Source organism: Halobacillus litoralis (assembly GCF_009856445.1).
Taxonomy (GTDB): Bacteria; Bacillota; Bacilli; order Bacillales; family Halobacillaceae; genus Halobacillus; species Halobacillus litoralis.
Window position 1 is genome coordinate 1 of sequence record NZ_WMFA01000006.1, and the last position, 56,391, is coordinate 56,391.

General features: G+C 42.5%; 62 protein-coding genes and 1 pseudogene (1 of these 63 only partly in view). 24 read left to right on the forward strand and 39 right to left on the reverse strand.

Annotated elements, in window-relative coordinates; all coding sequences use genetic code 11:
• Positions 1 to 309: 309 nt before the first annotated feature.
• Positions 310 to 492, forward strand: coding sequence for a hypothetical protein (locus tag GLW00_RS14330; protein WP_035510066.1), 183 nt, complete (start codon positions 310 to 312; stop codon positions 490 to 492).
• Positions 493 to 655: 163 nt separating this feature from the next.
• A complete protein-coding gene (locus GLW00_RS14335; protein WP_160915213.1) occupies positions 656 to 1,597 on the forward strand; it encodes a peptidylprolyl isomerase in 942 nt (313 codons plus the stop codon).
• Between the two features lie 37 nt (positions 1,598 to 1,634).
• Here the strand turns inward: GLW00_RS14335 and GLW00_RS14340 are convergent, their stop codons facing one another.
• From GLW00_RS14340 to GLW00_RS14365, 6 genes are all read right to left on the reverse strand, one after another.
• Positions 1,635 to 1,832, reverse strand: coding sequence for a sporulation YhaL family protein (locus GLW00_RS14340; protein WP_146814291.1), 198 nt, complete (start codon positions 1,830 to 1,832; stop codon positions 1,635 to 1,637).
• Positions 1,833 to 1,970: 138 nt separating this feature from the next.
• Positions 1,971 to 2,531, reverse strand: coding sequence for a GbsR/MarR family transcriptional regulator (locus tag GLW00_RS14345; protein WP_160915214.1), 561 nt, complete (start codon positions 2,529 to 2,531; stop codon positions 1,971 to 1,973).
• Between the two features lie 84 nt (positions 2,532 to 2,615).
• On the reverse strand, positions 2,616 to 5,498 hold the full coding sequence (locus tag GLW00_RS14350) for an ATP-binding protein (protein WP_160915216.1): 2,883 nt from the start codon (positions 5,496 to 5,498) through the stop codon (positions 2,616 to 2,618).
• Positions 5,495 to 6,733 carry a metallophosphoesterase family protein gene (locus GLW00_RS14355; protein ID WP_160915218.1) on the reverse strand — a complete coding sequence of 413 codons (1,239 nt, stop codon included), beginning with the start codon at positions 6,731 to 6,733 and terminating at the stop codon, positions 5,495 to 5,497. Before GLW00_RS14355 ends, GLW00_RS14350 begins: the two co-directional genes overlap by 4 nt.
• A gap of 171 nt (positions 6,734 to 6,904) precedes the next feature.
• Positions 6,905 to 8,158 (reverse strand): ABC transporter permease, encoded by a 1,254-nt coding sequence (locus tag GLW00_RS14360; protein WP_160915220.1) that lies wholly within the window; start codon positions 8,156 to 8,158, stop codon positions 6,905 to 6,907.
• On the reverse strand, positions 8,151 to 9,050 hold the full coding sequence (locus GLW00_RS14365) for an ABC transporter ATP-binding protein (protein WP_160915222.1): 900 nt from the start codon (positions 9,048 to 9,050) through the stop codon (positions 8,151 to 8,153). Before GLW00_RS14365 ends, GLW00_RS14360 begins: the two co-directional genes overlap by 8 nt.
• Before the next feature lie 686 nt (positions 9,051 to 9,736).
• On the opposite strand from GLW00_RS14365, the gene GLW00_RS14370 reads away from it, so the two are divergent.
• Complete coding sequence (locus GLW00_RS14370; protein WP_089653268.1) at positions 9,737 to 9,922, forward strand: YhzD family protein; 186 nt, start codon at positions 9,737 to 9,739, stop codon at positions 9,920 to 9,922.
• A 59-nt stretch (positions 9,923 to 9,981) separates the two neighbouring features.
• Here GLW00_RS14370 and GLW00_RS14375 read toward each other — a convergent pair whose 3' ends face one another.
• From GLW00_RS14375 to GLW00_RS14390, 4 genes are all read right to left on the reverse strand, one after another.
• Positions 9,982 to 10,752: an enoyl-CoA hydratase gene (locus GLW00_RS14375; RefSeq protein WP_160915223.1), complete on the reverse strand. Its 771-nt coding sequence runs from the start codon at positions 10,750 to 10,752 to the stop codon at positions 9,982 to 9,984.
• Between the two features lie 228 nt (positions 10,753 to 10,980).
• A complete protein-coding gene (locus GLW00_RS14380) occupies positions 10,981 to 11,340 on the reverse strand; it encodes a YlbF/YmcA family competence regulator (protein ID WP_089653229.1) in 360 nt (119 codons plus the stop codon).
• A gap of 84 nt (positions 11,341 to 11,424) precedes the next feature.
• Positions 11,425 to 12,561, reverse strand: coding sequence for a DUF445 domain-containing protein (locus GLW00_RS14385; protein WP_160915225.1), 1,137 nt, complete (start codon positions 12,559 to 12,561; stop codon positions 11,425 to 11,427).
• 115 nt (positions 12,562 to 12,676) lie between these two features.
• Positions 12,677 to 13,087 (reverse strand): ferritin-like domain-containing protein, encoded by a 411-nt coding sequence (locus tag GLW00_RS14390; protein WP_160915227.1) that lies wholly within the window; start codon positions 13,085 to 13,087, stop codon positions 12,677 to 12,679.
• Positions 13,088 to 13,197: 110 nt separating this feature from the next.
• Between GLW00_RS14390 and GLW00_RS20550 the strand changes: the two genes are divergently transcribed.
• The gene (locus GLW00_RS20550; RefSeq protein ID WP_202412517.1) at positions 13,198 to 13,365 is read left to right on the forward strand and encodes a hypothetical protein; all 168 of its coding nucleotides are present in this window, start codon (positions 13,198 to 13,200) and stop codon (positions 13,363 to 13,365) included.
• A 68-nt stretch (positions 13,366 to 13,433) separates the two neighbouring features.
• Here GLW00_RS20550 and GLW00_RS14395 read toward each other — a convergent pair whose 3' ends face one another.
• Complete coding sequence (locus tag GLW00_RS14395; protein ID WP_174787809.1) at positions 13,434 to 13,715, reverse strand: metal-sensitive transcriptional regulator; 282 nt, start codon at positions 13,713 to 13,715, stop codon at positions 13,434 to 13,436.
• Positions 13,716 to 13,824: 109 nt separating this feature from the next.
• Between GLW00_RS14395 and GLW00_RS14400 the strand changes: the two genes are divergently transcribed.
• Both GLW00_RS14400 and GLW00_RS14405 read left to right on the forward strand, forming a co-directional pair.
• Positions 13,825 to 14,718 carry a PucR family transcriptional regulator gene (locus GLW00_RS14400; protein WP_160915229.1) on the forward strand — a complete coding sequence of 298 codons (894 nt, stop codon included), beginning with the start codon at positions 13,825 to 13,827 and terminating at the stop codon, positions 14,716 to 14,718.
• Between the two features lie 128 nt (positions 14,719 to 14,846).
• Positions 14,847 to 15,944, forward strand: coding sequence for an ABC transporter ATP-binding protein (locus GLW00_RS14405; RefSeq protein ID WP_160915231.1), 1,098 nt, complete (start codon positions 14,847 to 14,849; stop codon positions 15,942 to 15,944).
• 42 nt (positions 15,945 to 15,986) lie between these two features.
• Here the strand turns inward: GLW00_RS14405 and GLW00_RS14410 are convergent, their stop codons facing one another.
• From GLW00_RS14410 to fumC, 3 genes are all read right to left on the reverse strand, one after another.
• Positions 15,987 to 16,154 carry a hypothetical protein gene (locus tag GLW00_RS14410; protein ID WP_160915233.1) on the reverse strand — a complete coding sequence of 56 codons (168 nt, stop codon included), beginning with the start codon at positions 16,152 to 16,154 and terminating at the stop codon, positions 15,987 to 15,989.
• Positions 16,155 to 16,341: 187 nt separating this feature from the next.
• Positions 16,342 to 16,548: an alpha/beta-type small acid-soluble spore protein gene (locus GLW00_RS14415; protein ID WP_089653219.1), complete on the reverse strand. Its 207-nt coding sequence runs from the start codon at positions 16,546 to 16,548 to the stop codon at positions 16,342 to 16,344.
• A gap of 125 nt (positions 16,549 to 16,673) precedes the next feature.
• A complete protein-coding gene (gene fumC, locus GLW00_RS14420) occupies positions 16,674 to 18,065 on the reverse strand; it encodes a class II fumarate hydratase (RefSeq protein ID WP_160915235.1) in 1,392 nt (463 codons plus the stop codon).
• A gap of 728 nt (positions 18,066 to 18,793) precedes the next feature.
• Here fumC and GLW00_RS14425 point away from each other — a divergent pair.
• Positions 18,794 to 19,708, forward strand: coding sequence for a zinc dependent phospholipase C family protein (locus GLW00_RS14425; RefSeq protein ID WP_160915237.1), 915 nt, complete (start codon positions 18,794 to 18,796; stop codon positions 19,706 to 19,708).
• A gap of 1 nt (position 19,709) precedes the next feature.
• On the opposite strand, the gene GLW00_RS14430 is transcribed toward GLW00_RS14425, so the two are convergent.
• Positions 19,710 to 21,005 carry an MFS transporter gene (locus tag GLW00_RS14430; RefSeq protein WP_160915239.1) on the reverse strand — a complete coding sequence of 432 codons (1,296 nt, stop codon included), beginning with the start codon at positions 21,003 to 21,005 and terminating at the stop codon, positions 19,710 to 19,712.
• Between the two features lie 102 nt (positions 21,006 to 21,107).
• Between GLW00_RS14430 and GLW00_RS14435 the strand changes: the two genes are divergently transcribed.
• Positions 21,108 to 21,728 (forward strand): NAD(P)-dependent oxidoreductase, encoded by a 621-nt coding sequence (locus GLW00_RS14435; RefSeq protein WP_160915240.1) that lies wholly within the window; start codon positions 21,108 to 21,110, stop codon positions 21,726 to 21,728.
• Between the two features lie 36 nt (positions 21,729 to 21,764).
• Here the strand turns inward: GLW00_RS14435 and GLW00_RS14440 are convergent, their stop codons facing one another.
• The 3 genes from GLW00_RS14440 to wrbA form a co-directional block, all read right to left on the reverse strand.
• On the reverse strand, positions 21,765 to 22,607 hold the full coding sequence (locus GLW00_RS14440; RefSeq protein WP_160915242.1) for a M15 family metallopeptidase: 843 nt from the start codon (positions 22,605 to 22,607) through the stop codon (positions 21,765 to 21,767).
• Between the two features lie 274 nt (positions 22,608 to 22,881).
• Positions 22,882 to 23,124, reverse strand: coding sequence for an IDEAL domain-containing protein (locus GLW00_RS14445; RefSeq protein WP_160915244.1), 243 nt, complete (start codon positions 23,122 to 23,124; stop codon positions 22,882 to 22,884).
• Positions 23,125 to 23,565: 441 nt separating this feature from the next.
• Positions 23,566 to 24,171 (reverse strand): NAD(P)H:quinone oxidoreductase, encoded by a 606-nt coding sequence (gene wrbA / locus GLW00_RS14450; RefSeq protein ID WP_160915246.1) that lies wholly within the window; start codon positions 24,169 to 24,171, stop codon positions 23,566 to 23,568.
• Positions 24,172 to 24,467: 296 nt separating this feature from the next.
• On the opposite strand from wrbA, the gene GLW00_RS14455 reads away from it, so the two are divergent.
• Positions 24,468 to 25,346 (forward strand): cation diffusion facilitator family transporter, encoded by an 879-nt coding sequence (locus GLW00_RS14455; protein WP_160915248.1) that lies wholly within the window; start codon positions 24,468 to 24,470, stop codon positions 25,344 to 25,346.
• 43 nt (positions 25,347 to 25,389) lie between these two features.
• On the opposite strand, the gene GLW00_RS14460 is transcribed toward GLW00_RS14455, so the two are convergent.
• The 4 genes from GLW00_RS14460 to GLW00_RS14475 form a co-directional block, all read right to left on the reverse strand.
• Positions 25,390 to 25,923: a GNAT family N-acetyltransferase gene (locus tag GLW00_RS14460; RefSeq protein ID WP_160915250.1), complete on the reverse strand. Its 534-nt coding sequence runs from the start codon at positions 25,921 to 25,923 to the stop codon at positions 25,390 to 25,392.
• Between the two features lie 85 nt (positions 25,924 to 26,008).
• Entirely contained in the window at positions 26,009 to 26,440 is a 432-nt protein-coding gene (locus GLW00_RS14465) for a hypothetical protein (protein WP_160915252.1), read from the reverse strand.
• Between the two features lie 61 nt (positions 26,441 to 26,501).
• Positions 26,502 to 26,795 (reverse strand): AzlD domain-containing protein, encoded by a 294-nt coding sequence (locus GLW00_RS14470; RefSeq protein ID WP_160915254.1) that lies wholly within the window; start codon positions 26,793 to 26,795, stop codon positions 26,502 to 26,504.
• Positions 26,792 to 27,529: an AzlC family ABC transporter permease gene (locus GLW00_RS14475; protein ID WP_160915256.1), complete on the reverse strand. Its 738-nt coding sequence runs from the start codon at positions 27,527 to 27,529 to the stop codon at positions 26,792 to 26,794. The genes GLW00_RS14470 and GLW00_RS14475 overlap by 4 nt, the downstream gene beginning before the upstream one ends.
• Positions 27,530 to 27,954: 425 nt before the next feature.
• On the opposite strand from GLW00_RS14475, the gene nhaC reads away from it, so the two are divergent.
• Positions 27,955 to 29,361 carry a Na+/H+ antiporter NhaC gene (gene nhaC / locus GLW00_RS14480; protein WP_160915258.1) on the forward strand — a complete coding sequence of 469 codons (1,407 nt, stop codon included), beginning with the start codon at positions 27,955 to 27,957 and terminating at the stop codon, positions 29,359 to 29,361.
• Between the two features lie 182 nt (positions 29,362 to 29,543).
• Positions 29,544 to 30,383 carry an MBL fold metallo-hydrolase gene (locus tag GLW00_RS14485; protein ID WP_335808486.1) on the forward strand — a complete coding sequence of 280 codons (840 nt, stop codon included), beginning with the start codon at positions 29,544 to 29,546 and terminating at the stop codon, positions 30,381 to 30,383.
• Positions 30,384 to 30,399: 16 nt separating this feature from the next.
• On the opposite strand, the gene GLW00_RS14490 is transcribed toward GLW00_RS14485, so the two are convergent.
• Positions 30,400 to 31,179, reverse strand: coding sequence for a cobalamin-binding protein (locus GLW00_RS14490; RefSeq protein WP_160915260.1), 780 nt, complete (start codon positions 31,177 to 31,179; stop codon positions 30,400 to 30,402).
• 100 nt (positions 31,180 to 31,279) lie between these two features.
• On the opposite strand from GLW00_RS14490, the gene GLW00_RS14495 reads away from it, so the two are divergent.
• From GLW00_RS14495 to GLW00_RS14505, 3 genes are all read left to right on the forward strand, one after another.
• A complete protein-coding gene (locus GLW00_RS14495) occupies positions 31,280 to 32,107 on the forward strand; it encodes an alpha/beta fold hydrolase (RefSeq protein ID WP_160915262.1) in 828 nt (275 codons plus the stop codon).
• 18 nt (positions 32,108 to 32,125) lie between these two features.
• A complete protein-coding gene (locus GLW00_RS14500) occupies positions 32,126 to 32,977 on the forward strand; it encodes a hypothetical protein (RefSeq protein WP_160915264.1) in 852 nt (283 codons plus the stop codon).
• 198 nt (positions 32,978 to 33,175) lie between these two features.
• Positions 33,176 to 33,373: a cold-shock protein gene (locus GLW00_RS14505; protein WP_035510016.1), complete on the forward strand. Its 198-nt coding sequence runs from the start codon at positions 33,176 to 33,178 to the stop codon at positions 33,371 to 33,373.
• Positions 33,374 to 34,037: 664 nt separating this feature from the next.
• Here GLW00_RS14505 and map read toward each other — a convergent pair.
• Entirely contained in the window at positions 34,038 to 34,793 is a 756-nt protein-coding gene (gene map / locus GLW00_RS14510; RefSeq protein ID WP_160915266.1) for a type I methionyl aminopeptidase, read from the reverse strand.
• An 87-nt stretch (positions 34,794 to 34,880) separates the two neighbouring features.
• Entirely contained in the window at positions 34,881 to 35,435 is a 555-nt protein-coding gene (locus tag GLW00_RS14515; protein WP_160915267.1) for a sugar O-acetyltransferase, read from the reverse strand.
• A gap of 88 nt (positions 35,436 to 35,523) precedes the next feature.
• Between GLW00_RS14515 and GLW00_RS14520 the strand changes: the two genes are divergently transcribed.
• From GLW00_RS14520 to GLW00_RS14530, 3 genes are all read left to right on the forward strand, one after another.
• A complete protein-coding gene (locus tag GLW00_RS14520) occupies positions 35,524 to 36,024 on the forward strand; it encodes a GNAT family N-acetyltransferase (RefSeq protein WP_160915269.1) in 501 nt (166 codons plus the stop codon).
• A 715-nt stretch (positions 36,025 to 36,739) separates the two neighbouring features.
• Positions 36,740 to 37,462, forward strand: a complete 723-nt coding sequence (locus GLW00_RS14525; protein ID WP_160915271.1) for an ABC transporter ATP-binding protein — start codon at positions 36,740 to 36,742, stop codon at positions 37,460 to 37,462.
• Positions 37,455 to 39,089, forward strand: coding sequence for a putative ABC transporter permease subunit (locus GLW00_RS14530; RefSeq protein ID WP_160915273.1), 1,635 nt, complete (start codon positions 37,455 to 37,457; stop codon positions 39,087 to 39,089). The genes GLW00_RS14525 and GLW00_RS14530 overlap by 8 nt, the downstream gene beginning before the upstream one ends.
• Before the next feature lie 61 nt (positions 39,090 to 39,150).
• Here the strand turns inward: GLW00_RS14530 and GLW00_RS14535 are convergent.
• Positions 39,151 to 39,264: pseudogene (locus GLW00_RS14535) on the reverse strand (zinc ribbon domain-containing protein); the annotation flags it as partial.
• A gap of 5 nt (positions 39,265 to 39,269) precedes the next feature.
• The gene (locus GLW00_RS14540; protein WP_160915277.1) at positions 39,270 to 39,689 is read right to left on the reverse strand and encodes a universal stress protein; all 420 of its coding nucleotides are present in this window, start codon (positions 39,687 to 39,689) and stop codon (positions 39,270 to 39,272) included.
• A 281-nt stretch (positions 39,690 to 39,970) separates the two neighbouring features.
• On the opposite strand from GLW00_RS14540, the gene GLW00_RS14545 reads away from it, so the two are divergent.
• Positions 39,971 to 41,431, forward strand: a complete 1,461-nt coding sequence (locus GLW00_RS14545; RefSeq protein WP_160915279.1) for a SulP family inorganic anion transporter — start codon at positions 39,971 to 39,973, stop codon at positions 41,429 to 41,431.
• Positions 41,432 to 41,445: 14 nt separating this feature from the next.
• Here GLW00_RS14545 and GLW00_RS14550 read toward each other — a convergent pair whose 3' ends face one another.
• Positions 41,446 to 42,000, reverse strand: a complete 555-nt coding sequence (locus GLW00_RS14550; RefSeq protein WP_160915281.1) for a GNAT family N-acetyltransferase — start codon at positions 41,998 to 42,000, stop codon at positions 41,446 to 41,448.
• 510 nt (positions 42,001 to 42,510) lie between these two features.
• On the opposite strand from GLW00_RS14550, the gene GLW00_RS14555 reads away from it, so the two are divergent.
• Positions 42,511 to 43,383, forward strand: coding sequence for a DMT family transporter (locus GLW00_RS14555; RefSeq protein ID WP_160915283.1), 873 nt, complete (start codon positions 42,511 to 42,513; stop codon positions 43,381 to 43,383).
• Positions 43,384 to 43,468: 85 nt separating this feature from the next.
• Here the strand turns inward: GLW00_RS14555 and abc-f are convergent, their stop codons facing one another.
• Complete coding sequence (gene abc-f, locus GLW00_RS14560) at positions 43,469 to 45,049, reverse strand: ribosomal protection-like ABC-F family protein (protein WP_160915285.1); 1,581 nt, start codon at positions 45,047 to 45,049, stop codon at positions 43,469 to 43,471.
• 283 nt (positions 45,050 to 45,332) lie between these two features.
• Here abc-f and GLW00_RS14565 point away from each other — a divergent pair, with 283 nt between their 5' ends.
• Both GLW00_RS14565 and GLW00_RS14570 read left to right on the forward strand, forming a co-directional pair.
• Positions 45,333 to 45,866, forward strand: a complete 534-nt coding sequence (locus GLW00_RS14565; protein WP_160915287.1) for a dihydrofolate reductase family protein — start codon at positions 45,333 to 45,335, stop codon at positions 45,864 to 45,866.
• Positions 45,863 to 46,486: a class I SAM-dependent methyltransferase gene (locus GLW00_RS14570; protein WP_202412518.1), complete on the forward strand. Its 624-nt coding sequence runs from the start codon at positions 45,863 to 45,865 to the stop codon at positions 46,484 to 46,486. The genes GLW00_RS14565 and GLW00_RS14570 overlap by 4 nt, the downstream gene beginning before the upstream one ends.
• 15 nt (positions 46,487 to 46,501) lie before the next feature.
• Here GLW00_RS14570 and GLW00_RS14575 read toward each other — a convergent pair whose 3' ends face one another.
• Positions 46,502 to 46,681 (reverse strand): hypothetical protein, encoded by a 180-nt coding sequence (locus GLW00_RS14575; RefSeq protein ID WP_160915289.1) that lies wholly within the window; start codon positions 46,679 to 46,681, stop codon positions 46,502 to 46,504.
• A 128-nt stretch (positions 46,682 to 46,809) separates the two neighbouring features.
• Between GLW00_RS14575 and GLW00_RS14580 the strand changes: the two genes are divergently transcribed.
• A complete protein-coding gene (locus GLW00_RS14580) occupies positions 46,810 to 47,787 on the forward strand; it encodes a S66 family peptidase (RefSeq protein ID WP_160915291.1) in 978 nt (325 codons plus the stop codon).
• Positions 47,788 to 47,826: 39 nt separating this feature from the next.
• Here GLW00_RS14580 and GLW00_RS14585 read toward each other — a convergent pair whose 3' ends face one another.
• Complete coding sequence (locus tag GLW00_RS14585; protein ID WP_160915293.1) at positions 47,827 to 48,585, reverse strand: (S)-benzoin forming benzil reductase; 759 nt, start codon at positions 48,583 to 48,585, stop codon at positions 47,827 to 47,829.
• Between the two features lie 138 nt (positions 48,586 to 48,723).
• On the opposite strand from GLW00_RS14585, the gene GLW00_RS14590 reads away from it, so the two are divergent.
• Entirely contained in the window at positions 48,724 to 49,359 is a 636-nt protein-coding gene (locus GLW00_RS14590) for a YczE/YyaS/YitT family protein (RefSeq protein WP_160915295.1), read from the forward strand.
• Positions 49,360 to 49,378: 19 nt separating this feature from the next.
• Here GLW00_RS14590 and GLW00_RS14595 read toward each other — a convergent pair whose 3' ends face one another.
• From GLW00_RS14595 to GLW00_RS14620, 6 genes are all read right to left on the reverse strand, one after another.
• Positions 49,379 to 49,816, reverse strand: a complete 438-nt coding sequence (locus GLW00_RS14595) for a hypothetical protein (RefSeq protein ID WP_160915297.1) — start codon at positions 49,814 to 49,816, stop codon at positions 49,379 to 49,381.
• 211 nt (positions 49,817 to 50,027) lie between these two features.
• Positions 50,028 to 50,918 carry a D-amino-acid transaminase gene (dat, locus tag GLW00_RS14600; RefSeq protein ID WP_160915299.1) on the reverse strand — a complete coding sequence of 297 codons (891 nt, stop codon included), beginning with the start codon at positions 50,916 to 50,918 and terminating at the stop codon, positions 50,028 to 50,030.
• Between the two features lie 104 nt (positions 50,919 to 51,022).
• Positions 51,023 to 51,763, reverse strand: coding sequence for a UMP kinase (gene pyrH / locus GLW00_RS14605; RefSeq protein WP_160915301.1), 741 nt, complete (start codon positions 51,761 to 51,763; stop codon positions 51,023 to 51,025).
• A gap of 116 nt (positions 51,764 to 51,879) precedes the next feature.
• Complete coding sequence (locus GLW00_RS14610) at positions 51,880 to 52,416, reverse strand: hypothetical protein (RefSeq protein ID WP_160915303.1); 537 nt, start codon at positions 52,414 to 52,416, stop codon at positions 51,880 to 51,882.
• A gap of 171 nt (positions 52,417 to 52,587) precedes the next feature.
• On the reverse strand, positions 52,588 to 53,997 hold the full coding sequence (locus GLW00_RS14615) for a SpoVR family protein (protein WP_160915305.1): 1,410 nt from the start codon (positions 53,995 to 53,997) through the stop codon (positions 52,588 to 52,590).
• An 82-nt stretch (positions 53,998 to 54,079) separates the two neighbouring features.
• On the reverse strand, positions 54,080 to 54,577 hold the full coding sequence (locus tag GLW00_RS14620) for a GNAT family N-acetyltransferase (RefSeq protein ID WP_160915307.1): 498 nt from the start codon (positions 54,575 to 54,577) through the stop codon (positions 54,080 to 54,082).
• Between the two features lie 205 nt (positions 54,578 to 54,782).
• Between GLW00_RS14620 and GLW00_RS14625 the strand changes: the two genes are divergently transcribed.
• Entirely contained in the window at positions 54,783 to 55,496 is a 714-nt protein-coding gene (locus tag GLW00_RS14625) for a class I SAM-dependent methyltransferase (protein ID WP_160915309.1), read from the forward strand.
• 20 nt (positions 55,497 to 55,516) lie between these two features.
• Here the strand turns inward: GLW00_RS14625 and GLW00_RS14630 are convergent, their stop codons facing one another.
• Entirely contained in the window at positions 55,517 to 56,059 is a 543-nt protein-coding gene (locus GLW00_RS14630; RefSeq protein ID WP_160915311.1) for a YhcN/YlaJ family sporulation lipoprotein, read from the reverse strand.
• A gap of 125 nt (positions 56,060 to 56,184) precedes the next feature.
• Positions 56,185 to 56,391 carry the final stretch of a hypothetical protein gene (locus GLW00_RS14635; protein ID WP_160915313.1) on the reverse strand. It continues 264 nt past the right edge of the window, so only the last 207 of its 471 coding nucleotides appear in the window; its start codon lies beyond the right edge, outside the window; the stop codon is at positions 56,185 to 56,187.

Genomic DNA, 56,391 nt, shown 5'->3' on the forward strand with positions numbered 1-56,391 from the left:
AAGGGGCGGAGGGAAACGGTGAGACTCCTATGGGACGTGTGGGACAGGTGAGACCCCGGAAGGCGTAGCCTGAGGAGGCTCACCGCCCGCCCCATGGAAAGCGAACCTTTTCCCGGAGCCCCTAGAATGACACGAACATCTCGAAACTGAGTCTTCCACAAACGGGAGCTTTAGTTGAAGTCGAAATTTGTCTTTTCATTTCTGAATCAGACTTTTTTGTTCCAACCGGGAAATCGGACCTGCTTTTTTCTGTTCAATCCACCCAAACTTTGATAGAGTAGTTTCATAGGGAATAAAGGAGGTACCAACATGGCATTTGGATTCAGCTTGTACGCGCTCGTCATTTTATTCGTGTTTAACTCACTCACACATTCCTTATGCACTAAGACGAAAATGTCGAACGAAAAACAAACGCGGGTATTCCGCACGATCAACGTACTGATTACAATATTATTGATTTCTTCATATGTGGAAGTGCTTAATACACTTTAAAAACAGGCCGGAGATGGCCTGTTTTTTCTATGTCTTGTTTGAATTTCTATATTTTCACAACACAGTATAGAACACGGCCTATATAATGTGTTATATTAACTCATAGGCTGTGAGCAAATCTCTACGTCACGAAATTTCACAATAAGTTTGGAGTGTCAGGATTATGAAAAAAATAGCCATCACCGCTGCATTAGCAGCAAGCGTATTCACCTTGTCAGCTTGTTCATCAAATGCAGATGAATCAGAAGCTGTTGTTGAAACCAATGGTGGAGAAGTAACGAAAGAAGAGTTTTATCAGGAATTGAAGTCTCAGTATGGTGAGCAAGTGCTTCAGACTCTTGTCATGAAAGAAGTTCTTGCAAATAATTACGAGGTTTCCGATGAAGAAGTAAACAAGGAACTAGACACAATTAAAGAACAATACGGCGATAATTTTGAAAACATTCTTCAGCAAAATGGCTTTGCCGATGAAGAAGCTTTCAAAGAAACCATCCGTATGAGTTTATTGCAGGAAAAAGCCGCTTCTGAAGGAATTGAAATTTCAGAAGAAGAAATGAAAAATTATTATGATCGCATGAAAACAGAGGTCCAAGCGAGTCATATCCTAGTCTCTGATGAAGAAACAGCGAAAGAAGTTAAAGAAAAAATCGATAATGGGGAAGACTTCGGAGAGTTAGCTGCTGAATATTCTTCTGATGGTTCTGCTCAGCAAGGTGGTAAGCTTGGCTGGTTCGGACCTGGAGAAATGGTTGCTGAATTTGAAGATAAAGCCTACGAATTAGAGCCGGGTGAAATCAGTGAACCTGTGCAGTCTCAATTTGGCTACCATATCATCAAGGTGACGGACAAGCGTGACAAAGAAGATATCAAGCCTTATGAAGAAATGAAAGAAGAAATCAAGCGTACATTGACGAGTCAGAAAGTCGATCAGGCTGAGCTTCAGAAGAAGATGGATGAGCTTATGCAGAACTCTGAAATTGATGTGAAGCTGGAAGAGTTTGAAGGTCTCTTTGATAAAGAGGAAGCTCCAGTAGAAGAAGGAACAAATCCAGAGGGAAATAACTCTGAAGAAAATTCTTCTTCAGAAGAAAATACAGAAGAATAACAAAGACCAAAAGCCAGGTGAACCACTCACCTGGCTTTTATTCTGACATCATGGCATCTCTTTTCCCGCGCCGCTCTTTCTCCTTTTCAATCCGCTTCAAATACACTTGACCTTCGCGTTCGATATACTCTTGTTCAAGGTTGTGCTCCGCTCTCATGGCGCGGATGGCCATATACCCACTTATGAATATAAAGACAATGCACAGAAACACCCAAATCGGAAGACCGAATAACATAAATTCATCCTCCCTGCTCCTTTTGTCTCTAGTCTATGAGCGATTGAAAGCAAATATGATACAGGCTCCCTTCCCTTCTTTATGAAGAGAAGAAAAAATCCGATGGGTCCAGCTGAAAAGCTGGACCCATCGGATTTTTTACTTTTTATCTTTTTGATCAATTTTCGGAACATATTGAAAGATTTCCCCGGATTCTACCACATGAATGAATCTCATAAGCCATCGATAATAATTTTGAGCATATTCCAACCGATCGATATCCTCTGTTATTTTTGCTTGTAGATCTTCGTCTGTGGTGTTCTCTTGCAGTTCTTGAAGCTCCTGGATGGCTTCATCCGCTTCTTCAATATTCGTCTCTGTATGATGCCTCCAGCGGCTGCCAAACAAGGAAGTGAATGATTTATACCAATCTTCTTCTGACTTGTAAAGGTCTTTACGAACCCCTTTTTTAAAGGAAGGTTCGACCATCTTCATATCTGATAAAGCACGGACGCCTGTTGACATACTCGTCTTACTCATCTCCAAAGCTTCCCGCATGTCATCCAATGTCATGGGGTCCTGTGAAAAGTACAGCACTCCATACAAGCGACCAATGGACGGGGTTACCCCATAAAGGCTCATATTCTTTGCTATAACTTGGATAAATTGTTCAATCGTTTCTTCGTATTTGTTCCAATCTCTATTGTTCGTTTCTGGCAATGGAAACCCTCCATTTGCTTATTCCTCAGTAATCTTAAAACATTTTATCATTAATGTCCTTACATTGCGACCTTAATATCGATTTTAACTCAATCGTAGGACTTGAGGAGATTGAAACACTTCTTCCAAATCTTCTCGCCATGTAAAAAGAACGACTTGGTGCTTTTTAGATAATTGCTCGAAAAGTTGGATCATCATGTTTAATCTCTTTTGGTCAAAATGAACAAAGGCATCATCCACAAGAAATGGCAGTGACAAATCATCCGCCATTGTTTCCCCGAGAGCTAAGCGGAAAGAAACATACAATTGATCCTTTGTGCCTCGTGAAAGTTCAATTGGAAAATAAGTGAACCCCCGCTTGCTAATAACCTTAATGCGATCATCATCAGGGGAAATTTTCACATCCACATAATTTCCGTCCGTCAGTTTATGAAAATAGTTCGTAGCTTTCCGTAGAATAAGTGGCATGTATTTTTCTTTGTATGCATGTTTCGTCTTCTCCAATGCCTTCCAGGCCAGTTGATAAGCTGCCCATTCTTCCGACTGTTTTTGAAGTTCCGCTTTTTCTTTATGAAGTTTGTGGGTAATGCTTGAGCGTTCATCAGAGTGCTCAAGTTGCTGGATGGCACTCTGGTTATCTGCCATAGCCTGATGAGTCTTTTTCTGTTCAGCTTCAATCGTTTGTTTTTCGCTTTGAAGTCGTTCGAGACGAGCCGAAAGTGCAGCTTTTTCTGGCACCTCCGTCCACACAAGATAATCCTGCTGCTCTCTTTCCGACAACATGCGCTGCAACTGACGTTCTAAATCCTGGAGCTGCTTTTCCAGATCCTCTTGTTTTTCCCTCTGCTTCGCCTTTGTGTAAAAGTCTTCTTCCTTCTCTACCCCGACTTCTTTGAAAAGTTCCTGTTGCTTCGCTACATAAGTAGACAGCTTCACATTATTATCTTTCGCCCGTTTATACAAAGTTCTCAACTGCTCTTCTGCCTGGATGATTTTCTGCCTGTTATAACGCTTCTCCTGGACCCATTCTTTTAAACGATTCCACTGCTGTTCTATATTCTCTTCGTAGAATTCCCACTTTTCTTTTCTACAAAACGCTTCCAGATTTTTTTGGATCTGGTTCATTGCGGAAGACTGCTTCTCTTTGTCCTGAAGCAGCCGTTTCTGCGTGCGTTTCTTTTCTTTCAACTGAGACAAAAGATGATAGAGCTTTTCCCAGTGCTCCACGTCTAAATAAGCTAGGAAAGGATAGAGATTCCGCTGTTCGTCGAGAGTGCTTTCCAATCTTCTTTTTCGCTGTTGCAGATGGTGAGTCTTCTCCTGCAGCCGAATCTCTTCCTGGTTCAACTGCTTCCACTGCTCGCGGAGATGATGATACTCATTTTTTTGAGCCTCATATTTCTGCAGCTGTGCCCTCGCTTGTTCCATTTCTTCCACCGGAATGGATGTCTTCATATTTTGCTTGGATGTTTTCAATATCTTTTTGTGACAGCTGTAACTGTACAAGGCAAGAAGAGCGGCTATGGCCAAACACACGATGAATAGCACCATTCCTTCAAGGAACCCGCCAATCGCCAGTGAAAACACGGCCATTACGCCCCCTAACAAGCGTCTATTCCTTAACTCTGTTATGTGTTGGTCAGACGCTGCTGCCGTCTGATAGCTCCTCTGCAACTTTTCTTCATATTCTTTGGCTGTTTCCTCACCAACCCTCTCGTTTTCTATCGAATGCTTACGTTCCTCTATCTTTTCAAACTCCCGATTGATGTCAGTGGATTGTTCCAGGATATACGCTCCCTCACGTTCCACTTCATCTTTTTCCTTCTTCAAAGCTCGCCATGTTTCTTCGATATAAAAAGGCAGCGGATATTCCTCTAGATCATCTATATCCAAAGGCACATCAATATGACTTTTATCTTCCTCTACCTGTTCATCCATTCGACTGATCTGTTGTAAAAGGCGCTCAAGCTCAGAGACAGCTTGTTCATACTTTGGATATCCTGTTTCCAGGAGCTTTTCGCCTTCTTCTTCTCGAGAAGGATCTCCTCCGTTTTCCAAGTGTTGAATAGAGGCTTCAAGTTCCTCTATATTTGTTTCCAATAGCTTTTGTTCCGATTGAAGAGGCAACAGAACTTCCTTCACTTGTTGATAACGCTCCACCCCGGCTTCAGGAAATGAAATTCTGTTTTGTTTCTCTACTTCATCCTTTATTAAATGGTAATCAACAATTATAGATCTCACTTTCAGGACTTGTTCTGTTATGTAGATTTGATTAATGGTTTCCTGCCAGTTCTCTCCAAGTGTACGTATGCGTTCATTCAATGTATCTTTTGTTTGTTGAAGCCGTAAATAGTTTTCTTCTTCCGCATCCAATATTTTTTTCTTCTGTTGCAACTCTTCAACCACTCGAAGCTGTTCATTAATCAGCGGCTTCTTTCCGTTCGGCTTGAAACGTTCATCCATTTGTTTTTGAAGCCATTTTTCTGTCTGATAAATTTGATCAGATCCAGTTAACCCGATATTCAAAAGGGCTTCTCCTAGCTCATGACCTGATATATTTTTTAATTCCATCAAGTCCTCCGCATTAAAACTATAGGTGGATTCAAATACTCTGCGTCCCATTCCATCCAGCAAGTTCCGAAGCCATGATTCATCCTTTTCCTCCCCCGTCTCCAAACGGCAGATCGCTTTTCCGTTCTCATGTTCGTGTTTTCTCTCAATCGTCACTCTTCCATATTCTTCAGTTGAGAGAACAAGGCGCCCGCCCATGCTTCCACCGGTTTTAGGTACGAAAGACAGCCTTTGCTTTGGAGGCAGCCCAAATAACATAAACAAGATAAATTCATAGAGCGTCGACTTTCCTGCTTCATTTTCGCCTATGATAAGGTGAGGAGATGGATCAGTTAAATCCAAAGAATAATCCTTCCACTTGCCAAATCCGAATATGAATAAATGGATGATCTTCAAATTGTCCCCCTCCTCTCATGGGTGATCATCCGTTCCAACAGAAGTGTTTTCGTTTGTTCGATCACATCTGCCGTTTCTTCACCTTTAATCGGATGTATATACTTGGATACTTTTCGATGGTTGAACAAAGGAGAAAGCCACTCTTCTATTTCTTCTTCATTTAATTCAGAAATAGTCCGCAATAGTTCACCAGTAAAATGAGACCCCCCCATTAACTCCTCTTCATCCCATGTTGCGCGAGCTTCGGTCTTGATTTCCTCAATCCAGACCCAATCATCTGAATCAAAGTCTTCATTCTCATTAACGACTTCTACCCATTCTTGGAGATCCTCTATAGAGCCTGCATATCCCACCAACGTGATTGTCAACATGACAGGAGAACCGCCAGCGACTTCTTCTTTCGCCTTCTCCAACACTCTCTCCAATTCTTCAGATGGTGTATTCTCAAGATCACCCACCGTGGTGGAGACATAGGTAATACTTTGCAGAGGAACAAAATGATAATTCCATTCTCCAGAAATGTGCTCGACAAGGTAACAACCTTTCTCTCCCGATTCCTTCCGTGATCTCCCCTGAATATTCCCAGGGTAAAGGGCGGGTGGATCCGTCGATAGAACTGACCGTTTGTGGATGTGCCCCAAGGCCCAATAGTCCAGTTCCTGGCTCCTCAACTCCTGCAATGAAAAAGGTGCGTACACATCATGGTCTGTATTCGTATCCAGGCTGCCGTGAAGCATTCCAATGTGATAGTCCGCCCCCTCTCCCTTGGTAAAGAACGGGACTTTGCGATCTCGAACTTCTCTTGTCTCATAGCTGAATCCATAAATATGGGCCAGTACCTCCCCATTCTTCTCAAAAGGGTGATGGGTAACATTCTGACTTTGAAAAATATGTACATTGTCGGGCATTGTAATGGGTAATGTTTTCCCCTCTATATAATCGTGGTTACCATAACTGATATAAACATGAATATCCATCTCTTGAAGACGTTCAAACCCACGTCTAAGATGAACCTGAGCTTTTATACTCCGAATGTCCTCGTTGTATAAGTCACCAGCAATCAATAGAAAATCCACCTTATTTTCTATACAAGCATGAATTAAACGGTCGAACGCTTCGAACGTACTTTGTCTCAGCCTTTCTAACAATTCACCCGGGAAGTATCCCTTTGTTTTAAAAAGGCTGTCGATATGTAAATCTGCGCTGTGAATGAATCGAATCGATGACTCCATCATGATCAGCCTCCTTTTCTATAATTACTTTCATTTTAACAGAGCCAAAAACCGAATGCACGTTCTCATACCATAAGAAACAAGAGGACAGGATTCTTCTGTGACCCATCCATCTCATAAGTTTTAGCATATGTACAGCCAAAACAAAAAACCCCTTAACAAAGGGGTTTTTCATTACTTCTCTTTTTTAGAGAGCTGTAAAGCCGTTTTTAAATCTTTTAAGGAAGTGGACTTCCCATACATCAGTACACCGCCACGGTAGACCCGTGCGCCAATCAACGCAAGCACAAGAATGGATCCCACGAGGATAGAGATTGATAAGGCAACTTCCCAAATCGGTATCTCCAACATCCCTACACGTAAAAACATGATCAGTGGTGTAAAGAACGGAAAATAAGAACTGACCGTGATGAAAGTGGAATCAGGGATGCCAAGGCCAAACATCGCAATGAGGAAACCAGCTACAACCAGCATAATCATAGGGGCCAATAATTGCTGCGCATCCTCCAGGCGACTGACGAGAGATCCCAAAGTCGCCGCTAAGGTAGCATAAAGCAAATAGCCAAGAATGAAGAAAACCACAGCATAAATGATTGTACCAGGATTGATGTCGTCAAAGCCGAAGAAACTAAGCATTGAACCATCTCCAAGTGTTTTGCTCTGTTGGATGCCCAAGTACCCTGCCAATATAAGGATCGCGAATTGCGTCAATCCTAGCAAAGCAATGCCGAAAATTTTCGCAAACATCTGAGAAACCGGCGATACACTGGAAACTAAAATTTCCATAACGCGACTGGATTTTTCTGTGGCTACCTCCGTAGAGATCATCTGCCCATACATGATCACAGAGAAGTAAAGGAAAAAGAGCATGACGTACACAAGTCCGCGTGTCTGGTTGAGTTCTTCTGCCGTTTTTGCACTCTCTTCCAACGCTACGAGCTCAAAGCTTACAGGAGCATTCATTTGTTGAATAATGGCAGGATCGACATCAGCCCGCTCCGTCACATACTGAACTTTCAGTTGTTGAAGCGCCTGGCGGACTGGATCGCTTTCACCTGTGTTCGCGATTTTATTCGCATAATAAGTCGCTTCAGGCAGCCCCTCTTCTCCTTGTTTCACTTCAACGACAGATTGAAAGTCTCCTTCTTCTACCGCTGCTTGGGCTTCCTCAAGGCTTCCCTCATATTCTTCAAGACTGAGATTGTCATTCATCGAGACCACCTGATTTAATGATTGGAACCATTCTTCATTATCCGTCAGAACGGCCACTTTCTTTTCTTCATCCACGTCACTGAATGTCTCGATGATGGATTGAAGATTAGATAAAGCAAAAATGAGTGCTACAGTAATAATTGTCGTAATTAGAAAGGACTTGGATTTCACACGGTTTTTATAGGTCTGAGCAACCATAATAAAGAATTTATTCATAAGAAGCACCCACCTTTTCGATAAAGATATCATTCAAAGTCGGCTCTTCCAGATCAAATTTGCGTACAAATCCTTTTCCTTGCAGTTCTTCAAAAATACGCTGAGCAATTTCCTCACTCTCAATCTGGATTTCACAGCCATCTCCCAATGGCTTATATTTTATTACTCCGGGGACCCTTTCCAAATAAGCAAGGTCAAAATCCGCGATGACTTTCACATTCTTTTTCCCGAATGATTTTTTAATCTCTTTCAACTTTCCATGAACCACCGGTGTGCCGTGATGGAGAATACAAAGACTTTCACACAATTCCTCTACATGCTCCATCCGGTGCGAGGAAAACACAATCGATGTTCCATCTTCTTTCAAATCAATGACTGCTTTTTTCAACATCTCCACATTAACGGGGTCAAGACCAGAAAAAGGCTCATCCAATATCAACAATTTTGGTTTATGTAACACAGCGGAGATGAACTGGATTTTCTGCTGATTTCCTTTTGATAATTCTTCAACTTTCTTATTTTTGTATTCTGGTACCTTAAACCGATCCAGCCAATGACTAATCTGTTGAACGGCCTCTGACTTTTTCATCCCTCTTAATTTCGCTAAATAAACCAGTTGTTCCTGGACTTTCAACTTGGGATAAAGTCCTCTTTCCTCCGGTAAATAGCCGATTAAATGGCTCTGATCATAGCCAATATCTCCACCATTCCAGGATATTTCACCTCTGGTTTGATCTAGTAAACCGAGAACCATGCGAAAGGTAGTGGTTTTACCCGCTCCGTTCGCACCTAGAAAACCAAAGATCTGTTTTTCCGGAATTTCCAATGACAAGTCATCAACGGCTGTAAAAGACCCGAACCTTTTCGTCACTTTCTCCAATCGTAGCGTCATCATTTCTCCCCCTTTTCTCCTTATGTACGTAATTTTTAACTCAATGGTTTCATTCATTCTTATCCATTCTTAAAAAACTTTTATTAAGGAATATGGCAGGATTGTGGAAGACTCAATTTCGAGATGTTTGTGTGGATTTAGGAGCTCCGGGAAAAGGTTCGCTTTCCGTGGGCGAGTGATGAGCCTCCTCGAGCTAACGCTCTGCGGGGTCTCATCTACCACGCACTTCCCACAGGAGTCTCACCGTTTCCCTCCGCCCCTTTGCCATATGAGGTTCTCGAAATCCCTCTTATATTCCCCTGCCTAAAACTGTTATAAATCCTGCTTAAACCGCATAGATATAGGATTTTCAACCATAAAAGCTCCTATTGCTGGAAGGTAGTTTCGAGAATTTCTTCCAGCAAGTGGGCGGAGGGGAATGGCGAGACTCCTGCGGGAAAAAAGTGCATGGTGAGACCCCACAGGACGCAGTCCGAGGAGGCTCACCGCGCTCCCGCGGAAAGCGAGTCATCCCCCGCAGCCCAACCCACCTCACAAACGTCTCGAAACTGAGTCTTCCACAAATGGGAGCTATTGTGGAATGCTGTTGGGAATTTTTTAATGGAAATTCACTGGTCAAGCAGGAATATCGACGATGTATGACAAAAGTATGTAATGAATACCTATTCATTCAAGGAGGAACAACTATGAAGACATACTACTTAACTGTATTCGAGAAAGACGGTACCAATGTCCTCGATGAAACCTTTCAAGCTGAAAATGATGACCAGGCAAAAAAGTTAGGGTCAGAGAAGCTCGAAGAGAAAGGATACAGCAATCATACCCATCGCTGCGCAGCACCTGAGGGGCATTTGGTTTTGTTCCACAGATAAAACCACTAACCTGTAAATGTAAAACCATAAAAAGTCGCGCTGTTAAGCGCGACTTTTTACTATCTGCCTTGAAACTCCGGCTTTCGTTTATTCAAGAATGCTTCAACCCCTTCGCTATGATCAGCGGTTTGCAGTAAGCGCCATTGGTTCTCACGCTCTTTCTCTAAGTAGTGGGACAAACGTTCCATCCCATGTTGGTGATATATTTCTTTTGTAGCAATCATGGATTTCAACGGACGGCTGCTCCACTCTTGCGCTAGACGCGCAGCCTCTTCTTGTACAGGTCCATTGACGACGATATCCACCAGTTTATGATCATAGGCTTCTTTGGCTCTCATTTGCTGACCTTCCCAAGCGAAATGTTTAGCCTGATGTGTCCCTAAGCGTTCCTGCAGCCAAAAATGACCTCCACCATCAGGAGCGAGTCCAATACCTATAAAGTTCATAGATAAATTGGCATCCGGCTCAGCTATAACATAATCAGCAGATAATGCAATACTCAACCCTAGACCTACTACAGGACCATGCAGGGCTGATATAACAATTTTCTGCATGGAATAGAAGGTCTTCACGATTGTTTCTATATTGTCCATGACTTCATCATAGGTATCTCGGTCAGACACCTCTTTCATCATGCTTAAATCTCCACCTGCACAAAATCCTTCACCATCTCCATATAAAAGTACAATTTGTGCCTCGGACCGCCTGACTTCGCGAGCAGCTTCAGCAAATTCCGCCAACAGCTCTGCATTCAGTGCATTATATTTTTCTCCTCGGGCAATTTTTAAATGAACGACATTTCCCTTTTCCTCTACAATGAAATGCTTCATGATTTTCCTCCTATATTTGGAAAAATTCTTCTCGATTTAAAATTTCGTCATGCAGCATCTACTTTCCTGCAAGAGACGACAAAAAAGTCGTTCCTATAAGAAGCTCTTACATAAATGAAAGATAGAAGAATTATGGGGTTTAAGGCCGATGACCACCTCCATCAACCACAGTTAGAAATGGAGGACAAAAAAAGGAGCTGGTTTCCCAGCTCCTTTTTTCATTTTATCTTATTGTTGTGGCTCTTCAGGGTTGCCGTAAAGCTCTTCAAGAGGCTTCGTAATGATACGGCTGATGTCGTTAATGACTGTATTTAAGCGTTGCTCTTCTTCCATCAGCTTGGAGATTTGAGGGTGTTGTTGTACAAGCTCAACGACTTTACGAGCTTGTTCTACTTCTTCCTCAGAAATTTCTTCTCCCTGCATCTGCTTTTGTTGAAGCGTAATTTGTGTTTGACGGAAATCGTCGAACATTTTTTTAGCAGCTTCGTCGTTCATTACTGCTTCATATGCTTCTTTCAATCCGTTGAATTCCTCGCTGTTACGGATTGCTTTTTCTAGATCATACGCGTAATCATATAGATTTGCCATAAAAATAAGAACCTCCTAAGTTTTCGTTCTGACACTCCTCCCCCACTATAACAAACTCCTATACGTCTGTATAGGAATACACTATTATCCGAAAAATAGCACAATAATGGCTTGTAGAAGGCCAATCATTCCTCCAAGCAAAGCACCCAGATAGGTAATCATTTTAAATTCTCTCCTGGAAATACCAAGGACCATTTCTTCAAGACGATCCACTTGGAAAGCTTCGACTTCCTCCTGGACAATTTCAGATAAACGAAGCTGTGTCATCATGCCCTCTACCTTGGATGACAATAGTTCACTGATATGATCTACGGCTGCAGGTACGAATGTATGGAGAATTTTCTCTTCATATGGACTTGTCCAATCCTTCACTGTTCTTCCCATCCATTGTTCCACTGGCAAGGCATGAGCCACGAGTTCTCCAAGCTTTGTTCCCAACGCTTCACGACCAATCTGTTCTTCAAACCACTCCACTCGTTTGGTTAAAAGCTTATCTTTCTCAGTGTGGAGCATCGTTTCCAACCAATCCTCCATTTCCTGATCGGAAACATACTTTAAAATCAGTGGATAAATACGTTCGGTTAGGCCATCAGGACCCATAAAGGATGAAATCATGTTACCGAGAAATCCTTGATTATCCAAGTAGTTATCAATTAAAGCTGCAACTTTCTCTTTCCCTTCTTCACTGCGGAAATAGCTTTCAATACTAGCCTGAATATGAGCAGCCGCTTGATCCACCCCGCGGTCTGCTTTTTCCCGCAACTCAGGTGTTAACAACTCCTCAATTGTGTTTCCGCGATATTCGTTCATGACCAGTTCATAACGGTGCTTCACCCACTGGGACACATGACCTTGAATGGATGTAGATGTAACATCAATCTGAAATTTTTCGAGGATTTCTTTTAACGTGTCTTCTTTTTTGAGCATCGTTTGAACTTCATCTTTTGCCCATGTGGTCATCTGCGCCTTAAAACTTGAATGGGTGAGTTTTCGACGGATGCCTTCTGGTGTTAATAGATGATTCACAACCATTTTTCCTAATTGTTGGGCTAATTCCTGTTGTCGTTTAGGAATCAAACCTGGTGTAAAAGGAAGACGGTAGTTACCGATATGAATAGCTCGGTATGGACGGAATAACATTTTTATGGCTAATGAATTGGTAAGCCCTCCGATTAGGGCTCCGATTCCGATCATCATAAAGATTAATAATACAGAATTCATGTTCCAACCTCTTTCTACAAATGGTGTACCAAGTATAATCTATATAAAAGCCAAGTGCCAATGGTAAAACATCAAACAAAAAAGGCCCTGTGCAGACATGGCCTCTGAACTGGAATTATTTTAGTCTCCCATAAATGGTACCGAACCGAGTCGCATGCTCCATCTCATCAATCATGGCTGTAAATACCGCATGATAAGCGACGGGTGAAGGAACCATAAATAGCATTTCCTTGTACATTTGGGCTGCTTTGAATTCATCTTGCTGAGCCCTGATTACTCCTTTCTCAAAAGAGCGATAACTGATCATCTCGGGTTCAAATTCATGATATTTTCCTGTCAACTGTAAGTAAAGGTATTGGAACATTCGATAATGTTTTAATTCATCATCTGCGGCATGCATAATATAGTCCGCAAACAAACGGTTACTTGTATCTCCTTTTAGCCGACTGTAAAAATCATGATCCTTCCATTCTTCTTCTATAGACCTTTGTAGCCTTTGGATAAAGGACTCACCATAGCCCTGCATTTAATCCCCCCCCCTTACTAATAGGATATGAAGGGAAAAGACAAGCTTATGCTTGCTGTGCATTCATTGAATCTCAGAATCCGGGCAAAATGAAAAGAGGAGGTGACAGAATGGCGAAGCATAAAAAACATGAAGCACCCGAAGGAAAAGACAAGTTTGAACTGGACGTCGATCGGATGATTAATGAAGGGATGGCAGGAGGCACGATTAAACCTGTTTATGGACATGAACAAATCGGAGAAGCTCACGAGATTCCCGAGCAGAAAGAGAAAAGATGAAAAGAATAAGCTGTCTCCTGTTTGTCTTTCATCAGACGCAACCGGAGACAGCTTTCTTCTTTATCGCTTTATCGACTTTTAACAATCATCTGTACAGCTTCGTTAATTAATTCTTCTGCTGATTCGCCTTCCTCATGAGCATCGCGGATACAGCCTTCTAAATTTTTTGCAACGATATATCCAATCGCACGGTCCATAGCTGAACGTGCGGCTGACAACTGGGTAATAACATCTTTACAATCTTTATCTTCATCCATCATCTTGAGGACACCACGAACTTGACCTTCAATCCTTTTTAAACGGTTTTTCGTTTCAGGACCGTAAATACTTTTATCCTTCACTTGATCCAATACCTTCTCCTCCTCTCTTCAGGTACAACGTTTTATACTTGAACGCTTTGCGGATTTTGTCCATTGTATTACTATAATAGTAAATATCCAACCAAAAAGGAAGAGATTCATGTCAGTTATAGACCAACTTAAACGTTTATACCCTTCAATCACGATAAATAAACTAGGTTTTGATAACCATTTAGAATACAAATGGTTTCAAACCGAACATGCGGAAATCGTAGGAATTAAAAAAGATGAACTGGATCAACATTCTTCTGAATTACTCTCTATATTCCTTAAGCCTTTAAGCTCGGAAGAATCCACTATGACGGAAAGGGAGAAGCATTGGTCCTCATTGCTTTATAAAAATGAAGAAATTCCAGAAATGGGGTGGCCGGCATCCTATCGTTTTGTCCTTTTTTCCATTGAAGATGTTGAAGCAGAGAAAGATATTGTAAAGGAAGCCCTTCAATCACTATTTCCTCAAGAAATGCCACTCCTATGGACGTCGGACCGTGATGGAATCATCATAGAGGAAATTACAACTAACAATCAGGAAGTCATGGAATTTGAAGGCATGGCAGATGTTTTAAGCAGTGATTTTTATACAGATATCCATTTTTTCATTAGTGAATTCACCTCAAAACCGGAGGATGCCTCAAAAATCTTGAAATGGACACAGCATGGCGCGGGGATAGCCAAAGAACATAAATTAGGTTCGATCATTACCTATAAGGATATTATCCCCTATTTATATATAGACGCACTTCCACAAGAAGAATGGGAACATATTCTGAGAGCCATTTTTAAGGACATCGAAAAGGACAAGGAATTATTACAGACCATCCGAATCTTCCTGGAATCAGGTTCAAATACATCGTTAGCTGCTAAAAAGCTGTATATGCATAGGAACAGCTTGCAGTATCGAGTGGATAAGTTTATTGAAAAAACAGGGCTTGATATTAAACAATTCGAAGGCGCGGTCATTACCTATCTCGCATTATTACACATGGAATACTGAGTATCGACAAAGTGCACAAACACCCCACGCTAAGGTTTGTGCACTTTGTCCATTTACCGTTTTCAGAAACTTCGATACACTGTAATCACACAAGAAAGCGATTTCAAATTCACTAGGGGGATATAAAAATGGCGGAAATTAAACTGAACAATATTGATAAAGTTTATGATAAAAGTGTTAAAGCGGTAGATGATTTTAACTTACACATCAAGGATAAGGAGTTTATCGTATTCGTTGGTCCATCCGGTTGTGGTAAATCTACGACGCTTCGTATGATTGCAGGTCTTGAAGAAATTACGAACGGAGATTTCATGATTGATGAAAAACGCATGAACGATGTAGCTCCGAAAGACCGTGACATCGCGATGGTTTTCCAGAACTATGCCTTGTACCCACACATGAACGTATATGATAACATGGCATTTGGTTTGAAACTCCGTAAGATGGATAAAAATGAAATTGAGAAGCGCGTAAATAATGCAGCGCAAATCCTTGGCCTTGAGGCTTTACTTGATCGTAAACCGAAAGCGCTGTCAGGTGGTCAGAGACAGCGTGTTGCTCTTGGTCGAGCGATTGTACGTGATGCGAAAGTATTCTTGATGGACGAGCCTCTTTCCAACCTTGATGCGAAACTTCGTGTTCAGATGCGTGCGGAAATCCAGAAGCTGCACCAACGCCTTCAGACAACGACGATCTACGTCACACACGACCAAACAGAGGCGATGACGATGGCCACACGACTTGTCGTTATGAAAGATGGCGTCATTCAACAAGTGGGTGCGCCTAAAGATGTTTATGACAAACCTGAAAATGTATTTGTAGGCGGCTTCATCGGTTCTCCAGCCATGAACTTCCTAAATGGCACACTTGCCGATGGACACATCGAACTGGGTGAAGTCAAAATCGCTGTTCCTGAAGGTAAAATGAAACCTCTTCGTGAACAAAATTACATCGGCAAAGAAGTTATTCTTGGTGTAAGACCGGAAGACATGCACGATGAGCCAGTGTTTATTGATGCGAACCAGGACAAGAAAATCACTGCAGATATCGAAGTAGCAGAATTGATGGGCTCTGAGTCTTACCTTTATTCCAAACTGAATGATCAGGACTTCATCGCTCGTGTAGACTCCCGTTCTGACATTAATGGTGGAGATCAAATCACGTTAGCCATTGATATGAACAAAGTACACTTCTTTGATAAAGACTCTGAATTACGCATCCACTAATACAAGATAAAAAGAGAAACGCAGCCTCAGGGCTGCGTTTTTTTATGTGGCTTGAATATCATTCAAACCACAATCTTCACAAACAAATAAATGGACGCATTCCTCCGTGATGGATGAATTTAGATCCCCATCCACGAGATCTGTATATTTTTGATCAAGATAAGGACTGTAGTCATCTAAAAAATCCGTGACACGCCCTTGATCCCGCATTGTGCCTTCACATTTTGGGCAAGGTCTTTCAGAGGCTGCCCATCCATTGCATACACCACATTCCTGCATCGCTCGCCACTTCTTTCAAAACGGTCTTGGGAATTCGATCCTTGTGCAACGTATGAATGCTTCAAACATCCAAAAAATAAAGAGGAAGGGCGCACCCTTCCTCCTTCGTCACAAGTATTTATTTGTATTGTTGTCCGCCGAACTGTTGCTCAGCCATTTGGACAAGACGCTTAGTGATCTCACCACCTACAGAACCGTTAGCACGGGATGTAGAGTCAGCACCAAGTTGTACGCCAAATTCTTGTGCGATTTCATATTTCATTTGGTCTAGAGCTTGTTGTACACCAGGTACAACCAACTCGTTTGAACTGTTGTTGTTAGCCATGTGTCTCACCTCCTGTCTTGTGTAATCGTAGTATGGGTCGGTCTGGATGTTTTTATGTCAAAAAAACAGGTGGTAATTACTGGAGAAATTACATTAAGCTAATAAACATGGCTAACAACATAAAATTATTTCGTATTTGGTTTCGTCATCGCTTTAGGATCCACATATTCTTCAAACTGATCTTCCGTAAGAATCCCCATCTCAACCGCTGTTTCTTTCAATGTCTGATCTTTTTCAAAAGCTTTTTTCGCGATTTTCGCTGCATTCTCATATCCAATATGAGGGTTAAGAGCTGTTACAAGCATTAAGGAATCGCGTAAGTACTTTTCAATCTGCTCATGATTCGGCTCCAGTCCACTCACACATCGTTCATCGAAAGAAACGATACTGTCCGCAAGAAGTTGTGCAGACTGTAAGAAATTATAAGCGATAACTGGTTTGAATACGTTCAGCTCAAAGTTCCCTTGGCTAGCGGCAAAGCCGATCGTTGCGTCGTTCCCCATGACCTGTGCCGCAACCATCGTTACCGCTTCACTTTGTGTAGGGTTTACTTTGCCAGGCATGATAGAACTTCCCGGTTCATTCGCTGGAATCGTTATTTCGCCAATCCCGCAACGAGGCCCGCTTGCAAGCCACCTTACATCATTGGCTATTTTCATAAGATCAGCAGCCAGGGCTTTCAAAGCCCCATGCGTGTGAACAAGTTCGTCATGCGAAGTGAGTGCATGGAACTTGTTCGGTGCGGAAATAAACCCTTTTCCTGTCGCCTCGTTAATTTGAGCGACAACCTGGTCAGCAAAATCTTCATGGGCATTCAACCCCGTGCCTACGGCTGTTCCGCCAATTGCAAGCTCTTTTACATACTCCGTACTTTCTATTAGCATTTTTTCTGTTTTTTCAAGCATGCGGTGCCACCCACTGATTTCCTGCCCCAGGGTTAGTGGAGTAGCGTCCTGTAAGTGAGTACGACCAATTTTAACGATATCGTTAAACGCTTCCATTTTTTCTTGTAATGTATGTTTGAATTGGATCAAGGCTGGAAGAACGACATCCTCGATCTTTCTGACAGATGCAACGTGCATCGCTGTCGGATAAGTATCATTAGAACTTTGAGATTTATTGACATCATCGTTCGGGTGGAGGCGAGTTTCACTACCTTGATCCTCAAGCCATTGTGAACCCACATAAGCGATGACTTCATTCACATTCATGTTAGACTGTGTACCACTCCCCGTCTGCCATACGACGAGAGGGAAATGCTCATCAAGTTCTCCGGCAATAATGAGGTCGGCTGCATAAGCAATAGCGTCTGCCTTTTCCTCTTCAAGCAACCCGAGTGCTGCATTCGCTTTTGCTGCACTTTTTTTAAGGATAGCAAACCCCTCAACAACTTCTTTCGGCATTTTCTCATCGCCGATCGGGAAATTTTGTTTACTTCTCTGTGTTTGAGCTCCCCAAAACTTTTCGCTCGGTACTTTGATTTCTCCTATGGTATCTTTCTCAATGCGATAATCCATGAATATCCTCCCTTTGCTCAAATCATCATACCCTTTCATTGTATCAAGAATCTTTTGAACAATCACCAGATGCCTGCTCTTTTTGACAATTTTCCCGAAGTTTTATGTCTGATTATTTACATTTTTCAGATATTTATGTATAATGAATTCATCAAGCAAAGGTACATATCTTCCTTCCTTGCTTGATCTCTCAAGTGGGTAATAAGTGGTGAAAAGAGCCTTTGCAGAAAGGCTCTTTTTTTTTGAATTCACACTTTCATTCATGCTCCCTTTAGTTGAAGACTCAGTTTCGAGATTTTTGTTGGGTGGATGGGGCTGCGGGGAATAGCTCCTTTGCCATATAAGTATCTCGAAACCACTTCCAGGAAAGGGGAGCAACATGGATTCTCCAACCTCATTTTGAATGATAAAGCCTGTTATAGAGCGCTTTATCACTATAGATTCAGGATATGTGAAAGACACTCATACTGGGCAAAGGGGTTCGTTTTTCACCTTTATTGTATGGGGTGGTTGGGAAGCTGCGAGACTCCCGTGGGAGAAAGGAGATCGGCGAGATCCCGCAGGGCGTAGCCCGAGGAAGCTCGCCACTCCCCCACAGGAAAGCGAGTAGCTTCTCAGCCACCCCTGACGCTCAACCCGGGCACCGAACCCCTGAAAGTCTCGAAACTGAGTCTTCCACAATCCTGCCAGTTAGTAGAATAAATTCTTATTAAGAATGGAGAATGATCATGCCTAATATATGGACGCATATCCTGTTTGTAGATCAGCTGTGCGAGGAGCTTGATCGAAAAGACCTTTTAGAAACTTCCCCAGCTTCTTTACATATGGGAGCACAGGGTCCTGATCCGTTTTTTTATCATAACTTTCTGCCTTTTCTACCTGACAAAGAGGTAACAGAAATCGGGATGTTGATGCATACGGAAAGATGCGGCCCTTTTTTAATGGATATGATTGAACGAGGGAAATCAGAGAAAAACTCAGTGCAGGCCTTTATCCTTGGCTTTGTCAGCCACCATGTCCTTGACCGCCATACTCACCCTTACGTTCATTACCACGCAGGTTATGAAAAAAATAAACACCAGGAACTCGAAGTAGCCTTAGATACCGTCATGCTTAACCGCGAGAGAAGGTTGAAAACATGGAAAAACCCTGTTCATACGAAAATTAAAATAGGTAAGCAAGTCCTTCCTATTTCCTCCCTTATGCACGGCCTGCTTACCAAACATTATCCTGAAGTCACGGCGAAACATAAGAAGAAGGTGATTCAGGAATCTTTTTTTCATATACAAGCAGCGCAAAGGGTGTTGTATGACCCATGGAAATGGAAGAATCATTGGTTCGGATCGCTCGTATCTTCTTTCTCCCACCAGCCAATCAATGAAGATAAAGATTTTTTGAATGAAAATAGAACGGAGTGGCGTCATCCGGCAACGAATGAAAAGCGTACCGAGTCATTCCTGGATTTATATGCCCAGGCTAAGAATGAAGGGATCCTCCTATTTGAATATATCTTCGAGTATTGGAAGACAGGTTCTTCAGAAGTTTTGGCTCACATTCAAAAAATCATTGGTAACATTTCGTATGACACAGGTGAGCCTCTTAAAAAAATGCTGGTGAACCAATACAGTCATCCGATCGTGTAAACTAAGACCGGATGACGGGTTCTTCCTCGGAGCGGGTGTAGGCCTGCGCCTGCTCTACCCCTTTTTCCACATCAAGTACATATAACAGAATCATGCCAACGATAAAGAAAAACACGAGAGACAGTATCCCAAAACGGCTGGATCCTGTCAGTTGTCCGACAATCGCGAAGGCAAACGGCCCGAAAATGGCAGCAAATTTGGAAGAAATTCCATAAAAACCGAAAAACTCCGCGTGACGATCTCCCGGAACCATTCGTCCAAAAATAGAGCGGCTTAAAGCCTGGGCTCCACCCTGTACGAAACCTACACATACAGCGAGAATGTAAAAATGAAGAGCCGATGTCATAAAGTACCCAAGTGCTACGATAATTAAATAGAAAAATAATGAGATCATGAGCGCACGTTTAGGCGTTATTTTACCTGCCAGCCACCCAAAGAAGAAGGTACACGGAATTCCAACGAATTGTGTGATGAGTAAAGCTGTAATAAGTGAAGTACTATCAATTCCAATATCTCTTCCATATATCGTGGCCATTTTTATAATCGTTGATATCCCATCGTTATAAAGCCAAAATGCCAATAAGAAAATGAGGAGCTGTTTAAATTGCCTTAGTTCTTTCCATGTCCGGCCAAGTCGTTGGAAGCCAATCGCTATATAAGAATGCTCCCTTTTTCTTTGAACCTTCTTTTCCTCTACAACGTTTTTCATAAGTGGAATGGAAAAAATAAACCACCAAATTCCTACCGATATAAAGGCAAGCTTCGTCCCCGTTAAGGTACTCGCCAGTCCGAACCATTCATATTTCATAATCATCAGCAAGTTTATGGCGAGCAAGATCCCACCACCTACATACCCTAAAGTGAATCCAGCTGCAGAAACCTGGTCGATATCTTTTTCATTGGCTACTTCAGGTAAAAAAGCATCATAGAATACATTGGCTCCTGAAAAACCAATCGTACCCACGATTAATAATAGAGATGCAAAGATGTAATCCCCTTCACCGACAAAGGCCAGCAAAACGCTCGCAATCATGCCCATATAGGCAAAAAACATTAAAAACTTTTTCTTTGCTGCCGAATAATCACTGATCGCCCCAAGAATAGGAGCGAGAATCGCCACGATTAAGACGGCAATGGATTGGGAATATCCCCAGTAACTTGCAGCTAAAGATTCTTGAACACCTTTAGCCGCTACATCATAATAGAATATAGGTAAAACAGCAGCCATGATGGTCGTTGCAAAAGCTGAATTGGCAAAGTCATAGAGCATCCAGCTCCAAACGGGTTTCTTTTTCATGGTCATATCCCCTATCTACAATCTTTTTAGACAAGCATAGCAAAGGATTTTCACATTATTACGTAGACATGATTAAACTTTACAAATCTTTGAGGTGATTTAATGAAATTAGCTTTATTCGGTGGAACGGGAAGAGTCGGCTCTGAAATTATACGATTAGCCCTGGATGATGGGGTGGAAGTGAAAGCACTCGTTCGTGATGAAAAACGCGCGATGGAAGTTATACCTGGGGCGGAGTTGGTTATAGGCGATGCAAAAAATGAAAAGGACGTCCGAAAGACGATTGCCAATTGTGATGCAGTCGTAAGTGCCTTGAATACAGACAAGACGGATACCCTTTCAGTGAGTGTACCTTTAATAATAAAAGCAATGAAAGAACAAGGGATCAAACGAATCGTCTCGATTGGAACGGCTGGCATTCTTAACAGTAGGTTCGAAGAAGGAAAGTACCGCTACCAGACCAATGAATCCAAACGCAAGAAGACATTTGCAGCTGAAGAACATGTCAAAGTGTATCAAGCTTTATTGGAAAGTGACCTGGAGTGGACTATTATCTGTCCAACTTACTTACCTGATGGAGAAAGGTACGGCAATATCCGATTTGAGCGTGATTTGCTCCCGGAAGACGGCAAGAAAATTACCGTAGCAGACACCGCTTTTTTCACCTATCAGGAACTACACAAAAAGGAATTCGTAGATCACCGCGTGGGCATCTGTTATTAAAAAAGCCATTTCTCTCTTTATGAGAAATGGCTTTTTTTATTGATCGGAAGGGTAAAGTCCAAAAAATTCCTCTAAGGTTACAGCCTGTTCATGAACATCTGTAGAGAACTCTTTGCCTACATACCTTAAATGCCAGGGTTCGTACATGTAACCAGTGATATCTTTGGTACCTTCTCTATACCGGATGATAAACCCGTATTCATGCGCATGGTCGGCAAGCCATTCTCCCTCATTGGTTTCACCAAAGGACTGCTCCAGTTTAAATGCTACCTGAGCAGAGGTCACATCCATGGCAAGACCTGTCTGGTGTTCACTCGTGCCAGGCTGTGCTGAAAATGTATCTGTCTCCTCTTTGCCATAAACTTCTACATTTCTTTCGTAAATCCTTTTTTGACGGTCATAGGAACGATATCCTGAAGCGGCTACTAAATCAATTCCATCCTGTTCAGCAGCTGTGAAAAGCTCTTCTAAATGACGAGCAGCTTCTTCTCTCATCTGTTTTTTCGGGTGGTCTTCCGTGAAATAAAAAGGAACATCCGGGACTGTCAAATCTTCGGGAACATAATCCCCCGGTAGTTTCCTGCCTTTGTTGACGACGACCTGTAAGCTCTCAGGTTCTCCTACTTCGACTGTGCCGTCCTCTAATACTTTATCTTTTTCTGTTTTGTCAGAAGCCGTATCCTTTTCTTCTTCAGCAGGTGCCTGCTCTGTTTCTTTAGAAGAAGAGGATTGACCTTCCTTATCAGCAGGGTTTTGTTCCGGTTCTTTTTGCGAGGAAGCAGGAACATCTTCTTTCGATTCTTGTTCGCCCCCTGATGAGGTGATGGAACAAGCAGTCAAGCTGATACTTAAGAATGTTAGAATCCATACTTTTTTCAATTGTATTACCTTCCTAGTCTGTGATGTTACACTTACTATAACATTCACAAGAAGAGGTTGTATATCTTAGCCCTTCTCATGAAGCTGTTTTCTTAGAACTCAGCTCATATACTCTGAGGTTGGTTTCAGATTTCTTTGACTAATCTTTCATCTGATCTTCACCATTGCCGGCAATCCTGATAGACGTTACTCCTTTTTCATTATAATTGTACTTCTATGCCATAAGGACAAATAACTTCACAAAAAAAACCGCTGCATCAGCAACGGTTCTATCTTATTCCCATGTAAAGGGTTGATATTGAGAACTTAAACGTTCAAATGCAACGCGGTCATCGTTATCAATAGCCTGGTTGATTTCCTTATCCAGCCGTTCTTTATTAAACTGATAACTTAGTTGATCTAAAAGCAGACGTGAGGCTAACTGTATGCCAAAGGACAACTCTCTCTTTGCCGTAATCTCTTTCCCTTTGTACTCGGGGTGGCGACGGATAACATAATCAATCTTTTGCTTTCTCATGAGACTACCCCCTTCATGCTTTTTTTCATTATGCAGGATATAATAGAATTTCGCAACAAGTTTTCTGAATATTTAGTATTATGATACCCACAATTAAAATTTTTAAACCTCTCAACCCTATTGCTAGAGGGATTCATCGAGATTTCCTATTGCAAAATAGTTACTAAATTCCTAAGGGAGTACTGTAAACACCCCTATTTTCTCGAAAAAAATAGGATTCGCTCACCTTTGCCTGTCACATTTAGAAGAAAGAATAGCGATGATCATCTTTCTTCCACAATCCTCACTAAAGAGCGCTCAATCCCTAAACTTCCTATATAAAGATCTGGTTATCTCTGAATAAGAGCTTATACCACACTGCCTTACTAAAGGAAATGTTTATCAAACCATTTAATAAAAAAAGAGTATGAAACCCAAAGATTTCATACTCTCTTCTATGATTTAATTGATAAATTTACTTGCAACATCTATAGTACGTTTCACTTGATGACGTACGCCGCCTTCAACTTCTTCTTTCATATTTCCTTCTCCATCTACGCTCACGCTCGTACCATATGGGTTTCCTCCAGAAGCAAACACGGCATCATCTGTGTAACCTGGCGCTGCAATGATGGCTCCCCAGTGGAACATCGTAGTATAAAAATTCAACAGCGTTGCCTCTTGGCCACCGTGCACGTTTTGAGCAGAAGTCATAGCGCTGACAACCTTGTTCACAAGTTTTCCTTGGAACCAAAGGCCGCCCGCCTGATCCATAAATTGCTTCACTTGGCCTGGAACGTTACCAAAACGGGTAGGTACACTGAAAATTACAGCGTCAGCCCAATCCAGATCGTCGATTGTCGCTTCTGGAACAGCGTCTTTGGTTGCTAAGTAATGCTCTTTCCATGCAGGGTTCTGTTCAATGGCTTCCATAGGAGCTAACTCTGGGACACGAACCAATTTCACATCTGCCCCTTCTTGTTTAGCTGCATCTTCCGCCCATTGCGCCATTTTGTAGTTCGTACCTGTTGAACTGTAATAAATGATCGCTAATTTTACGTTTGCCACTAAAATCTCTCCTTTTGCGTACTTTTGGAATCCAAGAATGCCTGTTTATTGTTTCCTAAGAGATGATCAGGATTCACAAATAATATATACCCGCACAAATTTAAACTCAAACTCAAGACTCTTAAATTCGAGATATTTTATAAAACCTTTACAATCACTTCATAATAGTTCAAATGAAGTTATTTTGCGTGAAGGCAATTAACATGAACATGGAAAGCTTTTTTTCTCTAGACCCACTGAACTTCTATTTGGTAAGCTATATCAAGCCTAATTGATCGATCTGGAGGTAAAAGTCCATGAATGACTATGCAAAATTGAAAAAAGGGGAACGTGGTGCCTGGGTAAGCATTATTGCCTACCTTGTTCTCGCTACAACAAAATTGATTATCGCCTCCGTTGGAAACTCTGAAGCACTCCGAGCAGATGGTTTAAACAATACAACTGATGTCATTGCTTCTGTGGCTGTCTTAGTCGGGCTCAAGATTTCAAGAAAGCCACCAGATGAGGATCACCATTATGGGCATTTTCGTGCTGAAACGATCGCTTCTCTTATCGCCGCCTTTATTATGATGACTGTAGGCATAGAAGTCATAATCGGGACAATTCAGGATATTATTCAGCAAAAAGCCAGTGAGCCGTCCATGCTCACGGCATGGACGGCTTTAGCAGCTGCCGTTGTCATGTATGGTGTTTACCGGTACAACCTGAATCTATCGAAAAAAGTGGACAGCAATGCTTTATACGCGGCTGCACAAGATAATCGATCAGATGCTTTAGTAAGTGTCGGCGCAAGCATAGGGATCTTCGGCTCTCAATTCGGTGTCTCCTGGTTGGACCCTCTTGCAGGTTTGATTGTTGGTCTGATCATTTGTAAAACCGCCTGGGATATTTTTGTCGATGCCACTCACAGCCTTACAGACGGTTATGACGAAGAAGGCATTGAACACATCCGCGAAAGTATATCCGATCATCCTGATGTATGGGCAGTTAAGGATGTCAAAGCACGGATGCAGGGAAATAAGACACTTGTCGAAGCCACCATTCACGTCAACCCTGATATTACGGTGCAAGAAGGGCATACCATTACCGATGAAGTGGAAGAACGATTAGAAAAAGAAAAAAATATCGGTTATGCCCATATCCATATCGAACCCTATGAAGAAGAAGAGACGTAAAAAGCCTGCCAATAATGGCAGGCTTTTTATATTTACTCCAGTTTTAAGCTAGTCGCTCAGTTAAGCTCTTTAATTCATTCCAACCATAAGCCGTCTCTTCATAGGTCCCTTGTCCGATTGTGACCCTCTCAGCCTCTACAGGATCCGCTCCATATTTTATGTAAAATTGGCTGGAAGGATTATTGGTCAGCACCCATACAAGAAGGGATTGGTACCCTGCTTCAAGCATCCCGTTCGAGAATACCCGGAGCATTTCTTTCCCATACCCTTTTCCCTGATACTCATCCAACAAGTAGATGGCATAAATCTCCCCGTCGAATCCATAATTCTTCGTCCGCTCTTTTCCACCTGAAACAAAGCCGACAACTTCCCCGTCATCATTTTCAATAACATAGGCAATCTGACCATTCACAGGAGTTCTGAGAACTGTTTCCCAAAGTGCAATCCGGTGTTCAACCGTGGTATTGCTTAAATCCCTTTCATCAATCAGGTCTTTATATGTTGATTTCCAACTCTTTACATGAATTTCTGCAATCGTTTCAGCATCCTCAAAGCGGGCAGCTCTTACTTCAGGCATATGGAGATCGTCCCTTCTTCCTCTAATTACTTCTTATTGTAACAAAAAGATGATGCCAAGAGTGACATCACCTTTTATTTGCGGTTTATCTACATTGGAAACTAGAAATTTGTCGTGTATCAAAGCCTGTATAAACCCATTGACGACGACGTCGCTGCCAACGGTACCCGGCAACAGATGTACGGCCGATGAATGTCGGGTAAAACCAGAATGAACGACCATTTACAAGAGTGATCCAAGTGTATCGATAGAGGCAGCCATATAACGACCCTGGGTCAACAGCAAACAAAGATGCCCCTTGTGGACTAGGCGGCTGTTCCGGTGGTGGTGGAAGCTGGATGCCAGACCCTCCTGGTCCTCCAGGTCCTCCTCCATATGGCGGCTGACCCTGCCCGCCTCCAAAAGGCGGTCCACCCGGAGGAGGTCCAGGCGGTTGGCCAGGGCCGAACTGTCCTCCCTGGCCGGGCGTCGGAGATCCGAAAATCTGCCCGAAAGGAAAACCAAATTGTCGGTGCATAACGATCAATTCCTTTCTCGGAAGTATCCCTATACGATATGCACCTTCTGGGCAGGTGTGATTATAATGTCATCAAGAATACAGACGCAATCGCCCCAAGGACAACGAAGATAATATGGACATTCAACCATGCAAGAAAGATTCCTACCAAACCTGCTATGATTCCGATTTGAGGTGCATCAGGTTTTACTGAAATGATTCCCGGAAAAATCAATGCTCCCAGGGCAGCGTAAGGAATAGCATTAAGCCACCGGTCCACCCATTTCGGGAAAGTGACAAACCCTACAATCAACGCAGGTAAAAACCTTGGTACAGCTGTAACAACGGCCATACCGATGATCATCCAAATGATCATTCTGTCACCTCCTCATCCTCAAGAATCCAAATTCCGCTGAAACCTGCAAGGACTGTCCCCATCACAATAGCCCAGCCTTGACTCATCCCCCAGAACTGACAAATAAAATTGATCAACATCGCGAGTACAGCGATGCAGGCGATTTTAACATCCTTTTTCACAGACGGGATCAAAAGTCCAATGAACATAGCGTACAAGGCAACACCCATACTGTCACTTAACCTTGCGGGCATGACATCACCTAAAACTCCACCAAGGTAAGATCCTCCCACCCATGATAAATAAGCCGTCAAAATTAGAGAAGCATAAAACAAGCTGCCATGCTTTTCTTTTGCTTCGTTTTTATACAAGGCGGACATCGTGAAAGTTTCATCTGTTAAACCTAAAGAGAGAGGAAGTTTTGCTCTTAATGCTATCCCCTTCAAACGGTTGACGAAAGATAGACTCATGACAAAATGCCTGAAATTGAGAACAAATGTAGCGATAATAATTTCAATCATCCCTGTTCCCGTTGCTACCATACCCACTGCCAGAAATTGAGCAGCACCGGCAAAAACGAGTACGCTCATCAATGTAAGCTCTACATTCGTCATGCCTGTACGGCTCGCTAACACACCATATGTGAGAGCGATGGGTAAATAGCCCAGCATAATTGGAAAACCTGCAAGAATTCCTCTTTTTATCATATGTAAACGAGTAGAAGAAGCCGAGGTGCTTATGACTTGAGTTTCCATCCTTCCTCCCCCTTTCCAATCAAATTTCCACTATTATACACAACTAACGGTACAATTTGAAGCTTCCCCTTTTAAAATAATCGTTGACATACGATAATAAATATTCTATTATGAATTCACATCACTTCACTGCTTAAAAGCGTTTAAGCAAAAAAGAATAGTTCGTATCATGAATTCCGAAGTAGATGGTTCGATTCGCAGCCGATCAGAGACCAAGTGGGTGGTGAGAACTTGGGCATCCTTCCATCGAATTACAGAATTCCATACCAAATGATACACCAACAGAGTGGGTAAAGGGTTTTCTTTACCAACAAGGGTGGTACCGCGGAGTGCGAGCTTCGTCCCTGTTTTTCAGGGGCGGGGCTTTTATTTTTTTAAATGTGGCCCAAGGAGTAAAGAATAAGAAAAATTGAGGGGGAATTCCTATGCTTCACCTGCAGCCAAAAAAGCTACCAGGCTTAATCGAATCCACATTACTATTACTCGTAACCATTGGAATCATCAGTTATTTTATCATTGACGTTCAAACCGTCCCACACATTCCGATTTTAATTGGGATTCTCATTATGATCGCCTATGGGTCTTATAGAAAAATGAGCTTTAAGGATCTGCAGTACGGGATGACTCAAGGAGCACAGACAGGAATGGGAGCTGTCCTGCTATTTTTTGTCATTGGTGTCCTAATTTCAAGCTGGATGGCAAGTGGAACGATTCCTGTCTTAATGAATGCAGGCTTCCTGCTGGCTGGAGGCCCATGGTTCCTTGCGATCGTGTTTGCTGTAACAGCCATTGTTGGTGTTGCCTTAGGAAGCTCATTCACAACAGCAGCGACGGTTGGCGTCGCGCTCATCGGGGTCGCTCAATCGATGGACGTATCCTTAGCTATGACAGCCGGAGCCATTGTATCCGGGGCATTCTTTGGTGACAAAATGTCCCCGCTTTCCGATACGACCAATCTGGCATCCACGGTTGTTAAAGTTGATTTATTTGACCACATAAAAAACATGGCATGGACAACGATTCCAGCCTTTATAATTACCTTTATCCTGTTCATGATTCTATCCCCGGACGGAAGCCCGGATGTTAAGCAACTGAACACCTTTCAAGCCGGACTTAGTGATACAGGATTGATGCACTGGACCTCCTGGATTCCATTAGCTTCACTTGTGCTTATGACAATAACCAAACGTCCGGCTTTCCTATCCCTTGCCATCAGCAGCATTATTGCCACAATGATTGCAGGCTTACGCGGTGTCATGGAATGGGGGGCTCTCTTTGGAACATGGTTTGATGGTTTCCAAGGGAATTCCGGAAATGAAATTGTTAACGAGCTGTTAACACGCGGCGGTATGAACGGCATGCTCTTCACTGTAGCTCTGGTCATTCTCGCTCTTGCTCTTGGAGGTCTCTTCTTTGTTACAGGGATCATCCCTTCTATTTTGACGCGGGTACAGGAATCATTGAAATCGGCACGATCCGCTACGCTGGCTACAGCGTTTACAGCGATTGGAATCAATATTGCCATTGGTGAACAATATTTGTCCATCCTGCTAACGGGAGAAGCTTACCAGGATATTTATGAAAAAGCTGGTCTTGCAAGGAAGAACTTGTCACGAACACTGGAAGATGCCGGGACCGTCATTAACCCGCTTGTACCTTGGAGTGTATGTGGTGTCTTTTTATCCGGCGTCCTCGGTGTACCCGTTCTCGATTATTTACCATTTGCCTTCTTCTGCTTGCTCAGCCCATTGCTCACGATTTTATTTGGAATGACAGGTAAAACACTGACCCCAAAGCAGACGAAAGTTCAGCCATTCGATAAAGCAAACTAACAGATGAAAGACCGTCCCCTTTAAGTAAAGGGGACGGTCTTTTTTATTTACTGGCTCCCTAAAAACGGTCCAGACTGCCTAGTGGCTGACACGCTTCCTGCATATCATGACTAAACAAAAGGATGGTGAATAATTCCCCTTCTCTGACTTACACTAAATAAAAACGATGAGGGAGCGAGGTGATGGACATGGACCAAATGGAACATGAAGATCAGTCGAACGAAGAATATCATATGGGGCATGCAGAAGCTGAACAAGTGTTGGATGATCTCGCCTTTTACCGCACGTTAATTGTCAATGTTATTTTCATCGGTAAAGAGGGAGCCGACGAATGGGTGCTCGTTGATTGTGGAATCGGACATTATTGTAAACGGATAATGGAAGCCGCTGAGAAGAGATATGGACAAACAAAACCGAAAGCCATTATTTTGACCCATGGCCATTTCGATCATGTTGGTTCAGCAAAGCAGCTGGCAGAAGAATGGAAGGTTCCTATCTACATTCATCCAATGGAGATGGATTATGTAACTGATAAACGAGACTACCCTGTAGGTGATGCAACCGTTGGAGGTGGGTTATTTTCGCTTTTATCACCTTTCTTCCCTACTCACCAGGCAGATTTGAGTAAATACATCCATCCACTACCAAACGACGGGACCATTCCTTTTCTTGAAGAGTGGCGCTTCATCCACACCCCTGGACATACACCAGGGCATATCGCTCTGTTTCGAGATAAGGACAAGACACTCATTGCTGGGGATGCATTCATTACAGTCAAACAGGAATCCAGTATGGCTGTGTTTACTCAACATCAGCACGTACATGGTCCGCCCGCATATTTCACTCATAACTGGGAGGACGCGGAAAAATCAGTTAAAAAACTCGCATCCCTCCAGCCATCGGTAGCTATCACCGGCCACGGTCTGCCAATGGAAGGAGAACTTCTAGCGAAACAATTGAACGATCTAGCCACAAACTTTAAAGAATTGGCTGTTCCGAAACATAAAGGGAAAACTCACTAAACAGCAAGTGATTCAATCACTTGCTGTTTTCATGTTTAACAACAGTATAAATCTTTCTAAGACCTTCCAGTAAACGCGGACTTGGTCGGCAAAAGAGTGACTCTTCCAGTACATGAATACGATCATGCTTCACAGCCTTGAGTTCGGACCACCCGGGTCTCTTCCTAATAAGATCCGGGTTCATTTTCTCCTCCTTCACCCCTACCCAAACCATACATATATGATCAGGATCGCGTTTTTTCACTTCTTCCCAATCGGTTTGAAAGCTGGCGACTTGTTGATCATGGAAGAGGTTAATCCCACCGGATAGTTCACTGATTTCATTCAGCCAGTTCAATTCCCCTGGTGTGAATACCGGTTTTGGCCACCACTCCCAATACAAAGTAGGCTTCTGCTCCATCTGCCGGGCCTGTTGTCTATATTCATCGATTTCACTCATAAACGCTTCCGCATGCTGGCGGCCTTTCTCCTCTACTCCGATTGCCTTTCCTACACGACGAATATCTTCAGAAATCTCATATAACGTGTTCGGATTCAATATGATATAGGGCAGTTCGTATTCTTCCAATCCCTCAATGTTCTTTTCCATTCCAGGAACGGACAAGGATGCTAACACAAGATCCGGGTTCAACGCAGCGACCTTTTCTATATCTATGGATAAGTCAGGACCAAGCTTCGGAAGGTGTTCTACTTCCCTGGGATAATCAGAATAATTATCGACACCAACCAACAGGTGCGTCTGCCCAAGATTAGCGACAATTTCAGTATTGCTGGGACAAATCGACACAATTCTCATTTTTTAACCCCTTTTTTCAGAATCGTCTGATGTTTCATTTTCTTTCATTATAGCTTATATTGAATGTATGGAAAAACAAAGAAAGAAAGGGATGAACCCATTGACGACAACGCTCCTCGATACATCCAAAGGAATAGTAGAGTTTACATATAAAGGGTCCGGCCCTCCTGTTCTGTTATTGAAAGGCGGTCACTCCACAAGGGATACCGACTTATCTCACAGCAGTCTGATCTACGAAGGGTTTTCTCTACTAACGATTTCTCGTCCCGGCTACGATTACACAGAGCTCTCCACAGGCCGATCACCTGAGGATTTTGCCAATACAATCGTTGAAGTACTCGACCATCTCAAACTCGAAAAAGTGAATGTCATCTCTATATCGGCGGCGGGTCCTACGGGGATCGCTCTAGCCGTGCATCATCCTGACCGGGTGGACCGTCTATTGCTCGAAGCAGCTCTCCTCACTTCATGGGAAAATGATGTTAAGAAAAAGGCTTCGCTCCTTTTTGGACCAGCAGAGAAATTCGTTTGGAGCAGCCTCCGAACCATGCTTAAATTATTCCCGGATTTGGTATTAAAACAGTTGCTTGCTGATTTAACCACAGAGAACGTTGAAGATTACCTGGAAAACCTTACTCCTAACGACCGCCGTTTCATAGTGGATATGCTGGCTACTTCGCAATCCGGCAGAGGGTTCATCACTGATCTTGGACACGAAACCCCGGATATAAGCGGCATTCAAGTGCCAGTTCTCGGCATGTACTCACAAAAAGATCGAAGTGTGCCGTACACGAACGCTTTATTACTTAAGTCTTCCGTACCTGAATGTGAAATTTTTGAAGTTGACTCCGATAGTCATTTAATTTGGATAGGTAAAGATGCTCACACCGTTTGGAAAAAACGCCTGGAATTTTTAACTAATACTTAAATATTCGGAGGGATCATCATGGATGATGTCAGATGCAAACAAATGTTGGATCGTTTCCTTACGTTTTATGACCAAGCCTCCCAAACACCTATGCACAGACGTTACGAATTATGGACCGATCAATACGCTTTTCCTTATACCCCGCCCGGCTATCAACAGGGACAGCTAGCCAAAGAAATGATTGAATATGCATGGAACAGATACGAACAAGTTTATGACAAAATTCAATATTTTGATATTGGCCCTTTAGAAGTGAATGGTTATGTAGAATCTATTAAACAAATTCTTCATTGTACATCACCTGTTAGAATGACCGTCATGTTTTTTGTTGGTACATTTGAAACAGATCCATTCATTATGGAAAAAGACCAGCATTATACTCTATGCTTTCCTGTCGAACTAACATCCAGCCGGACCCGGTTGATTCAAGAATTAACACGCGTTGTCCACTGCAGCCAATCCGGACTTGCTCCAAGCCATACACGAACATTAGGGCAGTTGATCTTCCAGGAAGGGATGGCAGCCCATACAACCGAAGAAGTTTTAGAAGAGAGTGGAATGATCGACTTCCCATTATGCTGGGAACAGGAAAAATGCAGTCGCGAACCGAACCGTGTCATGATGAACATCCAACCCCACCTGCACAGAACCGATTATGAAGCCCTTTATTCATTCACCAAAGGAACGGGGGCCTCGGGTTTTGAAAAAGAAGCCAATTACACTGGCTATTTGATCGTTGAACATTTATTGGAGCAAGGACGCCCACTCTATGACCTCGCCCGCATTCAGAATACTGAGGTCGATGCCATTGTAGAGAAGTCTCTATTCTCATTAATGAATCAAGCTTATCTCACCCAGACGCAGGAATAAACATTCCCATTAGTTGGGAAAACTTTTTCCTTACAGGGCTTTCATTCCTTTTGGTCATCTGTTATACTAAGGTTAATTATTCGTTGTTCGATCAGATTCATGCAAGAGAAGATGTTTCGTAAGATGTCGTCTTGATGGAACTTGAAGAGCAAGAATAGTAATACAATGTGGAATTTTTCCACGCAGGAGGTAACGTACATGGTTGAAGGTACAGTAAAATGGTTTAACGCAGAAAAAGGTTTTGGATTTATCGAAGTAGAAGGTCAAGACGACGTCTTCGTACACTTCTCCGCTATTCAAGAAGAAGGTTTCAAGTCTCTTGAAGAAGGACAAGTTGTAACTTTCGAAATTGAAGAAGGTCAGCGTGGACCACAAGCAGCTAACGTTCAAAAATAAGAACGTATGAAAAACTCCCCTTTCGTAGGGGAGTTTTTTTTATGCCCAAAATGAAACTTCCTTCACTAAAGCTCCCTTTAGTGGAAGACTCAGTTTCGAGACTTTCGTTGGGTGAATGGGGGCTGCGGGGAATGACTCGCTTTCCGCGGGAGCGCGGTGAGCCTCCTCGGACTGCGTCCTGTAGGGTCTCACCCTGCCCTTTTTTCCCGCAGGAGTCTCGCCATTCCCCTCCGCCCCTTTGCTATATAACTATCTCGAAACCACTTTCCAATCTTCAGCTTTTCAGTTTAATGGGAGTATAAGGATGAAACTCCCATGCTGAGGTGATTAAACCCTGAAAGCTTGATACAGAGCATTTCCTAAAACAATCGGGATAGAGGAAGACCTTCCAACTTGGCAAAGGGGTTCGTTATCCTCCTTATCGAATGGGGTGGTTGGGAAGCTGCGAGACTCCCGTGGGAGAAAGGAGATCGGTGAGATCCCGCAGGACGTAAGTCCGAGGAAGCTCACCACTCCCCCACAGGAAAGCGAGTAGCTTCCCAGCCACCCCTGACGCTCATACCAAGCAACGAACCCCGAGAACATCTCGAAACTGAGTCTTCAAGAAACCTGCCATTTTCTTCAATAAAAAAAGAAGGCTCAGGGGGAGCCTTCTTTTTTGTCCTTATTCTTCGTCCTGTTCAGTAAGAATCATTGGACCTTCTTTTGTAATAGCGACGGTGTGCTCGTATTGAGCAGAAAGTGAACCATCAACAGTACGCGCTGTCCAGTTGTTTTCGTCCATCTGACTGCCCCATGCACCGATGTTTATCATCGGTTCAATCGTTATGACCATCCCCTCTTTCAAACGCGCCCCTTTTCCAGCTGCACCAAAGTGAGGAATATAAGGATCTTCATGAATGGAATCACCAATTCCATGTCCTGTGAAATCACGGACGACCGAATAACCTTCTCCTTCTGCATAGGATTGAATAGCGTGACCGATATCGCCGATGCGCATCCCAGGAACAGCCTGCTCAATCCCTTTATATAGAGAAGTTTTCGTGACATCCATCAATTTTTGAGCTTCTTCACTAATCTCTCCAACGGCATGCGTCCAGGCAGAATCAGCAAGAAAGCCATTTAGGTTAACAACCATATCGATTGTCACGATGTCGCCTTCCTTTAGCTGTTCCTGCCTTGGAAAACCGTGACAGATTTCATCATTGATGGAAGCACATGTAGTGAATTCATATCCTTGGTAGCCTTTCTGCTCTCCAGTAGCTCCACGTTCAGCTAAGTACTTTTCAACGAAATTTTCAATTTCCATAGTGGTTACACCAGGTTTAATGAACGTGCGTAATTGTTTATGAACACTAGCAAGAAGCTTCCCTGCTTCGTGCATCTTTTCAATTTCTCTTTGACTCTTACGTTTGATCATTTGCTCAATCCTCTCTTTTTCTATTACGTATGCATGCACCCTCTAGTATGATAACGAAAAATTGGAGGAACGACTACCCTTATGATTTTAATCCACCCTTCGAATTTCCTTGGCAGGGTTTCCAGCTACAAACACATTCGGTGGAACATCCTTCGTCACCACTGCCCCTGAGCCAATCACGACGTTCTCTCCAATTGTTACTCCAGGATTGATGACAGCACTTCCTCCGATCCATACATCGTCCCCAATGGTAATCGGCCTACCTGACTCTAATCCACTTGCCCTTGTCTCACGCTCCATTGGATGAGTGGCTGTATACAATTGTACATTCGGGCCAATCAATACTCTTTTCCCGATACGAATCTCACAGACGTCCAAAAATACACAATTGTAATTAGCGAAAAAACCGTCACCTACATGAATATTGTAACCATAATCACAATAAAATGGGGGTTCGAGTCCCATCTCCCCTTCAATCGTACCAAAAAGGTCATGAATAAGCTGCTTACGATAATGGTCTTCTGTATCTTTTGTCTGGTTCAATTGATACATCAGTTGTTTAGCACGGGACCGTTCCAACGTCAACTCTTCATCCCAGGATTTATACAATTCGCCTGCCAGCATTTTTTCCTTTTCAGTCATGAGATTACCTCCGTCATTAAATACGTTCTCTCTTTACTTTACCATAGTTTTTCGCTAGTCTAGGAACAACCGAAGGAGGTCATTGATTATGCAAGTACGTGAATTGAATCAAGCGGATGCTAAAGAATATTACGATTTAAGGCTAGAAGCGCTACTCACCAACCCTGATGCGTTTATCACTACATATGAACAAGAAAAACAACGGCCAGATCCAATCAACACAACTGCTGAAAGATTGGAAGGTGAAACCTCCCGTACGTTCGGGCTATTTGTTGAGGAAACGCTCGCAGGTGTCGTCACCTTAGTGAAAGAAACTCATCCAAAGTTTTCCCACAAAGCTTCCATTGTAGCCATGTACATAACTAAAGAACACAGACGCAAAGGTGGTGCGGAGCTCTTGGTTGAAGAGTTGATTCAATTTGCAAGGGCCATCGAGCTGGAAGTACTTCACTTGAGTGTAGTTACAGATAATCACCCAGCCCAGGAGCTGTATAAAAAGCTCGGCTTCCAGACATATGGCACAGAGGAAAAAGCCATCAAACTACCTGATCGCTATTTAGACGAAGATCATATGGTCCTCTTTCTTTAATCAATAAAACAATTCCACAAAAGCTCCCTTTAGTGGAAGACTCAGTTTCGAGACTTTTGTGTAATTCTAGGGGCTCCGGGAAACGATTCGCTTTCCATGGGGCGGGCGGTGAGCGTCCTCAGGCTACGCCTTCCGGGGTCTCACCTGTCCCACACGTCCCATAGGAGTCTCACCGTTTCCCTCCGCCCCTTGACCATATAAGTGTCTCGAAACCACTTCTAAAGGGTCAGCTTGAATGGTTGAGGGAAGTGGATAATTCGAAAACCTTTATTCATAATAAGGTTCCAAATCTTCTCCCCTATGCGGGCAAATAGTGCGTTCTATCAAGCATTTGCGTATGCTAAACGTCAATGAGATAGAGTTTAAATCATTCACTTCTCATATCCATACAAGCTGATTTTTAAGTAGTGGTTTCGAGAACCATACTTGGTTAAGGGGCGGAGGGGAATGGCGAGACTCCTGCGGGAAAAAAGTGCTTGGTGAGACCCCACAGGACGCAGTCCGAGGAGGCTCACCGCGCTCCCGCGGAAAGCGAGCTATTCCCCGCAGCCCCCATCCACTCAACAAACGTCTCGAAACTGAGTCTTCAAGAAACCTGCCATTTTCTTCAATAAGCAGAGGAGTAGAATAAAGACAGTGGTGTTGGAAAATTGAAACATTCCCCCTTTTCTTTCGTATAGAAAAGAGGAAAGCAACTTAAGTAAAGGGTGAAAATATGATAGAAATCAATCGTATATCTAAAAGCTTCGCAGGGAAACAAGCGGTAAAAGACCTTGATCTTTCTGTCCCGGATGGAAAGATATTCGGCTTCCTCGGTCCGAACGGAGCTGGAAAATCAACAACGATCAAAATGATGACAGGCATTTTGCCCATCGATGAAGGTTCGATCATTATGAATGGCATCGATGTGGCGAAAGAACCGATGAAGGCCAAGCATCAATTTGGGTATGTCCCGGACCGTTCAGACATTTTTCTAAGGTTAAAAGGGATTGAATATTTGAATTTTATTGCTGATGTATTTGAAGTCCCAAAGGATGTACGAAAAGAAAAAATTGAACATTTGACCAAAAGCTTTGGAATTTATGAGGCTTTGAATGATCATATCCAAACCTACTCCCATGGGATGAGACAGAAAATTGTAGTCAGCGGTGTACTGCTTCATGATCCAGATGTCTGGATTCTGGATGAACCGTTAACGGGGCTCGACCCGAAGTCTTCCTATACATTAAAGGAAATGATGCGTGACCATGCTAGAAGAGGGAAAATTGTCTTTTTTTCCACCCATGTTTTAGAAGTAGTAGAACAGTTGTGTGATGAGGTTGCCATCATTAATAATGGGCATGTGCAATTCAAAGGGAATATGGCTGAGATGAGACAACAATTTAAAGATGATGATAATCTAGAGCAATTGTTCCTGGAGTTGACTCAAAATGAATAAAGCATGGAAATTGATGCGTATCATGGTCAAAATGCAATTATCCATGGCCAATAAAAGCAGTATGGAAAAATTCGGATTTGTCATGATTGGTTTAATGATGATCCCTTTCGGATTGCTCATCTTGTTTTTCATTCAAGGAATCATCAGTAACATGTATGCCGCCCTTGAACCACTAGGGAACGAAGGAGTCATTCTTGGATTATTGTTTGTCATGATGACTTTTATTTTCTGTTTTACAAGTATAGGGACCGTACTCAGTTCTTTTTACTTCGCCGAAGATGTGGAGTCTTTTATATCTTTGCCTTTCCAACCTTATCAAATCTTATTTGGGAAATCTGCGGTTCCGTTTCTATCGTTATATGGTTTGAATGCGATCTTGCTGCTCCCTTCTCTCATATTCTTTGGCTTACATAGCGGAGCCGGCGTCCTTTATTATCTTTCAGCTCTAATCATTTGGTCATTAACACCTATCATTCCTTTCGTCTTAACGGCTATTGTTCTTATGTTCATTATGAGATTCGCCAATATATCCAAAAATAAAGATCGTACAAAAGTACTCGTCGGGCTCCTGGGCTTTGTTTTTGCTATAGGAATTAATGTACTGATCCGCTTGGATTCAGGAACAGGTAACGTAGCAGAAATGCTAACACAGCAGAACGCTCTTCTTGAACTTGTAACAAAATTCTTCCCTACTGCTTACTTCAGTAGTATCGCCCTAACTGAAATAGGAAACTGGACTGGGGTATTTTACTTCCTTCTGTTTGTCACATTATCTTTAGGGGCGTTCTTTGTATTCCTTACTGTTGGCCAAAGTTTCTACTTTAAAGGTGTGCTCGGTTTATCTGGAGGAAAGCGAAGCGACTTTAATGAAGAAAAGATTCAAAAACAAGTAAAGCAGCAGTCTCTATTAATGAGTTTATGGAAAAAAGAGATGCGCATCATCTTTAGAACTCCTACTTTTTTTACACAAATTGTCGTGCAGAGCCTCTTCTTTCCTGTATTCCTAATTATCATTATGATGTTGGACCCCAATGGACCTCTTACAGGGTGGGGGACTCAACTCAATGTTATGGAAGGAAAAAAAGTCATATTAGGGATGTTTGGGATCACAGTTGTCGCACTAGGAATTAACCCCGCCTCCTTCTCTTCCGTGTCCAGGGATGGGAAGAGCTGGTTCAACCATTTATACTTACCCATTCCAGCATCAACGGTCATTTTAAGTAAACTGCTTGTCTCCTTCTTCATGAATGGTTTATCCATCTTGCTTCTAAGCTTGGCTGCATTAATCGTTCTTAAAGTCCCATTCACCATATGGCTGCTCTGGTTCGTGATTTCTCTTATTACAGGCTGGGTCGCGAGCATCGCAGGGCTTATGATTGATTTGTACAGTCCGAAGTTGAATTGGACAGATGAGAGGGAAGTTTTTAAAGGAAGGTTTATCGGAATAGTCCCTCTCGCATTGGAATCAGCGGTGTTTGGGATCATTATTCTGATTTTGTGGAATAGTGGCTTGCAAGGTATATGGACCGTTGGTAGTGTACTGATTCTTGTGTTGGTGACGATCACTGCTCTCACACATTATTTCTTAAATCGTATGGTCCAAAGAAAATACTATAAGATCCTCTGAAGATTTAAAAAAGCTCTGAGTAAAAACTCAGGGCTTTTCTAATTCACGTGTTTCAGTTAGCTTAACCTCCAAAGAAAAAGTCGAGAATGTTACCTGCTTTGGAAGCATTTTGGTTGTAAAACTCTGAGTATCCGCAATTCTTGCAATAAACGGCGGTGAATTTGTTGTTTTGGACTTCCATTATTTCACAATCATAACTGGACATTTCGCTCTTTTTGCCACTTTATGGCTTACACTTCCCAATACCATTTCCTGCAGGGTATTCAAACCTCTACTTCCAATCACTACAAGATCAAAGTTATTTTCATTTGCATATTTAACGATCGTCGGACCCGGTTCACCATGTTGAATGCTTACTTGATACGAAGCATTTTTCTCCAGAAGAATTTCTTCAATAGGTTTCAATCTCTGCTGCCGGCGCTGTTCAACCATGCTTTGATCACCTTCGGATAAGACATCTGACTTAGACTGCTCACCGTCGATCACATAAACGATTGTAATTTCACCGTCCCCTTGTAAGTGGGCAAGTTCTGCAGCACGTTCAGCTGTACGGATAGAGTGATCGGATCCATCTGCTGCTACTAATATCTTCTTATACATCGGAATTCCCCCAATCGACTTCATCTGTTTTCTCCATTTTACCATTCTCATTCATCATTTAGGGGGAAAAACTACCATTAAATAACTTACAATAATATGATTTTTGTATAGTTAGGGTCTATATAAGCGAAAAAAAGAGAAAAAAAGAGAAAAATATATATTTATGCGCTTACATGGGGTTATGTATTATCCCCTATAGGTGATATAATCTGATCGTTCTTGCCGGATTTCCGTATTGTTATGGACAATACAAAATAAAAAATGTAGAAAGAGGTGCGCAATTGAACACAGAAACAATTAAACAACAATGGTTCGGAAACGTAAAAAACGATGTGCTTTCAGGCATGGTCGTCGCTATGGCGCTCATCCCTGAAGCGATCGCTTTCTCTATCATCGCTGGAGTCGACCCCATGGTAGGTTTGTACGCTTCCTTCTGTATCGCTGTCGTCATTGCTTTTATGGGTGGTCGTCCAGGTATGATTTCTGCTGCGACCGGAGCTATGGCTGTCTTGATGGTCACCTTAGTCAAAGACCATGGTTTGGAGTATTTACTGGCTGCTACGATTTTGACGGGGATTTTACAGTTTACTTTAGGTGCATTGAAAATCGGACAGCTTATGAAGTTTATTCCTAGGTCCGTCATGATAGGTTTTGTGAATGCCCTAGCGATTCTTATTTTCTCATCACAACTTGTCCACTTTGAAGGGGCAGGATTAGCTATGTATGCGATGGTAGTAGGTTCATTAGTTATTATTTATATTCTACCAAGATTCACCAAATCCGTTCCTTCACCATTGGTGGCTATTGTCGTAATGACAATCATCGCCATTACGACAGGAGCTGGATTGAAAACAGTAGGGGATATGGGAGAACTATCCAGTACACTGCCTATTTTCCTTCTACCAGATATCCCATTGACGTTTGAAACATTACAAATTATTTTCCCTATCTCACTGGCTCTTGCTTTTGTAGGGTTACTAGAATCGTTACTAACTGCACAAATTGTAGATGATATGACAGATACAGTAAGTGATAAAAATAAAGAAGCCAGAGGACAGGGAATGGCCAATGTGGTTTCCGGTTTCTTTGGTGGAATGGCCGGTTGCGCCATGATCGGTCAATCCGTTATTAACGTCTCCTCAGGTGGACGTGGACGATTGTCGACACTCGTTGCAGGAATATTTATGATGATGCTGATTATTGTATTCAATGATCTTCTCGTCCAAATTCCTATGGCCGTCCTCGTCGGAGTCATGATTATGGTATCCATTGGAACATTTGATTGGAGCTCACTGACACGCTTCAAAAAGACTCCGATTACAGACAGTATTGTCATGCTTGTAACCGTTGGTACAGTAGTACAGACTCATGATCTGTCCAAAGGTGTCATTGCTGGTGTCATTTTAAGTGCTATTTTCTTCGTTGCTAAGATTTCAAAAGTGAAAGTTGAGGAAGTATTTGACCAGAATACAGAAAAAATGGTGTACCATGTAAGTGGTCAAGTATTCTTCGCTTCCACAGACAGCTTGCTTAAGCATTTCGACTATGATGTGAAAGCATACCAAGTAGTAATTGACTTTACCTATGCCCATGTTTGGGATGACTCAGCTGTCGCTGCGATTGATAAACTGATAACGAAGTATGAAGACCGTGATATAGATGTCGAGATTGTTGGATTGAATAAGGACAGCTCCAAGCTTGTTCGACGCCTTACAGTCAATGACAAACTAAATGCCTCATAAGTAAAGCGCAAGGCCTAAGGCCTTGCGCTTTTTTCTATCCATTCTTCTCTCAGCATACTGTAGACACATGAATCCTGCCATTTACCTTTCACAAGTAAATCTTTCCGAAGAATTCCTTCTTTAATCATACCGACCTTTTCCAATACTCTAATCGATCCGGTATTCTCCGGATTTGATGTGGCTACTACCCGCTGCAATTCACAATGCTCAAAACAATAATTGATCATCAATTGAACAGCCTCAGTAGCCAAACCTCTTCCCCAGTAATCTTGATGAATGATAAAACCAATTTCGCCGATTCCATCCCAGTCTCGAATGTTCATCTCGATATTGCCAACCACTTCATCCAATTCTTTTTCTACAATGGTAAAAACATAGCGGCTTCTATGTCTTTGTTGCCGATCAATGATAATTTGACGGACGAAAAAGAGACTATCTTCTTCTGTGTTCGGTCCCCACGGCTGGTGCTTTACCGTCTCTTCGTTCGATGAATAAGGGTGAAAGGCTGACCAGTCTTCAAGTAAGACTTCCCGAAGGCAAATACGGTCACTCTCTGCAATCACTTCCACTCCATCACGTCCTATATCCGTTAATTTATATCATCTATTTAAAAGACATGCTTTTAACTCTTTCATCCAAGGACTGGGATCTTCTTTCACCATATAGGCCCGTACACCTTTGTGTGTATGCAAATAAAGCATTCCATACATGGACGAAGATCTCCGATATGAAACATCATGAATGGCATGAAGAGGAAAAGTTTCCTTTGGCGACACAACACTTGTTTCAAACAGCTTCAACTTATTTTCTTTCTCTAAATAGAGCTGCTGATTATTTTCAATGACACGCGTTCTCTCGAATATGGGTTGAGAACAAATCAACATCTATCGCCCTTTCTTTATTCCTTTACTACTTCAAGTATACCGCACTTTTTAAGACCGTGTATAGACAATCCCCTCCACTCCACTATATGGAAAAATTGTAGAAGAAGTGCATCTGGCTTTCTTTCATTAATTTTTTATATTAGGATGGTAAAGGTGTTTTTTTTGCACAACATAAGTACAACTGGAGGAACCATCATGAGCAATCGAAATAAAGGAATCATCTTACTACTTATATCTGCCTTCGGCTTCTCTATGATGGCGGCACTCGTTAAGCTGTCTGGAGACGTTCCGACTGTTCAAAAGACTTTATTCCGTAATCTTGTATCAGCCATTATCGCCTTTGGTTTTGTCATGTACAACAAAGAACGGCTTTTTGGTAACAAGGAAAATCAGAAGTTGCTGCTTTCCCGTTCAGCACTCGGTACGATCGGGATGGTACTGTTTTTCTATGCCATTGATAACCTTGTATTGTCAGATGCGGATATGCTCAACAAACTCAGTCCATTTTTGTTAATTATCTTTTCAGCTATCTTTTTGAAAGAGAAAGCACGTTTGTATCAGATCATTGCTATTATCGTCGCGTTTATCGGGACACTGTTCATCATAAAACCGGCATTTTCTGTTGAGTTCATTCCTTATCTCAGCGGTATTTTCTCAGCCGTGTTTGCAGCTGGCGCCTATACTTTGCTCCGTGTATTAGGAGATAAAGAAAAATTTTATACCATTGTCTTCTACTTCTCATTTTTCACAACTGTCACTCTGCTCCCTTTCACCATTGCTTTCTATGAACCGATGAGCTTGAAACAATGGGTGTACCTGCTATCCGCTGGGGCATTTGCGACGCTGGGACAGTTCGGTTTGACCATAGCCTATAAATTCGCACCAGCACGGGAAATCTCTATCTTTTTCTATTCTACCGTGGTCTACTCGGCACTCATCAGTATCATCTTATTTGATCAAGTACCCGATATTTTCAGCATCCTCGGTTACTTCACAATCTTCGGTGCCTCGCTTTACATGTTTTTGAGAAATAACAAAGAAGCTAAGAAAGTAGAGGCAGCTCAGTAACCGGAAAAGCCAGCTCGATAGGTGATTTTCACACATAGATACCTCTTTTAACATAAAAAAGCGACCGCTTCCCGGTCGCTTTTTTTTAGTCCTTTTTCAGTTTCTTTAAGTGATACAACGTTTGTTGATAGTCCTCCTCCAATTGATTAACATCATCATTCGGACCAGGCATACTCAACCGGCTGACGAGTTCCGTCAACTTTGTTTCTAATGCCATCTGATCGTAGACGTCATCGTCAGCAACAGGAGGATTCTCCACATACTCCTCCCACTGTTTCCATGTCCCATCGAAGGGTATGAACTTTGAATCTTCGATCATCCATATTTGATCCGCTGTCCTCTCGATGAATGTACGATCATGGGTAACAAAAAGAATCGTCCCTGGGAAATCGCAGATTAACCGTTCTAAAGCATGTATTGCTTCGAGATCCAGGTGATTCGTTGGTTCGTCAAGCACGAGGAAAGTTGCTCCGCTGGCCATCAATTTCGCCATAGACAGTTTCACTCGTTCTCCTCCACTCAATTGGCCTATGGTTTTGTTCATATCCTCAGCAAAAAACCTCAGACGCGCAAGAATGATACGAATGGTAGTTTCGGATAGTGAACTCTCTTCACTTGCATAGTCGTACACTTTCTTCTCAAAAGGTAAATCTTCCAAAGTCTGGTGAAAGTACCCGATCTCTACTCCTGGAGAAAGCCACTCTGTTGTTCGTAAAAGATGTTGGATAAAAGTGGATTTTCCTGTTCCGTTCCCACCGATGAAGGCTGTTTTCGATCCATTTTTCAATGAGAGCTTAGGGGTGGAAAATAGAACCCTTGATCCAACTTTGACCTCGGCCTCCCCCACTTTCCCTATCACCTTTTTATTTGAAGGGTTCAATTTGCTAAACTCCATCTTCACTTGGTCCCATTCCATAGGCTTCTCTGCCTTCTCGAGACGATCCAATCTGCGCTCTAATGTTTTACTGACACGCTCCACCTTCTTTTGATGAGCAGCTGCTTTGTTCTTCCCAAGTTGCCACTCGGAATTTCCCATTCGTTTAGGAGGTTTTCTCATTCCTTTAGATTGGGACTGCTTTTGGCGGATTCGTTCCTCAATTCTGTTTTTTTCTTTCACATACTGTTCGTGCATTTCGTATTTCTGCTTTCGTTCATACTCCTTTTGAATCTCATAAAAATCATAATTTCCTTGGTATTCCGTCAATTCTCCTTGTTCAAGTTCCCAGATTTTATTGCAGCAGCGATTGAGCATCTTTCGATCATGGGAAACAAGAACATAAGCGCCCTTATGCTTGAGCAGTTCTTTTTCTAATGATTCAATGTGCTCCCAGTCCAGGTTATTCGTTGGTTCATCAAGAAAAAGCAAGGAGTGTCCAAGGGAAAGAATTCGCTCCAGTCGAGCGAGTGTTTTTTCACCACCACTCAATGAAGAAGATTTCCACTCTTCTTCATTCATCTGTTTCATCCATCCATAAGAGGTGTGCCATTCCACTTGCGGGGCTACATCGAGCTTTCCTAACAAGTATTGCAGCAAAAGGCTTTTCCCTTCTCCATTTCTTCCTACTAGACCAATTCGGTCTCCTTCATGAATCTTCAGTTCTTTAATATTAAGTAGATCTCGGCTCCCGATTTGATACTGTATATTGGTTGCACGCATGTTTAACATAAATAAACCTCCCTGAACCGTTCCAGAGAGGTTTTAGTCTGCCATCACTTTTTGGGCACACCACAACATATGTGAAGGGTGATGTAAAAAGCAAGAGGATCCTTTTAAAAAAAGGACAGACCAATCCTGTATCTGGAACGAGTGTTGTTTCTTATTCTCATACTCGTTTAGCAACAGGATTAGTACTTCATTGCTTTAAACGTCAGTCCCTTCTTTTTTGGTTACGTTTATTATATGATGAAGTGGCTTAGGAATACAAGACAAAAAGAATGGAGGAAGTCATATGGGGAAAGTCACATTATACATTGCTCAAAGTGCTGATGGTTATATCGCAAGAGAGGATGGGAGCATTGACTGGCTGCGGGATAGTGCTGACGAAGACTATGGCTATGAAAAATTCATCAACACCGTTGATACCGTTTTTCTAGGAAGGAAAACTTATGACCACATCTTTGAATTAACCGAAGAATTCCCATACAGAATGAAGGATATCTATGTCGTGAGTAACACGCGCGAAGGCCATGACGATTATGCGACATATCTACAACCTGAACAAATCCTGCCTCTTGTGAACATGCTTAAGAATGAACAGAATAAAACCATTTGGGTTGTCGGAGGAGCAAACCTGATCCATTATTTCATCTCCGCAGAATTAATTGATGAATTCCAGATCTTTATTCAACCAACATTGATCGGTAAAGGCATCCCCCTTTTCAAAAAAAATGACCTTGAAAAAGAACTTCAGCTTACAGAAACCAAAGCCTATCAAGACGGAATGCTCGCCATTACTTACCAAAAGAAGGAGCAGAAGCATTGATTCCACAAGATATAAAAAAGAACCTCTCTAAAGCGTATGACCGTCAATCGAAACAACGCAATCAATCACGCACACAAGATTGGAAAATCAAGGAACGGGGGGCTTTCCTGGAAAAATTAAAGAATGAGAAGAAGCATTCACTGCTCGAAATCGGATCAGGACCAGGAAAAGACAGTCTTTTCTTCTCCCAGGAAGGATTCAACGTTCAGGCAACAGATTTATCCGAAGATATGGTCCAGCTCTGCCGTGAAAAAGGATTGAAAGCAGACGTCATGAGTTTTGATGACTTACAGTTTCCGGAATCATCTTTTGATGCCGTCTGGGCTTTGAACTGCCTGCTTCATGTACCCAAAGAGAACCTCCCTGAAATCCTAAGAGGTATTCGCAGCGTTCTAAAAAAAGATGGGCTTTTTTATTTAGGTGTTTACGGCGGCATCAATCATGAGGGCATTTGGCAGAAAGACTTCCATGAGCCTAAACGCTTTTTCTCTTTTTATGAAGACGAGATTCTTGAATCTATTCTAAAACGTGAGTTCAAGCTTGAAGCGTTTCATAAAATTCCGATAGAAGAAGGTGAAGATGGCCCCACTCATTTTCAGGGAGTTATTCTAAGAAAGTGACTCAGCATTCATGGTTCACTCCCCTCCCCCGTCTCCACCACCATCAGAATGATCGAACTGATGAAACCCAGGCTGCCACGTAGAGTCATCTTTTTTAGAAGAAAGGGATCGACTACTGGTTGACTGTCCAACAAACCTGAAGAGAAGAGCTAAAAAAGCAACAACAAGAATAAACCCAATAATGGTTGAGAACATAAGAACCCTCCTTGCTTATACATACGAGCCGATTTTGAAGATAGTTTCAAAATATTCTAAACCCTGATGGACGCAAACCATATTTTTTGGTATAGTTATTTAATTTACCAATCGAAGGAGGCAAGTTAATGATACCTGAGAAATTGAAAAGGGGAGATGAAATTCGAGTAATCTCCCCTGCCAAAAGTTTATCGATTGTAGCACCTGATCAGCAGGATCTGGCCGTAGAGCGTTTGAACCAGGCGGGATTCAAGGTAACCTTCAGTACATATGCAGCAGAAAGCAGCCGGTTCATCTCCAATCCCGTTGAACACAGGGTAACTGATATACACGAAGCTTTTTCTGATCCGAATGTCAAAGCCATCTTGACTACTCTTGGTGGATATGACAGCAACCAATTGCTGAGCCGCCTTGATTTTGACCTCATCCATAAGAACCCTAAGATCTTCTGTGGGTATTCTGACATTACAGCTCTCTCCAACACGATATATAAAAAGACAGGACTGGTCACATACAGCGGTCCTCACTTTTCATCGTTTGGTATGGAAAAAGGCATCCACTATACGTTCGACCATTTTATGAGCGTATTCACTGAAACAGAACCGCAAAATATACGTCCTGCTATGGATTGGAGTGACGATCGCTGGTATTTGAATCAACAGGAACGACAATTCCATACCAACCCGGGCTATGAAGTGCTGTATGAGGGTTTGGCTGAAGGCACCTCGATAGGCGGAAACCTTTGTACTTTGAACTTGCTTCAAGGAACGCCATATATGCCTTCCCTAACAAATTCAATCCTGTTCCTTGAAGACGACATGTTATCAAATCCTTCTACCTTCGACCGTGATTTACAATCTCTAATTCATCAACCCGGCTTCGAGTGTGTTCAGGGAATGGTGATCGGCCGCTTCCAAAAAGAATCACACATGGAGGATGATACGCTCAAGCAGATCCTCCAGTCTAAAAAAGAACTCGAACATATCCCTATCCTATACAATGCGAGTTTCGGTCATACCACACCGATTTTCACTTTTCCTATTGGAGGATGGGTAAGAATTAAAGCCCATGGACAATCATCCACGATTGAACTCCTGGCATATTAATATTAGTAAGAGCCCAGTGATATCACTGGGCTCCTTCAATCATTTCCCTATTAGATCATAGAGTTTATACACCTGACCATTTTCGATTTTATCCGGTTTTTCTAAAAGGTTCATCAATACACTAGCCACCTCATCAGGGGAGCGTAACTCTCCTTCTTCTTTCAATTTCCGGAACTTCCCTACATCGGCAAAAGCGTCTTCCGAAGAAGTACGAATTTCGCCTTGCATGTCTGTATCCATGACACCAGGACTATAGGCAAGTATCGTATGACCTTTCCCTTCCTGCTCCAACGCCAGCGTTTGCGTGAAACGATTAATGGCTGCTTTGGAGCTGCTGTATGTACTCCAGCCATGAATGGTTTTCTCTGCTGCACCCGAAGTAATGTTTATGATTCCAAGAGAAATGTCCCTTTCATTCGCTTCTTTCACAAAACGATTTACAGTCAGAATAGGTGCCGTTACATTAACCTGCATATGTTTTTGCACGGCTTCTGCTTCTAAATTACCAACTGTCTCAATAGGCTCGATGACTCCTGCATTATTAACGAGATAAACATAATGAGTGTCCTTGTGGAAGACAAGATCGATCATTTGATTGAGTCCTCGATTTATATCATCCAGGTCACTCAGGTCACAGCTGACATGATGGAAACCCACACCTTTTTTATCTGCCAAAGCTTTCAACTCTTCATTGCCTGATCGTGAAACAGCCACCACATTCACGCTCTTCAAAATGAATTGTCGCGCAATCGCTTCTCCTAAGCCACGAGAAGCCCCTGTTACAACAGCATATTGCATGTCTAACACCCTTTCTCTATTCTTTTTTTTGCTTTCCCTATTGTGCAATCAGCAAACGCTCCGTTCAGAAACTTTACATCCCAGAATCCAAACGATATGATAAACGGAGCACAAGTGGACACATAAAGGAGTCTACCTATGAAATATTTGTTTCTGTTTATCATCTATGTGGCAGGACTTGTCGTTTCAAGTCTTGGCCTTGCGCTGATCATACAATCCGGTTTAGGAGTGGGCCCAGGAGACAGCATTGCTGTCGGCCTATCCATGCATTTCCCTGTAACTGTCGGTAGTGTCATGATCGTTGCTTTTGTCATTCTTCTCCTTGTTAATGCCAAGTTGGAGCATAAACGACCCCAATTCGAATCATTAATCCCAATTATCATCCGCGGAAGAACATTGGATATCTTCCTATACGGAATGCTTGAGAACATGGAGTATGAAGCATGGTGGGCGCAATGGGGCATTTTTTCGCTCGGCCTCTTAGCCACAGCTGTGGGAATCTCTGTTTATTTACGAACTCCATTCCCCCGCATTCCTCTGGATCACTTCATGATGATTATGAATGAAAAAACAAATCAATCCAAAAGCACGGTGCGCATTTTCTCCGAATCCGGAATGGCTCTCATTGGGTTTTTGCTCGGAGCCCCGGTTGGTTTTGGGACATTAATCGTCGCCTTGCTGTTAGGACCCCTCATTCAATGGTCGTTCCAGTGGGCGAGGCCGATTGCTTCCCTGTGGACAGAACCGAGAAAGAAAATGACTCAAAAAGCGTGATGCTATCATCACGCTTTTTTTATTCATCAAAGGAGAGCTTCGTCACGCCTGTCTCTTCAAGCTTCCGGCCAATGTCTTCTTCAATAGCCAGTCGTTTTTCCATTTGTTCTTCCGTCAGTTTTCCGTCCATTGGTCCGTAGATTTCTGTCATCTGTTTTTCAGCAAGTTTCTCAACCAACTTATCCCAGAAGCTGAACTCATCGTATTCTTCTACGTGTGTATCTAATAGTTTCGATTCATAATCTACATCAAGGTCATGAACACCTATTTGTCCCTGATAAGATATCTTGTCCTCAAGATTCGCTTCCTTGTATTTGGATAACACAAGCTCTCTTACATCTTCGAACTGTTCATCCAGCTCTAACTTTGTCGAATTGACCATCCATGTCCCTAAAAACACCATTTCAACCAGTGTTTCATATTGTTCTTTTGTCATTTCAAGTTTTATATTACCCATAAAAAACCGCTCCTTTCCTCTTTTCCTTAGCATTATAGCATATCCAAAGTTCTCTATTTATTATGCCGCTTGTTCCTCCTTTTTAAATGACTCGCCTTCGTGACATCACGCACCTTGCGCTACGAGATTCATGGGTGCCAGGTATGCTGCTCATACTTTCACAATAAAAAGTAACGAAAAAGCCCGGAAGTCCAGACTTCCGGGCTTTCTATCATTCAGCTGCCGTTTGACTTGTAAAGATAGAATCATCCTGATTAATGTGAGCATCTGCTTCATAACACTTTTGCAGTTTCCGTGTAACAGCTCCAGGAAGGCCATCACCAATCGTTTGCCCGTCAACTTTTAATATCGGCATGATTTCTGAGGTACTGCTTGATAAAAATAGTTCATCTGCATAAGCAAGATCCTCTACCTGGAAGGCTTCTTCAATAAACTCGATCTGTTCTTTCTTGCAGAAAGCCTCCACCCTCATCCTTACACATCCATGTAGAATGTTCTTCTTGGCCGGGTGCGTGTAGACTTTCCCCTGCCGCACAAAGTAGACGTTGGAAGAGCTGCATTCAGTCACTTCACCATTTTTATGGAGGATGGCCTCGTAACACTCATGTTCTTTGGCCGTCTGTTTTGCAAGGACATTCGGAAGCAAGTTTAAACTTTTAATGAAACACCAGTCCCATCGCACATCTTCATGAGTAATGGTACTGACGCCCTCACGCAAGAATGAAATCGGACGAGGAAGATCTTTCACATAAGCATATAAGTTTGCTTGTGTCTGATCAGGAAAAGCATGATCCCGCGGCGCAGAGCCTCTGGTGATTTGCAAGTACACTTTGGCATCTCCGCTGATTTCGTTTTTCTTGAGCAGTTCTTCCAGCCGCTCATACATGTCTTCCTTTTTGTAAGGGACATCAATTTTAACAGCTGCCGCAGAACGGTACAGCCGATCGATGTGTTCATCCATTAAGTAGTAGTTTCCATTGTAAACACGGATCACTTCATAAATCCCATCACCGAACTGAAGTCCTCGTTCTTCGAAGGGGTACTTCAATGTATCCTGCTTTACAAAATCATTCTCTGTCAAAATATGGTCGTGAATCGTCATTACTTCGCCTCCTCAAGTCATCTCCAGGTTTAACGAATAGTTTATCAGAAAAAAGGCCGGGGTTGGACCCTCCGTTGAAAACTTTTTAAACGAGAGCGTTCAACCTATTCCAAAGTTTGAAGCCTGGATGGTCGATGTGAAATGAGAGTACCCTCATCTGTCCCTTTACAAACCCTCTCCATCAGTCCCGGATGATCAAAATTAAAAATGTGGACGGGCAACTTAAAATCCCGCGCAAGAATGAGAGCAGACTGATCCATGATCTGGATGTTTTGAAGAAGAATGTCATCATAATTTAAACGGCCATACATTTGTGCTCCTTTGTGTTTGGCAGGATCCGATGTATACACACCGTCCACGCCTTGTTTTGCAACAAGGATGGCATCACAGTTCAATTCAATGGCCCTTTGGACCGCAGGATAATCGGTCGTCACAAACGGCTGTCCGTTCCCTCCTGCCAAAATGACCACCATACCTTTAGCAAGGTGGTGCAAAGCCTTCAAACGTATATAAGGCTCTGCTACGCTTGCGACTGGTATAGAAGTCATGACCCTTATTTCTTTTTTTGACTTTTTCTTTAACACGCCCCTTAACATCAGACTGTTAATAATCGTACCGATTGTACCAATATTATCAGCTTCCACACGCTCGATCCCCCAGTCTTCTGCGGTTCTGCCCCTGAAGATATTGCCTCCGCCGACGACGACCGCAACTTCCAATCCACTATCAAGAAGCGAGAGGATTTCGTTTGCAATATGTTCCAGTCGCTGATTGTCGAAACTGTCCCTGCTGTCCCCTTTCATGGCACCACCACTAATTTTCAGCAAGACACGAGAATATCTCATTATGAGTCCCCTTTTCATAGACCATTGTTTATTCGAAAAAAAGAGCCTAGACCTGTGTCTAAGCTCATTATTAAACCAACCTTATCTATGCTATCTTATGCTCAGGCAAGCTTTATTCATTCCACTTCCACAGTGGTTTCCAGCCAGGGATGCTCGTACGGAGCGCCTTCCTTGCCATCATCCATCATAGGGTAAAATGCCAAATCAAGCTCATCCAGGTCTTTGTCATATCGGAAGTCATCAAATTGGATATAGCGAAAAGTAGTGAACGTTCCTTCCTTAGTACCAATCGTATGTCCATTATACGTCGTGCCGTTCGAATCGACCGCTTTAACTAAAAATTCGATATGTCCTTTATCTCTCAGCCAATCTTCTTCCTTGTTTCTCATTACAGCATTTCGGTCTCCATACCACATCCCAAGATACAGTCCGCTTGCATTGTTGCGGCTGTAGAGCCTGGTCAAATGGACTTTCGTATCTCCGATTTCCTGAGAAGAAACCGTGATGGGTTCAGGGTGTTGTTTCGGAGCTTCCACCATCGGATAGCTCTGGTTGTTTTTCAGTGCGTTGACTTCCTTATTGTCCACATAAAAAATGACAGCGGCAATCAATACAGCGATCAAACTGTATATAGCCACGCGCACCTTTTTCATCCATCTCACCTCTTTTGCATTAGGAAGGTAAATCTTACCGTCATTATACCAAATTCCTCTTCTCCAAGTTGTCAAAAGAAGGGAGAGGTTTTGTCGATTTCTTACTTATTAAGTCTCAGACCTACTCAAATAAAAAAACTGCCCTTTATTATTTAAAGAGCAGTCTGCATTCTATAGATATTTCTTCTGAACTTTTTTACCACCATAGCTGAAAACAACATCCCGTCCTTCGACTTTCGTTTCTATGTGAACATTTCGTCCCCACAGCTGATACACATAAGGCAATGTTTTTTCCAAATATCCGACATCGAGTTCCACGTCTTCAAAATGGTGTTTCAAATAAAGTTCTCCGGCCTTCACGTAATCACCGTCCTGCACAGTGATATAAGGGAACCCACCATTCACCCTCATGGTGACAAGCTGATCCCGGACGGCTTCATGATCTTTATCCGTGATTTTATATTTTTGACCTTGCTTCTGGAACAGATATAAATCCTCTCTCCTGGCCAGTTCTTTCGTTAAATAGTTACGGATGAAGCTTTGATCGGATTCAATTTCACGGACCTCGAACATTTTTTCTCTTCCTGAACCGGGTTCGACACCGTGTTTAATCATTTCCTCGGTTGGGTTGTCATAACGATCTTCAATGTCCTCGAAAATCTTCAACCCTAAGTAATACGGATTCAGCTGCGTCTTACTTGGCTGCACAACGCTCGCATTGAGTTTAGCGAACTCAATGGACTCATCGCTTGTTAAGTCCATTTCCCGTAAAATTCGCGCATGCCAGTAGGATGCCCATCCTTCGTTCATAATCTTCGTTTCCAACTGCGGCCAGAAATACAACATTTCTTCGCGCATCATCGTCAGGATATCCCGCTGCCAATCCTCAAGTTCACGACTGTACTGTTCAATAAAAAGAAGCAAATCCTTCTCAGGTCGTGGTGGGAATTTCTTTTTCTTCCTAAACCTTGGCTGCTCTTCTGAGGAGGATTCATCAATCTTCCAAATATCATCATATTCGGTTTGAACCGGCTTTTCTTCACTTTCTTCTTCGTCCATGGACCAGGCGAGTTTAGGACGGACCAAAGATGGATCAATATGTTCCTGAATGGCAAGAACAGCATCGAGGAATGACTCTACTTCATGTTTCCCATATATTTTATCGTAGGTAGCGATTCTTTCTGCTGTCGCCGCCATACTTTCCACCATGTCCCTCTTCGTATTCTGGAACCGGGCATTGTTCTTAAAGAAATCACAGTGAGCCAGGACATGGGCAACAATCAGCTTATTCTGAATCAAACTGTTTGAATTCAATAAAAAGGCATAGCAAGGATTCGAATTGATGACAAGTTCATAAATCTTACTTAATCCGAGGTCATATTGCAGCTTCATCTTGTAGTACTGCTTTCCAAAGCTCCAGTGGGAAAAGCGTGTCGGCATCCCGTACGCTCCGAATGTATAAATAATATCATCAGGACAGACTTCGTAACGCATTGGATAGAAATCAAGCCCGAAACCTTTAGCGATTTCCGTTATTTCTCTGATCGCATATTCGAGCTTCTTTTGGTCATCTGGTCTCAAAGATGCCCCCTCCTTCGATTTCGCTTATTTAACTATATGAGGGGAAAGCAGCGAACATGAAGGTTCAGGCCATCTTCTTGTCCTACACTAGAATTTTAGACATGATATATTCATCCACAGGCCTCCCGCTGACGATCAGAGACTGCCTCTTGACTCCTTCTTTTTCAAAACCCATCTGTTCATAAAAATGGACCGCTCTCTCATTATGAACCATGACCGTAAGTTCAAGCCTCGTTACTCCATGATGTTCTGCCCATTCAAAAAGATGATGAAATAGCTCTTTAGCGACTCCTAAACCGTGAAAGTCCTTCAATACTCCAGTAATAACACTTGCTGTATGTATGCTCCTTGGTGCTCCACCGCCAAAAACGGTCACATGCCCATTGATTCCTCCGTGTAAGTCAGAAAGAAGGATCGTAGAATTTTCTTCCTTCTCCACCTTTTGAATCAACTTTTCTACCTGTTCGTTCGTGGCTTTCCTTTCCCCATTACCGAATAATAAAAAATCCGTTTCCGACTCCAGTTTCTCCATGAGTTTTCGATAGCCTGCTGCATCACAGATCTCCGCTGTTCTAATCATCTTTAAAGCCCCCTTTCCTTCATTCTATCAGAAGAAAGGCACTCAAACGCCACTCTCTTAGAGGTGTAACTGCGCGACACCAGTACTTTGATCTAAAAAGGGGTGGACTTTAAAAAGGCTCCAACATGTCAGCAAACCTGAACATTAGAGATACAACCTTTTTTGAGGTACACTGAATGACACAAGAACAGAAAGGAGTTTTCAAATGAAAAAGAAGATCCTTCACTCCTATGAGCATTTGTCTGCGCATTATGAATTTGATGTTGACCGAAAGCCCTACAATGCTTATCTCGAACGTCCCGCCATGATCGACCTGCTTCCAGAACTTCGAGAAAAAAAAGTTTTGGACGCTGGGTGTGCAGCAGGGTGGTATTCGCGTTACATGGCTGATCACGGCGCAGATGTAACAGCGGTTGACCTCAGTCCTTCCATGATTGCTGCAACTAAGCGGCGAGCAGAAAATGCCAATATCCAGGCTTTTGTTCACGATTTGTCGAATCCTTTACCGATGGAAAACGACTCTTTTGACTTCATTATCAGCTCACTTACACTGCATTACATAAAAGATTGGACACCCATTTTTCAGGAGTTCTATCGTACATTAAAACCAGGAGGAACACTCCTTTTCTCTACCCATCACCCGTTTATGGATTATATGAACCATGATGTGGATACTTACTTTGCCTGCCAGCAACTTCAGGAGGAATGGACGGTGAACGGCGAAAAAGTTCCGATGACTTTTTATAGGCGGCCGCTTGAGAGGGTCATTTCTGCGGTAACCGATCATTTCCGGTTCATTCAACTTTCAGAGCCAAAGCCTACGCCTGAATTTAAAGAAGTATACCCAAAGGGATTCCATAAAGTTTCAACAAAACCGAATTTCATTATTGTAAAAGCTGAAAAGCCAGGACCTAAATAAATGGTCCTGGCTTTTCGTTATTATGAGCGTTGGTCAGGGAAAATACGGTCAACCATTTCTCCGAATTCACGGAAAAATCCTCTGACAGGTTCACCATTTTGAGCATCTTCTACATAATTGTTCGTCAAGTCAACAAAATCTGGATTCGTTGAAATGTAAACATTGTTTATATCCTGATCTGATTCTTTGACTGCTTTTTTAATTTGCTTTTCCATTTTATCAGAGACTTCGTTCTTGTCTCCTTTTGGATTATCAAGCTCTGCAGCTACATAGGCATTGTCACGTGTTTTCAACACGTAAACACGATCTACGCCATCTACATTTTTTTCGATACGGTTGGCTGCATCTTTGGCCACTTTATAATTCGTGTTATGAACCATTCCGCGATCATTGTCATACTGGTTCGCCTTTTGACCATTTTCGGACATGTCATCTGCTGTACGCTCGAAGCTTGTATTTTCCACTCCGTTGTAGTTGCCGTTGTCTCCAGCTTCTTGCTCTGCCTGACAGGCCACAAGAGATCCAGCTGCTAATAGACCGATGGCTAATACTTTGATTTTCATGATATTCACCCTCCTTCCATCCATATTTACGGTTAGTATGTGTGGTTGAAAAGCAAATATGCGATTGACAAAAACAGGAAAAGTGCGTGAACATCAAAAAAATCCCCAGTTAAGAAAACTGAGGATTAACGATTCAGGAATGGGATACTCCACCATATTTGAATGAAAATTAAATAAACGAAAAAAATAGCATTAATAAATAAAAGGAAAACAGAAACAAGCTTATAATGACCTTCGACTTTTTTATAACCGATGCGAATAAAAATGAAGCCAGCAATGAGAAGCATATACAAGCTGATAAACCATATCCACGTATGAGGGGTGGACGCATC

Excerpts from the sequence above, each read along its gene's own strand:
- GLW00_RS14375 (WP_160915223.1), bottom strand. The coding sequence starts at position 10,752 with ATGAAGCATTTCATTGTAGAGGAAAAGGGAAATGTCGTTCATTTAAAA.
- GLW00_RS14485 (WP_335808486.1), top strand. The coding sequence starts at position 29,544 with ATGGACATGGACCAAATGGAACATGAAGATCAGTCGAACGAAGAATAT.
- GLW00_RS14620 (WP_160915307.1), bottom strand. The coding sequence starts at position 54,577 with ATGATTAGAACAGCGGAGATCTGTGATGCAGCAGGCTATCGAAAACTC.
- GLW00_RS14630 (WP_160915311.1), bottom strand. The coding sequence starts at position 56,059 with ATGAAAATCAAAGTATTAGCCATCGGTCTATTAGCAGCTGGATCTCTT.
- GLW00_RS14500 (WP_160915264.1), top strand. The coding sequence starts at position 32,126 with ATGGATGATGTCAGATGCAAACAAATGTTGGATCGTTTCCTTACGTTT.
- GLW00_RS14575 (WP_160915289.1), bottom strand. The coding sequence starts at position 46,681 with ATGTTCTCAACCATTATTGGGTTTATTCTTGTTGTTGCTTTTTTAGCT.
- GLW00_RS14520 (WP_160915269.1), top strand. The coding sequence starts at position 35,524 with ATGCAAGTACGTGAATTGAATCAAGCGGATGCTAAAGAATATTACGAT.
- abc-f (WP_160915285.1), bottom strand. The coding sequence starts at position 45,049 with ATGTTAAACATGCGTGCAACCAATATACAGTATCAAATCGGGAGCCGA.
- GLW00_RS14515 (WP_160915267.1), bottom strand. The coding sequence starts at position 35,435 with ATGACTGAAAAGGAAAAAATGCTGGCAGGCGAATTGTATAAATCCTGG.
- GLW00_RS14540 (WP_160915277.1), bottom strand. The coding sequence starts at position 39,689 with ATGTATAAGAAGATATTAGTAGCAGCAGATGGATCCGATCACTCTATC.
- GLW00_RS14390 (WP_160915227.1), bottom strand. The coding sequence starts at position 13,087 with ATGCAGGGCTATGGTGAGTCCTTTATCCAAAGGCTACAAAGGTCTATA.
- GLW00_RS14330 (WP_035510066.1), top strand. The coding sequence starts at position 310 with ATGGCATTTGGATTCAGCTTGTACGCGCTCGTCATTTTATTCGTGTTT.
- GLW00_RS14435 (WP_160915240.1), top strand. The coding sequence starts at position 21,108 with ATGAAATTAGCTTTATTCGGTGGAACGGGAAGAGTCGGCTCTGAAATT.
- GLW00_RS14525 (WP_160915271.1), top strand. The coding sequence starts at position 36,740 with ATGATAGAAATCAATCGTATATCTAAAAGCTTCGCAGGGAAACAAGCG.
- GLW00_RS14465 (WP_160915252.1), bottom strand. The coding sequence starts at position 26,440 with ATGCACCGACAATTTGGTTTTCCTTTCGGGCAGATTTTCGGATCTCCG.
- GLW00_RS14595 (WP_160915297.1), bottom strand. The coding sequence starts at position 49,816 with ATGGGTAATATAAAACTTGAAATGACAAAAGAACAATATGAAACACTG.
- GLW00_RS14580 (WP_160915291.1), top strand. The coding sequence starts at position 46,810 with ATGATACCTGAGAAATTGAAAAGGGGAGATGAAATTCGAGTAATCTCC.
- GLW00_RS14530 (WP_160915273.1), top strand. The coding sequence starts at position 37,455 with ATGAATAAAGCATGGAAATTGATGCGTATCATGGTCAAAATGCAATTA.
- GLW00_RS14585 (WP_160915293.1), bottom strand. The coding sequence starts at position 48,585 with ATGCAATATGCTGTTGTAACAGGGGCTTCTCGTGGCTTAGGAGAAGCG.
- GLW00_RS14625 (WP_160915309.1), top strand. The coding sequence starts at position 54,783 with ATGAAAAAGAAGATCCTTCACTCCTATGAGCATTTGTCTGCGCATTAT.
- map (WP_160915266.1), bottom strand. The coding sequence starts at position 34,793 with ATGATCAAACGTAAGAGTCAAAGAGAAATTGAAAAGATGCACGAAGCA.
- GLW00_RS14565 (WP_160915287.1), top strand. The coding sequence starts at position 45,333 with ATGGGGAAAGTCACATTATACATTGCTCAAAGTGCTGATGGTTATATC.
- GLW00_RS14430 (WP_160915239.1), bottom strand. The coding sequence starts at position 21,005 with ATGAAAAAGAAACCCGTTTGGAGCTGGATGCTCTATGACTTTGCCAAT.
- GLW00_RS20550 (WP_202412517.1), top strand. The coding sequence starts at position 13,198 with ATGGCGAAGCATAAAAAACATGAAGCACCCGAAGGAAAAGACAAGTTT.
- GLW00_RS14340 (WP_146814291.1), bottom strand. The coding sequence starts at position 1,832 with ATGTTATTCGGTCTTCCGATTTGGGTGTTTCTGTGCATTGTCTTTATA.
- nhaC (WP_160915258.1), top strand. The coding sequence starts at position 27,955 with ATGCTTCACCTGCAGCCAAAAAAGCTACCAGGCTTAATCGAATCCACA.
- GLW00_RS14445 (WP_160915244.1), bottom strand. The coding sequence starts at position 23,124 with ATGAGAAAGCAAAAGATTGATTATGTTATCCGTCGCCACCCCGAGTAC.
- GLW00_RS14470 (WP_160915254.1), bottom strand. The coding sequence starts at position 26,795 with ATGATCATTTGGATGATCATCGGTATGGCCGTTGTTACAGCTGTACCA.
- GLW00_RS14335 (WP_160915213.1), top strand. The coding sequence starts at position 656 with ATGAAAAAAATAGCCATCACCGCTGCATTAGCAGCAAGCGTATTCACC.
- GLW00_RS14425 (WP_160915237.1), top strand. The coding sequence starts at position 18,794 with ATGCCTAATATATGGACGCATATCCTGTTTGTAGATCAGCTGTGCGAG.
- GLW00_RS14385 (WP_160915225.1), bottom strand. The coding sequence starts at position 12,561 with ATGAATTCTGTATTATTAATCTTTATGATGATCGGAATCGGAGCCCTA.
- pyrH (WP_160915301.1), bottom strand. The coding sequence starts at position 51,763 with ATGAGATATTCTCGTGTCTTGCTGAAAATTAGTGGTGGTGCCATGAAA.
- GLW00_RS14410 (WP_160915233.1), bottom strand. The coding sequence starts at position 16,154 with ATGCGGGATCAAGGGCGTGTCACGGATTTTTTAGATGACTACAGTCCT.
- GLW00_RS14400 (WP_160915229.1), top strand. The coding sequence starts at position 13,825 with ATGTCAGTTATAGACCAACTTAAACGTTTATACCCTTCAATCACGATA.
- GLW00_RS14380 (WP_089653229.1), bottom strand. The coding sequence starts at position 11,340 with ATGGCAAATCTATATGATTACGCGTATGATCTAGAAAAAGCAATCCGT.
- dat (WP_160915299.1), bottom strand. The coding sequence starts at position 50,918 with ATGACGATTCACGACCATATTTTGACAGAGAATGATTTTGTAAAGCAG.
- GLW00_RS14555 (WP_160915283.1), top strand. The coding sequence starts at position 42,511 with ATGAGCAATCGAAATAAAGGAATCATCTTACTACTTATATCTGCCTTC.
- GLW00_RS14365 (WP_160915222.1), bottom strand. The coding sequence starts at position 9,050 with ATGACGCTACGATTGGAGAAAGTGACGAAAAGGTTCGGGTCTTTTACA.
- GLW00_RS14415 (WP_089653219.1), bottom strand. The coding sequence starts at position 16,548 with ATGGCTAACAACAACAGTTCAAACGAGTTGGTTGTACCTGGTGTACAA.
- GLW00_RS14505 (WP_035510016.1), top strand. The coding sequence starts at position 33,176 with ATGGTTGAAGGTACAGTAAAATGGTTTAACGCAGAAAAAGGTTTTGGA.
- GLW00_RS14355 (WP_160915218.1), bottom strand. The coding sequence starts at position 6,733 with ATGATGGAGTCATCGATTCGATTCATTCACAGCGCAGATTTACATATC.
- GLW00_RS14405 (WP_160915231.1), top strand. The coding sequence starts at position 14,847 with ATGGCGGAAATTAAACTGAACAATATTGATAAAGTTTATGATAAAAGT.
- fumC (WP_160915235.1), bottom strand. The coding sequence starts at position 18,065 with ATGGATTATCGCATTGAGAAAGATACCATAGGAGAAATCAAAGTACCG.
- GLW00_RS14590 (WP_160915295.1), top strand. The coding sequence starts at position 48,724 with ATGAAATATTTGTTTCTGTTTATCATCTATGTGGCAGGACTTGTCGTT.
- GLW00_RS14370 (WP_089653268.1), top strand. The coding sequence starts at position 9,737 with ATGAAGACATACTACTTAACTGTATTCGAGAAAGACGGTACCAATGTC.
- GLW00_RS14360 (WP_160915220.1), bottom strand. The coding sequence starts at position 8,158 with ATGAATAAATTCTTTATTATGGTTGCTCAGACCTATAAAAACCGTGTG.
- GLW00_RS14490 (WP_160915260.1), bottom strand. The coding sequence starts at position 31,179 with ATGAGAATTGTGTCGATTTGTCCCAGCAATACTGAAATTGTCGCTAAT.
- GLW00_RS14475 (WP_160915256.1), bottom strand. The coding sequence starts at position 27,529 with ATGGAAACTCAAGTCATAAGCACCTCGGCTTCTTCTACTCGTTTACAT.
- GLW00_RS14610 (WP_160915303.1), bottom strand. The coding sequence starts at position 52,416 with ATGAAAAAGGTGCGCGTGGCTATATACAGTTTGATCGCTGTATTGATT.
- GLW00_RS14460 (WP_160915250.1), bottom strand. The coding sequence starts at position 25,923 with ATGCCTGAAGTAAGAGCTGCCCGCTTTGAGGATGCTGAAACGATTGCA.
- GLW00_RS14455 (WP_160915248.1), top strand. The coding sequence starts at position 24,468 with ATGAATGACTATGCAAAATTGAAAAAAGGGGAACGTGGTGCCTGGGTA.